This window comes from Pseudomonas sp. 5P_5.1_Bac1, assembly GCF_025466015.1.
Classification (GTDB): Bacteria; Pseudomonadota; Gammaproteobacteria; order Pseudomonadales; family Pseudomonadaceae; genus Aquipseudomonas.
Map to the genome: position 1 here is coordinate 57,149 of NZ_JANLNX010000106.1, position 57,671 is coordinate 114,819.

The window sequence follows — 57,671 nt, forward strand, 5'->3', positions numbered from 1 at the left end:
GATATCACCCGCCTGCTGGACAAGGAAATCCGCGGGCTGGTGCTGGACAGCAACAACCTCTGCTACGCCGATGGCATCGACGGCGAGCGCCGCTTCATCGGCCTGGCCGCGCTGAGCGCCCTGGTGCCGGAGCTGTGCGCCAGCTACGAGGTCACGCTGGTGTTCGACGCCAGCATCACGCCGCTGACCGGCAAGGACGAAAGAGCCTTGCAGGCGGCGTTTCCCGGAACGCGGGTGCTGGTGGCTCCGAACCGCTTGAAAGCCGACGACGCGGTATTGGGTGCGGCGGAATTTGACCAGACCGTGTTCGCCATCAGCGGCGACCGCTACGCGGAATACCCCGAGCGCGCCGCCGTGCGCGAGGAACGGGTACTGCGGCCGATCGTCCACCCCGACTCGGTGCAGATCCCGCAACTCGAAGTGCAGCAGTGCTACTGAACACAAGGCGGTCCCGCGAGGCATAGCGCTCGCCGGCCATTTGAAGAAAGACTCCCGCGCCGTTGCGCGGGCAGAGAAGAGCCCATCGACATGGATTTGCAAGGTCACCTGCTGTACATCGACATCACCCAGATCTGCGGCATCGGTTGCGCGTTCTGCATGTACGCGGACAAACACAAATCCGGAATGAGCATGGAACTGTCCAGCCTCGCCCGGGAAAACCTCGCGGCGCTGATCAACGCCGCGGACGTCAAGCGCATTTCCATCAGCGGCGAAGGCGAGCCGCTCAACAACGCCAAGGTGTTCCACGAAATCCTCGGGCTGTCCCACGGCGGCAAGCAGTTCGAGTTCATCACCAGCGGCTTCTTCCCGCACGACAAGATGGCGGCGTTCTACGACACCACCCAGCAGCTCGTCACGGCGCGGGGCGACCACTGCAACATTCGCCTGAGTGCCGACAGCCACCATATTGAAAAGGTCAAATGGCGGGCCCACGGTTTCAGCCTGGATTACCAGCGCCGGCAGGGCCTGGACGGCCTGAGTTTCTCGTTCCGCTCGATCGACACCGACCGCGCGTTCACCCGGGGCTACCTGCTGGAAGAACTGGCGCGCTGGGATATCCAGGCCGCCATCGAGCCGCGCAGTGCCCTTGAAGATGTGCTGGTGGTCGGCGAATCGCGGTTCGGCATCGACTACAAAAACCTCGTGCACCCGGCGGCGGACACGCCCGCCGGCTACCTCGACCTGCACGGCTACATCGGCGCGATCGAGGCCAAGATCAACAAGCGCTTCACCCTCGGTAGCCTGAACCCGCCGCCCGCGGCCAACGGCATGGACCTGACCATCAAGCCCAACGGCGATGTCTACCTGTACGGCATCGAGCACCAGCGCCTGGGCAATATTCACTTCGACCGCATCCGCTGGGAGCACCTGGCGTCCCACGTGCGCGAGACGCCGCTGGTGCGCGCGCTCTACAGCCAGCCGCTGGCCGACCTGCTGGCGCGGGTGGACAAACCGGACCTGCTGCGCTCGATCCTGGCCAAGGCCAACAACCCGTACTGGCTGGTCAAGGAAATGGCCAACCACGACGGCCTGCTCGAACAACTGGTGCCAGCATGATCGACTCCCATAGCCATACGTTCTATTCCAAGCACGCCGTGGGCACGGTGGACGAGCTGGTGCGCGCGTCGATTGCCGCCGGGGTGAAGGTGCTGACCATCACCGACCACGCGCCGTTTCCCGTGGACACCCACAACCGCCTGCTGGACGCCGAACTCGAGCGCTATTTCGCCGATATCGAGCAGGCACGCCAGCGTTATCAGGGCCAGATCAGGATCCTGCGCGGCCTCGAGTTCGACTACATGCCCGGCGCCGATGCCTGGAACCGCGAGTTGATCGCCCGCCATGAACTGGATTTCGCCATCGGTTCGGTCCACTACGTCGAGGTGCCTGGCGAACCGATGGTGAAGGTCTGGGAGCTGCCGCGGCTGGCCGCGCAGGCGTTTCTCGATCGCTATTTCGCCGACCTCGAAGGGCTGTTGCAGTGCGGGCTGTTCGACGCGGTCGGGCATGCCGACACGTTGCTGCGCGGGGTGCCGGAAGAGGTGGTGCTGCGCCGTTTCGAGCCGCTGCTGCCGTTGTTCGCCGACGGTGGCGTGGCGTATGAACTGAATGCCTCGGGAATCCGCAAGTCGAGCCTGGACCCTGGCACCGGGCAAGAAGTGCACGGGCAATGGTCGTACCCCAGCCGCGGCTTGCTGCCGCTGCTGATCGACCGCGGCGCGGCGTTCACGGTCGGCTCGGACACCCATGACCCGCGTGATGCCGGCGCCGGCATCGGCGAAATGCTCGGGCAATTGCAGCCGCTCGGGCTGCGCAGCATCAGCTACTACGAAGCACGTCGCCGCGTTGACGTGCCCCTGGACCTGCTGGCCAGCACGGCCGGCGCTGAATCCCTGATCAATGGATACGTTTCACGATGACCCTGAACCCTTGCAGCCTGCCGTCTGACTGGAACCAACTGCGCAGCGCCCCCGAGGCCGAACAACTGGCGGCCTTCCATCAGGCGCTGGTATTGGCCCGTCCTGAAGATGTGCCGGGCGGTTTCCGCGCCTTCGCCGCGGACCTGATGGAGCGTGGCCTGATCAGCATGGCGCAGTACGTGGCGGTTTTTGCCGGCCATGCGCTGACTTGCCTGACCCCGGCGGGGCCGGGGGTGTTCCGTGACATGGCCGATAACAGCGAGGCCGCCGACCTGGCGGCGATCTACAGCCGCGCCAAGTACGGCAGCATCGGCGATATCCGCCACCTCGCCTGGCAGGTGATCGATTACCTCGACGCTCAGCTCGACGACCCGCTGTCGCACTGGGCGCGGCTGTTCAGCCACGCCAGGGACCACGGCGACAACGTGGTGATGATGACCACCGGCTGGCGCAACGTGCCGTCCACGGCCAACGTGCTCTACGACATCGTAGTCGAGGAGATCAACGTCACCCTGGCGCACAAGGGCCTGCCGACCATCATCAATGTAAAGCTGCCGCGCATCGCGCCGCCTTGCGAGAACTACGCGAGCCTGAGCACCGAGGAGCGCGAGCGGGTCAACCTGGTCCAGGACCATGTCATCCCCGCCGAGAACTTCTATGGCTGGAGCGGGGTGCATGTGATCTTCGGCGACGACGTGCTGGTCACCGGATCGACCGCGGACAAGGTGTTCCATCACTCCATGCGCGCTGGCGCCAAGTCGTTCCAGGCGCTCTATCCGGTCGCCGTCGATCCGCGCATCGCACTCAGCGACGCGACCATCGAAGAGCGCCTGAACATGACCCAGATCGGACGCGGACTCGGCGATAACCTCGCGCAGTTGTTGTCCGACCCGCAGTACCAGCCGATCCTGCGCACCTTGCGCCTGGTGTTCGGCGCGGAAAACCACGCGGCGCTGGAGGCGTTCCTGCCACGGGTGCCGGCGGGTAACTGGCTGCGGTTGTACCGGTCGGCGCTGGGCAACGAGTTTCTGCGTCAGGACGGCTGCGTACCGTCGCTGGCCCTGGTTCGCCGGCACTTGGTCGAGGCCGGGCTGTTGCGCGCCGATGGCCGGGTGGTACGCCGGTGAGCAGCCGCGATACCGCGCCGGTGCAGTACGTCAGCTATTGGGAAACCGCCGCCGGCCAGACCATGCCGCCGTGGATCGCACTGGCGCTGGTGTCGTTCCAGCGTGCGCTGGGTGCGCGCTTCACGCTGCTGACGCCGCACGACCTTGAGGCGCGGATCGATCCGCGAGTCGTCGACAAAGCCTGGGGCTTTCATCCGCTGGCCTTCACCCTCGACGCCGGAATCGAGGCGATCGTGGCCAAGAGCGACCTGATCCGCATGGCCTATGTGCACCGCCATGGCGGCGTCTGGCTGGATGCCGACACCCTGTTGCTGCGGGACCCGACGGCGGATGTGTTCCCTGACGGCATCAGCGACAAACTGCACTGGCACAGCGAATGCCTGTTCGCTTCACGCGCGGGCAATCCGTTGCTGGAGGAAGCGCTGGCTGCGGCACTGGAGGGCGGGGCGCACGCCTGGGGCAACCCCGGCGGGATAAAGGACATCGTCGCGCGGCGGGCGGATGAGGTGGTGCCGCTCTCCGCGCAGTTGATCGATCCCGGTTATCGCCCGCGCTACAACTTCGACGGCTGTGAGGTGATGCGCCGCAAGGACGTCGCCGTCGCCGACTTTCTGCTGGCCGATATCAGCCTGCTCAAGCTCTACAACACCTACTTCAAGCGCACCAGCACGCGCACGGAGTCGGTGGCGCAGTTTCTCGACGGCGGCAGCCTGCTGGCGCGGCTGTTCCTGCATATCGAGCCCGACCGGCACTACTGGCTGGCGGAAACGGCTCGGCTGACGGGGGATCAGCCGTAGCGCACGGCATCAGCGGGAATATGCATCCGGCAACTGCCGGCGCCGTCCAGGTCGAGGCGCCCGGCGATCACTTCATGCACCGAAGGTGTTTGCCGGTGTACCGAACCGTGGGCGATATACAGCCACGCCGGGATGCGTGCCGGCATCTGGGCGAATTCCAGCTCGATGCGCAGCAGGTCGAACACTTCAGTGCTGCGTCCGCTGGGTGTCCAGGCCAGCGGCGCGGTGCGGTGATCCGGGCGCAGCAGATGCAGCGGATGCTCCAGTTGCAGGTTGAGCGTGCCGGGATGGCAGGCGTGGACCTCGGGAAACTCGCGGCTGATCAACGGCAACTGGCGGGCGAGGGTGCCGCGAGCCACGCCCAGCCCAGCAATGATCCGGGCATCCAGTGCCAATGCCGGCCGCGGCACTGATGCGGGCATCAGGTCGGCGAGCCCCTCGATAACCTCTTCGACCGCGAATGCGTTCATGTCTTTCTTCCCCGTGCGGCGATAGTGATCCGGGCACTGCCGGCTGAAAATGACCCGTGTGTGGGGTGAGGCTGGCGGTAGCCAGGGATTGAACCCGTCTCCGCTGTCGGGATAGAGGGCCAGCAATGGCGCGCGCAAGCCCACCGCCATGTGCACGATTGCCGTGTCCACGCTGACCACCGCCTGCGCCCGGCTGATATAGCTGGCTGCCTCCTTGGGGGTGTTCAGGTCCTCCAGACAGCGAACGTTGTCGCGCGCGGTTTCGACTGCCAATAGACGGGCCTGTTTGCGGCTGGCCGGGCTGCACAGGATGCCGATCGAGGTGTCCGGCCAGGCGTCGGCGAGGGCCCGCAGCAGCAGGCAGGCCTTGGCGGGAGACAGGCTTTTGTCGGCGCGGCTGGCATAGGGGTTGACCAGCAGGTGCGGGGGATTCTTTGGCGTCGTTGGCGCCAGGGGCACGATGTAGTCGCACTGGATCGCGTCCAGACCCAGGTCGGCCAGCACCCGCGCGAAACGGCCCGCCACGTCGAGCCCGGCGCTGGCCGCGCCGAACTTGCGGTTGACGCAACGCAGTTGATCATCGAGGGAATACACCCGCGCCGGCTTGAGCAGGCGAATGAACAGCATCTCCGCCGGCTGGATCCGCCCCACCAGATGCACCATCACATCGACCCGGCCGAGCTGTCGGGCCAGCCGGCAAAGCGCCAGGGCGCCGGGGTTCTCGTCGGTGACGAGGACCTGATCGACGCCGAAATGCGCTTGATGCAAGTCGGCCAAGGGTTCCACCGTCAGCACGGTGACCCGGACGTTAAGCTTTTTCGCTTCACGAAAGAAGAACGACGACACGATGGCGTCGCCCAGCTTGGCATCCCAGCGGGGCACCACGATGTGCAGCGGCTCACGGGAAAGGGACGCGGTAAGGCGGCGATCGATGAGCAGGCGCATCAGCCAACGCGCGGCGGCCTTGCGGTATTTCCGGGGGATCCACATGCGGTCAGGTCTGAGCGAACAAGGCGCCGATGGTATTGATTGCAAACGGCTATTGCCAGCGCGGCGCCTTGATTTTCACTGCCCTCAGACTTTGAACTGCGCCACCATCCCGTTCAGTTCCACCGCCAGGCGCGACAGGTCCTGCGCGGCGGCGCTGGTCTGGTTGGCGCCGGCGGAGGTCTGCATCGACAGGTCGCGGATATTGACCAGGTTGCGGTCTACCTCGCGGGCCACCTGGGCCTGCTGTTCCGAGGCGCTGGCGATCACCAGGTTGCGCTGGTTGATCGCGGCGATGGCTTCGGCGATCAGCTCCAGCGCCTGGCCCGCGGCTTCGGCTACATCCAGGGTGCCGGCGGCGCGGCCCTGGCTGCTGTGCATGGCGTTGACCGCACGCTCGGTGCCGGACTGGATCTGGCCGATCATCTGTTCGATTTCACCGGTGGACTGCTGGGTACGGTGGGCGAGGGCACGGACTTCATCGGCGACCACGGCGAAACCACGCCCGGCCTCACCGGCGCGGGCCGCTTCGATGGCTGCGTTGAGGGCCAGCAGGTTGGTCTGCCCGGCGATGGAGCCGATCACGTCCAGCACCCGGCTGATTTCATTGGCGCTGGCCGCCAGTTGTTCGATATCGCCGGAGGTGCTGGTGACTTCACCGACCAGCGCCTGGATGGACTGCAGCGCCTGATTGACCCGGTCGCGGCCATCGCGGGTGGTCTGATCGGCGCCTTTGGAGGCATCGGCGGTGCTCACCGCGTTGTTCGCCACCTCTTCCACGGCGGCGGTCATCTGGTTGACGGCGGTCGCCGCCTGTTCGATTTCCGCGCTCTGCTGCTGCAGGCCGCGGCTGGTGTCCTCGGTGACCGAGTGCAGTTCTTCCGAGGCCGAGGCCAGTTGGTCGGACGAGGCGCTGATCCGCGCGAGCGTCGAGCGCAGGCTGTTCTGCATGCGGGCCAGCGCGCCGAGCAGCAGCGCCGGTTCGTCCTGGCCTTCGACCTTGATCGCTTGGGTCAGGTCGCCGGTGGACACCCGCTCGGCCACCGCCAAGGCTTCCGCCAGCGGCACGACGATGCTGCGGGTGAGCAGGGTGGCGATGGCGACCAGCGCGGTCATGATCAATGCCAGTGCGATGATGATCAGCAAGAAGGATTCGCGGGAGGCATCGGCACTGCGTTGCGAGGCTTTTTCAGCGCCGTCGGCGTTGTACTTCACCAGCGTTCGCAGCGTGCTTTGCATGGCGTCGGTGGCATCGGCCAGCGGGCCGTTGACCAATTGCCGGGCGTTGTCGAGGCGGTTGTTGAGCACCGCTTCGGTGACGCTGGCCTGAATGCCGGCGTAGCGTTCGCGGGCGCTGATGAAGGTCGCGAACAGGGCGCGATCCTCGGGTTCGATGATGGTGCTTTCATAGAAGTCCAGGGCCTTCTGCAAGCCCTGATTGACCTCGGCCGCCCGGCGCAGGGAGGCTTCGCGGGTCTCGGGCTGTTCTTCGAGCAGGCTGCGCATGGTGATGGCCCGGGCGCGGTTGACGTCGGTGCCGATTTCGCCCAGGGAGATCACGGCGGGCAACCAGGTCACCCGGATTTCAGCCGAGGCGCGGTCCATCTGGCGAGTCTCGTAGAGCGCTATCAGGCCGAGCGCGAGGACCAAAAGGCCGAGCAGGGTGAACAGGCTGGCGGCCCGTTTGCCGATTTTCATTTGCCGGAACTGCATGGGGACTCCTTGGGAAAAAACAGGCAGCCAGAAAGCGGCTGCCAGGACAGGCAACGTCGGCACCCAAATAACGAGCCGATGCGTTGACGCCCTTGTTCGATGATGTCAGTTAGACATCGTTCCCCGCAGAGTACCCCGTATTCGTGAAGAGTTGTTTCAAACCAGTGATTCGTTTCAGCCCCTTACTCCAGAGCCCTAGCCGATTCCCTTAGCCAGGCACTGGAAAACTCAGGCCAGGCGCTCGAAACGGTACGGCGCGGGATCGATGATCGGGTTTTCACCCGACACCAGGTCCGCCGCCAGTTGCCCGGCAGCCGGCGAAGTGCCGAAACCGTGGCCGGAAAAACCGGTGGCCAGGGTCAGGCCGGGAATGCTCGCCAGCGGCCCGATCACCGGATTGGAATCCGGCGTCACGTCGATGGTGCCGGCCCAGGCGTCGGCGATCTGCGCCTGTTCGAACACCGGCCAGGCGGCGCGCAGGTTGCGCAGCGCGTCGTCATTGAGGCCGTGGTTGGCGGGCGGGTCCTGGACGCGGACCTGTTCGAACGGGCTGACGCTGTCGGCTTGCCAGCGACGGGCCAGCTTCAGGTCGTTGAAGAAGTATTTGCCGAAGGAAATCTTCAGGAAATCGCGCTGGGCTTTCAGTTGCGGCAGGTAGCGGCGCCCCAGCAGCAGGTGGTCGAGGGTGAGGAAGGCATCCAGCTTGCCGCGCTGGGTGATGATGAAGCCGCCGTCCTTGTGCTTGCGGAAGGAAAAGTCCGGCGCGCCGACGGCGATGTCGGTCGGGCCGTCCATGGGTTGGGTGCGCAGCACTGAGCAGGTCAGCGGCAGGGTCGGCAGGTTGACGCCGAGGTTGCCGAGGAACTTGCGCGACCACAGGCCGCCGGCCAGCAGCACCTGTTCGCAGCGGATTTCGCCGCGCTCGGTCATCACGCCGCTGACGCGGCCGGCACTGGTCAGCAAGGTGCGCACCGCGCAGTGCTCGATGATGATCGCGCCCTTGGCCATCGCCGCCTTGGCGATGGCGCTGGAAGCCAGGGTCGGCTCGGCGCGGGCGTCCGACGGGGTGAAGATGCCGCCCGCCCAGTTGGCCTGGCCACCGGGCACCAGCGCGCTGATTTCCCGGTTGCTGAGCAAGCGGGTATCCAGCGACAGGTGCTCGACGCTCTTGAGCCAGTTCTGGTGCATGTTCATCTGGGTTTCATTGCGGGCGATGAACATGATCCCGGCCTGGCGGTAGCCGACATCGGCCCCCACCCGTTCCGGCATTTGCGCCCACAGTCGATCCGCGGCCAGGGCCAGGGGAATGTCGTCGGCGTGGCGGCTGGTCTTGCGCACCCAGCCGAGGTTGCGCGACGACTGCTCGCCGGCGATCCGGCCCTTTTCGATCACCACCACGGGGATCTTGCGCTCGGCAAGGGCCAGGGCGGCGGTCAGGCCGATGATGCCGCCGCCGATGATGACCACGGTGGTGGCGGGCGGCAGCGTGTTGCTGGTCTGTATGGGATCGATGGTGGGCGACATGGCGGGCTCTATGAATGAAGGTTCAGCGGGTTACTGGCCGAGGTTGATCTGTACGACGTCGGCTTTCGAGGCGCCGCGGTAGGCGGTGACTTCCAGCTCCACCTTGTAGACCGTCGAGCCCAGCGGCGGGCAGGTCGCGGTGCAGGCCGGGTCGATGCCGCGGAACTTGCCGCCGATGAAGTCCATGACCTTCGGCACATCGGCCGGGTCCTGGATGAACACCCGCGAGCAGACCACGTCGGCCAGGCTGGCATCGACGGCGGCCAGGGCGCGCTCGATGTTGTTGAACACTTGCTCGGCCTGCTCGATCACGTCTTCCGGGATCAGCTTGGTGTCGGGGTTACGGCCGGCGGTGTTGGACACGAAGATCCAGTTGTCCACGGCCACCAGCCGCGAGTAGCTGGCTTTTTCTTCGAAGATGGAGCCGCTTTTCAATTTGGTGATCTGGGTCATGGGGAATGCCTCACAGGGTTCAAAAGGGAAGGGTCAGCTAAGGACGGGGGTGTCCCAGAGATTGAGTTTCACGCCGATGCCCAGCTCGACCGCCTTGCGGTACACCACGGTGCCCCAGGCCAGGTCTTCGACCGGCATGCCGCCGACCGACATCAGGATGATCTCGTCATCGTTCAGGCGACCCGGCGCGTCACCGGCGATGATCTTGCCGATGTCTTCCAGTTGCTCGGGCTGCAGGCTGCCTTCGGCGATCATGTCCATGAAGCGCACGCCCACCAGCGGCACGCAATTGTGCGCGGGCTTGGGCAGCTCTTCGAACCAGGCGTTGTACATGCCGGTGTTGTCGAGCACCTTGCGTACATCGTCCTGCTCCATGCCGGCATCGATGCTGCACGGCGCCGGCATCGCCAGGAACGCGCCCGGCTTGACCCATTCGCGGCGAACCAGCGGGTAGGTGCTCGGGTCGCCGACTTCGCCGGTGCTGCAGTAGGTGATCAGGTCGGAGTCGCGCACCACGTCTTCAAGGGTGTCGACGATGCGGATGTTGGTGATCTGCGGGTAGGTTTCTTTGACCCAACTGATAAAGCTGTCGAGGCTGCGCTGGCCGCGGCCCTTGATCTTGATGGTGTCCACCAACGGGCAGACGGCCATGAATGCGGCGACGGTGGTCTTGCCCATCACGCCGGGGCCGAGCAGGCCAATGACTTTCGAGTCCTTGCGCGCCAGGTGACGGGCGCCGACGCCTGGAATCGCGCCGGTGCGGTAGGCCGAGAGCAGGTTGGCCGACATATGTGCCAGCGGCGCGCCGGTATCGGCGTCGTTGAGGGTGAACATCAGGATCGAGCGCGGCAGGCCTTTTTCGCGGTTGGCGATGTTGGAGCCATACCACTTGGCGCCGGCGGTGCGGAAGTTACCGCCGAGGTAGGCGGGCATGGCCATCATGCGGCGGTCGGCGGTGGGCTTGGGCATGTCCGGGAACGGCGAGGTTTCCGGGAAGGTGATCATCGCGCCATGGGAGTCGTTGTTCGGCCCGGCCATGCGGTAGTCGCCCTGGTACAGCAGCCCGAACATTTCTTCCATGGTGTCGACACAGGCCGGCATGTCGGTCACGCCAGCGCGGATCATGTCTTGTTCGGAAAGGTAGATGAAGTCGATTCTGGTGTCGGTGGTCATTGTTGTCTCGAGGCGCTTCGGGTGGGCTTGTTCAAGGAAAAGCGGTCGGACAAGTTTTGCTAACGAGCGGTAGGCTGTCTTGAGCCTCAGCGCCAGCGGGTTTGACTGTGCGTGACATGGGCGCATCGCGAGCAAGCTCGCTCCTACAGGTGGAGGATTGACGTGTAGGAGCGAGCTTGCTCGCGAAGCGCCGCCAGATCAGGCATCAACCTCGCAGGATCAGGCAATCCAGTCGGGCGGCGCGGCCCTATACTCGGGAGTGTTCCTACAGAGTGCTGAGGGTTCCCCGCCTTGAAACGTCATCCGCTGCTGCGTGCTCCCATTGCCGACCACGGGCATTCGCCCCAGTCCAGGGATGGGCGTTTTCACAACCTCACCCCGCGCCCGGCGAACATGCCGGAGCCCGATGCCAAGGTGCTGTGGAATTTCCTCTTCAACAAACCCGCCAACACTGTGCCGAAGGCCGCCGTGCCGGTGCGCCGCCTGACTCGAGCGGAACTGGACGCGGCGCCGGACGCCAGCCTTTACCGCCTCGGCCATTCCACGGTGTTGTTCAAGCTGCAAGGCGGCTGGTGGCTGACCGATCCGGTGTTCGGCAAGCGTGCGTCGCCGCTGCCTTTCGCCGGGCCCAAGCGGTTTCACCAACCGCCGCTGAGCCTCGATGAACTGCCGCCGATCCGCGGCGTGATCCTGTCCCACGACCATTACGACCACCTCGACCGCGCCACCATCAAGGCCCTGGCGCCGAAGGTGGAACTGTTCGTCATGCCGCTGGGCGTGGGCGACCGTTTGCTGGCCTGGGGCGTGCCGGCGTCGAAGGTGCGCCAGTTCGACTGGTGGCAGGGCATCGAGGTGGACGGCCTGCGCCTGACCGCCACGCCCGCCCAGCATTTTTCCGGACGCGGCCTGCGCGACGGCAACCGCACGCTGTGGTGCTCCTGGGTGATCGAGGCGCCGCACCTGCGCATGTTCTTCAGCGGCGACACCGGTTACTTCGACGGTTTCGCCGAGATCGGCCGGCGCTTCGGGCCGTTCGACCTCACGTTGATGGAAACCGGTGCCTATAACGAGCACTGGCCGTACGTGCACATGCACCCGCGCCAGACGGTGCAGGCCCATGTCGACCTGGGCGGGCGCTGGCTGCTGCCGATCCATAACGGCACCTTCGACCTGTCGATGCACGCCTGGTACGAGCCGTTCGAAAGCGTACTGGAGTGGGCGGGCGAGCAGGGCGTCAGCGTGGCCACACCGAGCATGGGTGAACGCATCGACCTGCGTGCGCCGCAGACCGGCGAGCGCTGGTGGCGGGAGGTGGTTGCGCAAGAGCAGGACGCGGCGAGCAAGGGGCGGCAATGCTGTTGGCGCTTGCGCGGAGCGTAGTGATGACTCGGGCGTCTACTTCCATCGATTTCTGATATCGCCGCAGCCCATCGCGAGCAAGCTCGCTCCTACCCCCATTACGTAGGAGCGAGCTTGCTCGCGATGGGCTGCGTCATTTGTACAGCGCCTGGCGCTGTTTTTTTGTCTGAAATTTCCCTGACATTCGATAAGTCGCGATTATTTCATCTTAATTTTCATCAGATTATGAAAATTAATTTGATCTTTTTGGTATGTAAACACATGATACGTACCACATTATGAAATAGCAGGAACACAGACATGGCCCGCGGTGGTATCAACAAAGCAGTCGTGCATAAAGCCCGTCAGGCGATCCTCGGTCGGGGTGAGCATCCGAGCATCGATGCGGTGCGGATTGAACTGGGAAATACCGGTTCGAAAACCACCATTCATCGCTACCTCAAAGAGCTGGAAATCCAGAAACCGCCCGCCACCACCAGCGTGCCGGACCTCAGCGCATCGCTGATGGGGCTGGTCAAGCAGTTGGCGGAGCAGTTGCGCGAAGAGAGCGACGCCTGCGTCGAAGAGGCGCAAAAGTCGTTCGATGTGGAAAACGCCGCGCTGAACGCGCACTTGCAGGAATGCCAGCAGGCGCTGGCGGCCGCGCAGCAGCAATTGCAGATCCAGGGCGCGGCGCTGGCCGCTGAGTCCGCGGAGCTGGCCACCGCCCGCAGCAGCCTGCAGAGCGAACACACCCGCAATGCCACGCTGAGCCAGGCGGTGGGTGAGTTGAATGTGCGGCTGGCCGACAAGGATGAGCAGATCGCCTCGCTGGAAGACAAACACCAGCACGCCCGCGATGCGCTGGAACACTACCGCACCGCCAGCCGCGAACAGCGCGAGCAGGATCAGCGCCGACATGAAGCGCAGGTCCAGCAGTTGCAGACGGAGCTGCGCCAGTTGCAGCAGACGCTGATCATCAAGCAGGACGAAGTGACCCGGCTCAACCGCGACAACGAGCGCTTGCTGGTGGAAGCGCGGCATGTCCAGCGCGAATGCCAACACCTCAAGGACCAGCAGGAGCAGCACGCGCTGGAAACCCGCACCCTCAGCGCCAACCTGGCGCAGTCCCAGGGCGCGCGCGAAGAGCTGCAGCGCCAGTTCCAGTCCCAGGGCCAGCAACTGGAGCTGGTGGGCGGTGAACGGCGTCAGTTACTCAAGCAGGTGGAATTGTTGGAGCAAACGATCGAAGCCTTGCGCGCCGCGCAACAGGCGGCGGCCGAAGCCGAGAAAGCGCAAGAACAGAAATAAAGCTCAGGCCGGGACGGGCAATGCTTTGCGCATCGCGCAACGTCCCGGCAGCCCAAGCGCGTGCTCATGGGCGATTTGCTGGCGCAAAAAGCCCTGCAACTCCCCGTTGTCCAGACAGACGAAACCCAGCCGCGCATAGAAGGGCGCGTTCCACGGCACTTCGCGAAAGGTCGTCAGGGTCAAGGCGGTGAAGCCTTGCGCCTGGGCCCACGCCTCGACACAGGCGATCAGCGCCCGACCCAGTCCTTGCCCTTGATGACAAAGCGCCACGGACAATTCATCGATGTGCACGCCGCCGTCCTGGACGCTGGCGCAGAGAAACCCCAGCGGCTGGTCCTGCTCATCCACCGCCACCCAGAGCAGGCCCTTGTCGATAAAGCCCAGGTGTTCCTCGACACTCAGCACCTCATGCGCCGCGACCCACGCCAACCGCTCAACAGCAAGAAACGCCTCGGCCGCCGAGCGCTCGATGGCGGGCAGCAGGTGGGCGTCATGGGGACGGGCAGGGCGGATAGACATGGTCATCTCCATCGGTGGCGGGCTGCCACTTTAACAGCGTTGCTCCGTTGATCGGCTGCCCGGCACTCCTGATTCCGATGCCTATTCCAATGCTCAGGACCCACCACCGAGGACCGCATCATGCACTCGCCCAAAGACGACCCACTCTGGAAAGACCCGCTGAACAACCCGCAGCGCGAAACCGACCCGGTCACCGACCCCAACGTCAACGGTGACCCGCAGCGCTCGGACGAACCCAACGACATCGAGCGCCTGCCGGACGCTCCGCAGCAGGACACGCCCGTGCCCGAGCCGGACGAGCCGACGCCGCTGTCGGATGAGCGACGCTGACCCGCGACACCTACTCAATCCGGACGTTTCGCGGCGGACGGCGACGGGCTATTGCTAGGGCTCCCGTCAACCAGCGAGCGCGCAATGACCGACATCCTGACCCGCGAGGACTCCGGCGTCCTCATCATCACCTTCAACCGCGAAACCAAGAAAAACGCCCTGACCGTGCCCATGTACCAGCGCCTGACCGACCTGCTGCACCAGGCCGAGGAGGATCCGGCGATTGCCGTGGTGCTGTTTCACGGCAGCCAACAGGTATTCAGCGCCGGCAATGACCTGGCCGATTTCATCAGCCATCCGCCCGATAGCCTCGACGCGCCGGTCTGGCAGTTTTTGCGTGCCGTCAGTGGTTTCCGCAAACCGCTGGTGGCCGCGGTCTGCGGTGTCGCCGTGGGCATCGGCACCACGCTGCTGTTGCACTGCGACCTGGTGCTTGCCGGCAGCAACGCGCGGTTCAGCCTGCCGTTCGTCAATCTCGGTTTGTGTCCGGAAGCCGGCTCCAGCCTGTTGCTGCCCCGGGTGTTCGGCTATCAGCGAGCCGCCGAGGCGTTGTTGCTGGGCGAGCCGTTCGACGCTGAGGCGGCGTTGCGCGCCGGCTTGGTGAATCGGGTGCTGGAGCCGGCGCAGGTCCTCGACACGGCCCTCGCCCAGGCGCGCAAATTAGCGTGCAAGCCACTGGCGGCGTTGATGGAAACCAAGCGCCTGCTGAAGAGCGCCGATGCGCCCGCCCTGCGCGAGCGCATCGATGAGGAAGCCCGGGTGTTCGCGCGGATGCTGGAAACCGACACGGCCCGCCAGGCCATCGCCGGTTTCAGCAATCGGCGTTGAGGGAAAGGGTCGATAGCGCTGACTGCGCTATCGATTCACCTGCCGCGAGGTACGCAGCAGCAACAGCACCGAACCCAGCACCGGCAAGCTCACCAGCAGCAGGGCGTAGCGCAGCGAGTCCTCGCCGGCCAGCGGCAACAGCAGGTCACTGAGCAACCCGGCCAACAGCGGGCCGATGCCGATCCCGAGCAGGGTGCTGACGATGGTCTGCAAGGCCATCGCCGCGCCACGGCGGTTGGCCGGCACCAGTTGCGTGACCAGGTTGTAGGACGGCGCCACCCACCACACCGCGAAGAAGCTGTACAGCGCGCACCAGAGCATCGCCGCCGGCACCGGCAGGCTGCCGAGGTGCAGCAGCACGGTGTCGGGCCAGAGCAGGTAGATGACCAGGGCCGTCATCGCGGTGAGATGGCCGATGATCGGGATCGAGAACTGCCAGTGCGCGTCACGCCGGCTGAGACGATCACTGAGCCAGCCGCTGAACAGCCCGCCGACACCGGCGGCGGTGCCGCAGATCACTCCGGCCAGCAGCCCGGCGTGTTGCAGCGAGAGGTCATGGGAGCGCACCAGGAAACTGGTGTTCCACATGGCGATGGCGTAGGAACTGAGGGTGGTCAGGCCGCCCGCCAGGATCAATTGCCGGTACGCCGGCAACGCCCACAGGCCGCGAGCTTCGGCGGTCAGGCCGGGGGAGGCGCCGGGGGCGTGGGGCGTGAGGTCCCAGCGGCCGCGTGGCGGGTCGCGCACGATAAAGGCCAGCGCCGCGGCGAACAGCAGCGCAGGCACGCCCAGCGCGATGAACGCCACGCGCCAGCCGTAGTGCTCCACCACCCAGGCGCCGATGCTCAGGCCGATGATCGAGGAAAAGGTCGGCGCCGCGGTGAAGCAACTGATGGCGAACGAGCGCTTCTGCGGCGGGTAGAGGTCGGCGATCAACGACAGCGAGGCCGAGGTGGTCGGCGACTCACTGACCGCCACCGCCATCCGCGCGATCGCCAGCAGCAGAAAACTGCCCGCTACCCCGCAAGCCATGGTCGCCAACGCCCAGAGCAGGCACGAGGCAGCGAGCAAGCGGGTGCGCGGCAGGCGATCCACCAGGCGCCCGGCGGGCAAGCCCATCACCGCGTAGACCACGGCGAAGGCCAGCCCGGAGATCAGCCCCATGGCGGTGTCGCCAACGCCGAACTCGGCCTTCACCGGTTCGATCATCACCGCGAGGATCTGCCGGCCGACGAAGTTGTCGGCGAACACCACCGCCAGCAACGCCAGCAGGCCATGCGCCCGCCAGCCCACCGGCGACGCCGACAGGGCCGGCACGGCCGCGCTCATCGCGGCGCCCAGAGGTCGGGCAAGCCGGGGTCGCTGACCACGATCAGGCGCTTGAGCAGCACTTTCAGCGCCTGGGCATCGGCGATGCCGAGCTTGGCGGTCAATTCCTGCTCTACCACCTTGGCCAGCGCGACCTGCTGCAGCGAGGTTTCGCGGCCTTTGGCGGTGAGGACGAAACGCAGGTCGTCGTCATCGCCCTCGATCGCCACCAGTTGCTGGCGTTCGAGGAAGCGCATGCCGGCCAGGGTCACCACATGCCCGGTGTAACTGACGAAGGTGTTGATCTCGGCAAGGTCGAGGTTGTCGCGAATGCACAGCACGGCAAGGATGAAAAACGCCTGCTCGTCCAGTTGCTGGTTGCTGAGCATATGCCGCAGCACGTTGAGCACCTGATAGTGCCCGCGGCCCAGCAAGTAACCGAGCAAGTCTTCGGTGTAGCTGCATTCGGGCGGCGGCGGGGTGGTCGCCAGGCGCAGTTCATTACGCGGCTTGCGGGTGGTCAGGGCGTACTGTCCGCTCTGGAACGCCAGCGGCGCGCGGTCGCTATGGTCGAAGGCGAGCACTTCGCCGACGAAGATCACATGGTCGCCGCCCTCGTACTGGAACGCCGTGCGGCACTGGAAGCGCGCCGTGCAGTCCTGCAGCAGCGGGGCTTCGCTGACGCCACGGTCCAGCTCGACCTCGGCGAACTTGTTCTCGCCCTGAGTGGCGAAGCGGCCGGAGAGTTTTTCCTGCTCGGTGGACAGCACGTGCACGTTCCAGTGCTTGCCGCTGCTGAACACCGGCAGGCTGCGCGCCTGCTTGGACAGGCTCCAGAGCACCAGCGGCGGATTGAGCGACACCGAGTTGAAGCTGTTGGCGGTGATGCCGACCGGCGCACCGTCCTCGCCCTGGGTGGTGATGATGGTCACGCCGGTGGTGAAGGTGCCGAGGGCCGCGCGGAAGGCCTGGGGATCGAAACTGATGTGTTGTGTTGCCATGACTGGCCTCATGGGTGGTGTTTTCGTGGGGCCAGTATTGGACGCGGCCGCACGGCCTACATCGTCTCAACGGACTAACGCTTTTGCTCGATCCTCGTCCGATCGGACGAGGCGCGGCGGGGCCTGGCGGGGCAACGTGGTCCCAGGCGCATCGGGCGCTGCCAAGGCCATGAAGGCCACTTCGCAAGGGGACACGCATGAGTTCAGTCGCATCATCCGTCGACACGCTTTCCGGCCTTCTGGCCCGGCAGAAAAGCGCCTTCAATGCCGCCGGCGCCGTTGACGCGGCGACCCGCCGCGACCGCATCCAGCGCGTGATCGACCTGTTGGTGGCCCACCACGGCGAACTGACCGAAGCCATGGACGCGGATTTCGGCGGCCGTCCCGCCGGTTTCTCGCTGATGAACGATGTGCTCGGCGCGCTGGCCTCCCTCAAGCACGCCCGCGATCACCTCGCGCACTGGATGCAGGATGAGCAACGCCCACCGTTCGTGCCTTACGACCAACTGGGCGCCAAGGCCTGGATCATGTACCAGCCCAAAGGCAGCGTCGGCATCATCGGCACCTGGAATGCGCCGCTGTATACCCTGTTCAGCCCGTTGGCCTCGGTCCTCGCGGCGGGTAACCGGGCGATCCTCAAACCGTCCGAAGTGACCCCGCGCACCGCCGGCGTGGTCGCCCGCCTGTGCGCCGAGCACCTCGACCCGCTGGAGGTGGCGGTGGTCACCGGCGACGCCGAGCTGGCCGAAGCGTTCACCGCCCAGCCGTTCGATCACCTGGTGTTCACCGGCAGCACCGCCGTGGGCCGTGCCGTGATGCGCAATGCCGCGCAGCATTTGGTGCCAGTCACCCTGGAACTGGGCGGCAAGTCGCCGGTGATCGTCTCGACCACCGCGGACCTCGACCAGGCCGCCTTGAGCATCGCCGCGGCCAAGGCCACCAATGGCGGGCAAATCTGCATCAACCCCGACCTGGTCTATGTGCCGCGCAACCTGCAGGCGTCGTTCATCGCCGCGCTGCGCACCGCTTATGCCAGCCTGCACCCGAGCATCCAGGGCAATCCGGACGTGGTAGCGGTGGTCAATCAGCGTCATCTGACGCGGGTCGAAGGCTATATCGACGACGCCCGGCAACGCGGCGCGCGTATAGAGTCCTTGCCGGAAGCGCTGCCACTGGACGCCAACGACCGCCGTCGCCCGCTGCGCCTGGTGATTGATCCGCCGCATGACGCGCAGATCATGAGCGAAGAAATCTTCGGTCCGGCCATGGTGCTGCTCGGCTATGACGACCTCGGCGAGGTCATCGACGCGATCAACGCGGGCCCGCGGCCGCTGGCCCTGTACTACTTCGGCCAGGACGCCGTCGAGCAGCGCCGGGTGCTGGAACACACGGTGTCCGGTGGCGTCACCCTCAACGACGTGATGATGCACGCGGCGATGCACGACGCGCCCTTCGGTGGCGTCGGCGCTTCCGGCATGGGCCATTACCACGGCCGCGAGGGCTTCCTCGAATTCAGCCACCTGCGCACGGTGTTCAAGGCCCCGGCCCACGACCCGCGCCGCGAGTGGGGCCTGCTGCCACCCTATGGCGAGCACTACCTGGCGACGATGCTCGCCATGGTCACCTCCGACTGACCCGGGCGAGGAACGACCGTGTTCAAAGCCATCACCATCGCTCAGCGCCTGTGGATATGGGCGCTGCTGGCCACCTTGCTGTTCGTTGCCGCCGTCGGTTTCGGCGTCTACGGGCTGCAACAGGCGCGCGACAGCCTGCGCACCATCAACGAAGACAACCTGGCGACCCTGCTCACCTTCGGCGAGATCCAGCACCGCCTGGATGAAAGCCGGCGACAGGCGTTGCTGGCGGTCCTGCAGGATCCGGAAGGACCGCTGATGGCGGCCTTCGACCGCTCGGTGGAAGTCACCCTCGGCACCATCGAAGCCAACGGCCAGGCCGTGACCCAGCGCTGGAACGAGTACCGCCAACGCGACCTGAGCGCCGAGGAACAGCAGGTCGCCGAGGCATTCGAAAGCCATTACGCCGTCTGGGTCGAGGAACTGACGATCCTGCTGGAGTCGCTGCGCGCCGGCGATTTCCGCCTGCCGGGGATTATTTCCTTCCTGCGCGTGGCGGAACCGGCCGGCAGCGCCGCCGGCGTCGAACTGGGCAAGTTGCAGGCGCTGCAACAGGCCGCGGCGGAGCAGGCGTATGAGGCGGCGCAGCAGCGTTACCAGCGCACCGTTCTCGCGTACCTACTGTTGGGCGTGGTCGGTGTAGTGGTTGGCAGCGCCACGGCGCTCACCACCCTGGGCCGGCTGCGTCGCGCCTTCGGCCAGGCTTCAGCGAGCATGCGCGCGATTGCCGGGGGCGACCTGTCGCAACCCATCGTGATCCATGGCCGCGATGAATTTGCCCTGATGCTCGGCGACACCGCCGCCATGCGCGACAGCCTGCACGGCCTGATCTCGCAAATGCGCGAACTGGTCCAGCGAGTCAGCCGCGAGGCGGCGCACCTCGCCGAGTCGGCGGAGCTGGCGTCGGTGGCGACCCAGCAGCAGAGCGAGGCGGTGCGCGGCATTTCCAGTGCGGTGGAGCACCTGTCCGGCTCCATCGGCGAGGTGGAAAACCATGTTGGCGTGTCCCGCGATATCACCCAGCACTCGGCGGGGCGTTCGGGCAAGAGCGAAGGCTTTATCCGCGACATGGCCCAGGAAATGAACCGCATCAGCGACGTCATCAGCGACACCGCTGTGCATATTCACGAACTGGAAGTGTTTTCTGCCGAAATCAGCGATGTGCTCAACGTTATCCGCAACATTGCCGAGCAGACCAACCTGCTGGCCCTGAATGCCGCGATCGAGGCGGCCAGGGCAGGGGAGCAGGGTCGCGGTTTTGCCGTGGTCGCCGATGAAGTAAGGTTGCTGGCCCAGCGCACCGGGCGCTCCATTGGCGAGATCGACATCACCGTGCAACGCATCCAGGAAGGCACTCGCGCCGTGGTCGATGGTATGGGCCGCGTGGTGTTGCGGGTCCGCGAAGGCGTCAACCTGGCCCACGAAGCCGGTGATTCCGTGGCGCAGATCCGCACTGGCACCGACGACGTAATCCGCAGCGTGGACACCATCGCCGCAGTGATCGACGAACAGGTCCGCGTCACCCGCGAGATGGTCGTGCGGGTCGAGAATGTCTCGGCGGGTACCGGTGCGCTGTCGGCGAGTGCCGGGCGCAGCGCCGTGGCGGCAGCGGACCTGGAACAACTGGCGCGGGCGCTGGATCAGCTTTCGGCGCGGTTCAATGTTGCCTGACAGATTTTCTGGGACCGCTTCGCGAGCAAGCTCGCTCCTACACATCGCACACCCCTTGTAGGAGCGAGCTTGCTCGCGATGCCCCTAAAACCATTAATAACTAAAAAGGTGCCCTCCATGACCACCGAAATCCCCCGCCGCACCGTGCTCAAAGCCACTGCCATCACCGCCGGCATCGGCCTGCTCGGCCGCTTCGCCAGCGTCCAGGCCGGCGATCTGTCCGCCAGCGACTACCAATCCCTCGATGCCTGGGCCATGGCCGAGGCCGTGCGCAAGGGCGAGCTTTCGCCGGAAACCCTGCTCAACGCGGCCCTGGCCCGCCACGCGCTGGTCAACCCCAAGGTCCAGGCGGTGAACATGCTGCACGAGGACTACGCCCGCAACCTGCTGGCCCAGCGCCGCGCCGCCGGCCATCAGGCCCAGGGCGCGCTGGCCGGCGTGCCGGTGCTGCTCAAGGACCTCAACACCTACCTGCAAGGCACCACCACCAGCAACGGCAGCCGCCTGTTCAAGGACGCGCCGCCCGCGCCGTTCACCAGCACCCTGATCGCCCGTTACGAGCGTGCCGGCGCGGTGCCGTTCGGCAAGACCACCTGCCCGGAATTCGGCCTGACCACCACCACCGAATCCCTGGCCTGGGGTCTGACCCGCAACCCGTGGAACCTCGGCCACAGCGCCGGCGGCTCATCCGGTGGCGCCGCCTCGGCGGTAGCGGCGGGCATTGTGCCGGTGGCCCACGCCACCGACGGCGGCGGCTCGATCCGTATCCCGGCGTCTTATTGCGGCCTGGTCGGGCTGAAGCCCGGCCGCTACCGCACCCCCAGCGGCCCGGCGCATTTCGAGGGCTGGTTCGGCGCCAGTGTCGGCAATGTGGTGTCGCGCAGCGTGCGTGACACAGCGCTGTTCCTCGATGCCGGCCACGGCCACGAACCCGGCAGCGCCTATTGGGCCGCGCCGGTGGAACGCGCCTACATCGAAGAACTGCGCCGTGATCCGGGCAAACTGCGCATCGCCGTGGTCCGCCAGTCACTGACCGGCGCGCCGCTGGACGCCGCGATCGCCGCGACCCTGGAACAGACCATCAAGCAGTTGCTCGGCCTCGGTCATGAAGTGGAGGAACTGACCCTCGGCATCGACCCACGGCAACTGTTCGGCGCCCACGGCGCGGTGATCGGCACCGCCTTGCTGAGCCTGGTGCATGACCGCGAGCAAACGCTGGGCCGCGCCGCCACCGCCCAGGACCTGGAACAGATCACCCAGGTCGTACTGGAGCGGGCCAAAGGCACCAACGGCGAGGCGCTGTACCGCGCGCGACAATCGTTCGAAGACATCGGCGCGGCGATGGAAAAGCACTTCGAACGCTTTGACCTGATCCTCTCGCCGGTCACCGCCAACCTGACCCCTGAAATGGGCCTGCTGACCCTCGACCAGGGCTGGGACAGCTACGCCCACCGGGCCATGGGCAGCGCCGGCTTCACCGTGCTGGCCAACGTCAGCGGCCAGCCGGCGATTTCCTTGCCGCTGGGCATGAGCGACAGCGGCTTGCCGGTGGGCATGATGTTTACCGCGCGGCTGGGCGGGGAAGACGGGTTGCTGCGGATTGCCAGCCAGTTGGAGCAGGACCGGCCTTGGGTGGGGCGGCGGGCGGTGATGTAGATCTGAGTGGGCCATCGCGAGCAAGCTCGCGCCTACAGGTATTGCGCTGAACCTGTAGGAGCGAGCTTGCTCGCGATAAGGCCCGCCTAGTCCGCTTTGACGATGATCCCCACCCCGCCACCCGCTGAAGATGGAATCCGCCGCCGGCCGCACACGCCGCCGGCCTTTCCTGACCTCAGCTAATGGCATAACAACAATGACGGCTCAAGTTCAGTCTCAATCCGCCTACGACGTGATCGTCGTCGGCTCGGGCGCGGGTGCGATGACTTCGGCGGTGTTTCTCGCCGATCACGGCCTGCGTGTCCTGATCGTGGAAAAAAGCGACAAGTACGGCGGCACTTCGGCGATCTCCGGCGGCGGCATCTGGATCCCCAACAATCACTATTTCGCTCGCCACGGCGGCAACGACAGCCGCGAGCTGGCACGCACCTACCTGCAAGCATCCGCCGGCGAGCACGTCGAACCGGCCCGCCTCGAAGCCTACCTCGACAACGCGCCGAAGATGATCGAGGCGCTGACCCGCAACAGCCGTGTGCGCTACGCGGTGGCGGCGAAATACCCGGATTACTACCCGCACCTGCCCGGCTCGCTGCCCGGCGGGCGGACCCTCGACCCGGAGTTGTTCGACACCAGCCTGCTCGAAGACGAACTGGACAACCTGCGCAAGCCATCGCCCTCGACCCTGCTGATGGGCCGCATCGCCTGGACCGCGCGCCATGCGCACAAGGCCATGGCCCGCAGCTTCGGCTGGCGGTTGCTGGTGCTCGGCCTGATGCTGCGCTACAAGCTCGATTTCAAATGGCGCAAGAAAAGCAAATACGACCGCCGCGCCGCCCTCGGCAGTTCGCTGGTGGCGTCGTTGCGCCGCTCGCTGATGGACCGCCAGGTGCCGCTGTGGCTCAACACCGATTTCCGCGAGCTGCTGATGGAAGACGGCAAGGTCGCCGGTATCGTGGTCAATCGCGACGGCCAGGAAATTCGCATCGCCGCTCGCCACGGGGTGATCTTCGGCTCCGGTGGTTTCGAGCAGAACCAGGCCCTGCGTGAACAGTACCTGCCCAAACCGACCCAGATGACCTGGAGCGCCACGCCGCCCGGCAACAACACCGGCGCCGCGTTGCTGGCCGGGATGAAGGAGGGCGCCGCCACCGCACTGATGGACTGGGCCTGGTGGGCGCCGACCATCGCCGTGCCGGGCGAAGACAAACCCCGCGGCATCTTCGCCGAGCGCGCGTTCCCCGGCGCCATCGTGGTCAACGGCCAGGGCCGGCGTTTCGTCAACGAGGCCGCGCCGTACCTGGAATTCGTCGACGCCATGCACCGCGACAACCAGCAGAGCGGCGGGCGCAGCGTGCCGGCCTGGGTGATCTTCGACGCGCATTTCCGCTTCCACTACGCCATGGGCCCGCTGATGCCGGCCCAGGTCATGCCCGACAGCCGCCTGCGCAAGGAATGGCTGAACGCCCTGTACTGGAAGGCCGACACCCTGGCCGATCTCGCCCGGCAGATCGGTGTCGACGCGGCCGGTCTGGAGGCCACCGCGAGCAAGGTCAACGAGTACGCCCGCACCGGGGTCGATGTCGATTTCGACCGGGGCGGCAACGTCTTCGACCGCTATTACGGCGACTGCAATATCAAGCCCAACCCGTGCCTGGCGCCGCTGCGCAAGGGGCCGTTCTACGCCATGCGCCTGGACGCCGGGGACATTGGCACCAAGGGCGGCCTGTTGACCAACGAACATGCCCAGGTGGTGCGCGACGACGGCACGCCGATTGCTGGCCTGTATGCCATCGGCAACTGCTCGGCGTCGGTGATGGGCACCAGCTATCCGGGCGCCGGCGGCACCCTCGGCCCAGCCATGACCTTCGGTTATGTCGCCGCCAACCACCTGGCGAGGGCGGCCTCATGAGCACCGAAAAGGGATGCGTGACACCGATCCTGCCACCGTTGCAGGTGGACGACCGTTCGGCACTGAAGTGGGACGCACAATGCGAAGTGCTGGTGCTCGGCTGGGGCGCGGCCGGTGCCTGCGCCGCCTTGCAGGCGCGGGCCGAAGGCGCCGATGTGCTGGTGGCCGATCGTTTCTGCGGTGGTGGTGCCAGCGCCAAGAGCGGCGGCGTGGTGTATGCCGGCGGCGGCACTCGCCAGCAGCGCGCCGCCGGCTACAACGACAGCCCGCAAGCCATGTTCGATTACCTCAAGCATGAAACCCAGGGCGTGATCAGCGATGACACCCTGCGGCGTTTCTGCGATGACAGCGTGACCAACCTCGAATGGCTGGAAAGCCATGGCGCGCCGTACTCCCACGAAGTCCCGCCAGGCGGCAAGACCTCCTACCCGCAGGACGGTTATTACCTGTACTACTCCGGCAACGAGCTGGTGCCGCTCTACGGCGGCGCCAATCCGCCGGCCCCGCGCGGTCATCGCACCGCCGGCAAGGGCCAATGCGGCGCGGTGCTTTATGCCCACCTGAAAAGCGCTTGCCTCAAGGCCGGGGTGCGCACGCTGCTGCAGGCGGCGGCCAAACGCCTGGTGCTCGACGGCAGCGGCCGGGTGATCGGCGCCGAATTCTGGCGCCTGCCGCCGGGCAGCGAGCAGGCCATGCTGCATGCGAAATGGATCGAACGCGCCGAGCGCTTGCAGAATTTCGCGCCTGGCTACTGCGACAAACTGCGCCAGCGCGCCAGCAAGCTGGAGCGCGATTTCGCCCGGCCGGTGCTGGTGCATGCGAGCAAAGCGGTGATCCTCAGCACCGGCGGTTTCATCTTCAACCGCGAGCTGATCGCCCAGCACGCGCCGAAATTCCGCCGCAACTTCAAGGTCGGCGCCACCGGCTGCGACGGCAGCGGCCTGCGCCTGGGGCTCAGTGTCGGCGCCGCCAGTGACCGTCTGGAACGGGTCTCGGCCTGGCGCTTCATCAACCCGCCGTACAGTTGGCACAAGGGCATCGTGGTCAACACCGAGGGCCGGCGTTTCTGCAACGAAGAAGTCTACGGCGCCACCCTCGGCCAGCCGTTGATGGAAGAGCAGGGCGGGCGCGCCTGGCTGGTACTGGATGCGCCGCTGCGCTGGAAGGCCATCCGCGAAGCGCTGTTCGGCGGCTACTGGTGGTTCCAGAGCGTGCCGGCCCTGGCGCTGATGCTGCTCAAGGTGCGCAAGGGCAGGAGCCTTGATGAACTGGCCAAGGTCACCGGGATGAATGCGGCGGTCTTGCGCGAGTCGGTCCAGGCCAACAATGCCGCGGCCCGTGGCGAGATCGGCGATCCCTTCGGCAAGTCCCGTGGCGGGCGCCGGGTGCTGGAAAAAGGCCCGTTCCAGGCTTGCGACATTTCCGTGGGCAACCCGATCTTCCCGCTGGGCGCGCTGACCCTCGGCGGCCTGAGGGTCGATGAACAGAGTGGCGCGGTGCTGGACGTCGCCGCGCAACCGATTCCCGGTTTGTACGCCGCCGGCCGTGCCGCGGTGGGGATTCCTTCGCACTTGTATATCAGCGGCCTGTCGCTGGCCGATTGCGTGTTTTCCGGCCGTCGCGCCGGACAGGCCGCGGCCCGCGAAACCCTGAGCCAACCACAACTTGCCGACGAGGCCAGCGCATGACTGAGCTACGACAGAAAATACCCGGTCGGGTCCACGACAAGATCGCCCTGGTCACTGGCGGCGCCAAGGGCATTGGCCGCGCCAGCGTGCGCCTGCTGGCCCGGGAAGGTGCCCGCGTGGTGATCGCCGATATCGACGTGGCCGCGGGTCAAGCCCTGGCCGCCGAAATCGGCGACGCCGCGCTGTTCCTTCGCCATGACGCCGGCAGCGAAGCGGGCTGGCAGCAACTGATGACAGAGGTTCGCGAGCGCTTCGGGCGGCTGGATATCCTGGTCAACAATGCCGGCATCCTGATCGCCGGCACGATCGAGGAAACCACCCTGGAGGACTGGCACCGGCTGATGCGGGTCAACGCCGACAGCGTGTTCCTCGGTTGTCGCGAGGCTATCGGGCTGATGAAGGCTGGCGGTGGCTCGATCATCAACCTGTCGTCCATCGCCGCCCTGGCCGGGCGCGACGATTACCTGGCCTACAGCGCCTCGAAAGGCGCGGTGGCGGCGTTGACCCGTTCGGTGGCGGCGTTCTGTCGGCGTCGCAAGTACCGGATTCGCTGCAACAGCCTGCACCCGGACGGCGTGTTGACCGACATGACCAGCGGCGGCTTCCCGGCCGGCCTGGACCCGGAGCGCCTGACCATCGACAGCGACCCGATGAACCGCATGTGTCGGCCGGAAGACGTGGCGGCCAGCGTGTTGTTCCTCGCCAGCGACGAGGCACGGGCGGTGAACGGCGTGGAGTTGCGGGTGGACAGCGGGCAGATGGTGATGAGTATCTGAGGCCACCTGAATCAAGTTCGCCAAGAACCCTCGATGCGTCACAGCGTCGAGGTGCCGCTATCACATCGCTCCCGCTCTTTTTGGCGTCACCGCGGTTCTTCTCATGAACGCCTCTTCAGTCGCAGTAATATGCGTTATGAACGCAGGCAGTATGGGGCCTTTGACTTGAACTTCTTTAGTTGCGTTATAGTTCTGTGCGTAGTCTTCAAGGGTCGCGCGGTACGCCTCGATATTGTATTGATACAGTGCTTCGCTGATTGCTTTTATCTCAGCCACAACACCCGTCTTGTTGGTAGCCTCGAAAGCAGTTTCAACGAAGCCTTTTTCGCTCACAGCGCGACTCAGCACATAATGAGGGTGTTCTGCCGGGAGCGAGATTTTATATAAATGAAGCGGCTTCTGAACCTCCCTGGCATACCCGCCAATCATCTTCATTTCGAAATAGTATTTTCTGGCATCGCCAAACAGGTTTTTACCGGATATCTCGGCTCTGAAAGCATCGATGCCCTCAAGGTCCTGAGCCACGAATATCGTGTCATCACCAAAAGCCTTGAGCACCCGCTCGGTATCATTGCCTCGAAACCCCCGAGCCAGAACCTCACTGGGCGGGGCCAGATCGACTCGAAAAAAATCGACAGCTCTGCTTTCACTCGACCCACCAGGGGCTGCCGCTTCCGTGGCAGGTCGCGTTACTGACGGGAAAAGGATAACGGTACTTGAGCCTGACTGGGTATTTACATCGGGCTGGTTTTCCTTTTTTGTCGTCGGCTGGTTTACCGATCGAAGCATTCGTCCATCCGTATCGGTGTAACTGATCGGGTTGTTCAGGACCATGCAAAACAGATTGAGCCCATCAATAACGCCCGCCGGGTCTGGATTTATCCAGCGACTTAACCACGGCGCGTAATACCTGAAGCCGTAGTAATACAGCCCGCTCGCGTCACGTTCTTTACCTGAATACCGTACTGTTTTGTATTTTGCTTCGATGGCAGTTTTCGCGGCCCACCAAGCGGTGCCGCCGTAAGGGTAATAACTTTCCTGGCTGATAAGTTCGCCGGTTTGGCCCAATTCCAACGTCGCACTGCCCAGGTGGTCACTCAGGCTGTAGCGCCATTGATCGTTATCAACCTTCTTGGGCCGCCCGCCTTCCCAGTGCAGCAAGCGCACGTCGTTACGACCGGCCTCGGCAATCACCATATGCAACTGTTCGCCTGCCGTGTGCGTCTGAATCTCCAGCCCCGGCAGATAACGCACTTCACTCACCTGCTCGCCGCTGCGGGTTTTGGAACGGCGCACCTTGCGCACGCGACGGCCGCTGCTGTCATAGACATAGGTTTCGACATCGTCATCCTGACCACCTGGCTCATCGCGCTGCACCTGAGTGACCTGGCGCAATTGGTTGCGGCTATCCCAGTGCATGACCTGCCCCGGCGCCAAAGCCTGTTGATTGCCATTGGCATCAAATGCCTTGGCAAAATCCATGGGTGCCCCCTCCTTGAACACGGCGCGGTTGCTGCGCTCGTCGACCACCATGTCGCGGACATAGGCGTTGCCTGCGCCGGCATCGTGCTTGAGCCGGATCAGGTTGCCAGCGCAGTCATAGGTGTAGGTTTGGCTGTAGTTGCGCCAACGACTGTCATCCACCGTGCCAAAGAGCTCCAGCTCCGGAAGACCCGGCCCCACGGTCTGGCTGGCACTTTCACGACCGGTAGCGCTGGTCAGTTGATAGAGCGTGTCATAGGTATAGAGACTCACTGCCTGAATACGCTGCCGGGCAAACCATTGCACCGGCTGGGCGAGATCTTCAATGCGCTGGATATTGCCTGCCGGGTCGAACTGGTAGTGCAAGTCCTGCAGCGTTTTGCCTCCCCCGCCTTGGGTCTTCAGGCTACACAGCAGGCCGTCCACCGGCGAATAACACGCGGTGGTGATCGCATCATTGCCTGCCTGCTCAATTTCTATTTGGCCAGAGGCGTTGTAAGTCGTGTGTTTGAGCACCGCTACAGCGTCCAGCCAGGATGCACAGGTTTGGCCCAGGACATTGACCTTGAAACGCCGCACATGCTCAAGGGCATCGGTTTGCTCGACGACAGCGCCCAGCGCATCGTGACGCCAGCGGGTGGTGTAGGGGGTATCTTCCAGATCCGCTTCCGACTCAGGCCAGCGCGGAAGCATCAGCGATTTGCAGAAGCGGCGTGTTTCGGTCAGTGGCTGTGCGGCTAACCCGAAACGTTCATGCCATAAGCTGCCGGCGGGATCATCGTGGCGAATCAGTTGGCCGCAACGGTTATCACGCGCGTCCTCCTCGCTGGCTCCAGCATAGGTGAAGCGTTCCACACAATGCTCGACGACATCCTGGGGGCATTGTTCGAACACCTTCAACGGGCGCATGAGCTCATCGTAGTCATGGCGTCGATGGGTTTCGCGGCCGTCCCAGCTCTCCCGCGGCAACCCGGCAGCGTCATTGCAGACCAGCCGCCAGCCGGCGTCGACACTCTCTGTCTGCAACACTTGCCCACTGAGGCTACAGAGCATGGCCTGGTTGGGTTGCACACCCGCCTGAACCTCACTCAGCGCAAGTAGCCGCGGATCCCATTGTTGGTGTAGATGACCATTGACGTTGAACACCTGGCGATGGACGCGCTTGGCGACGACGTCTTCAACAGTCTGTCGGTAGTAAGCAATGGTACGAACCGATAGCCCGCGTGGATCAACGACCGTGAGAGAAGGGGTGTGCTGATGAAGGGATCTGGTCATGAGCAAGTCTCAACGGATCAGGCGGCGATCGGGTGATTGAAACGGCTCGGATACAGCGCCACCCAAGCGGGACTTTTTACAAGTAAAGCCAACGCCGCAGGCGAGGGGCCTTTCGCCTTAGATCAAATCGAAATCTTGATGACACGCGTACGCTCGCTCCATCAGCAGAGCAGTCATTCGTACAGCGACCGAAACGCCTGCGCTTCCTCCACCAACCAGTCATGCACCGCCCGTGCACTCGGGTGGGCCAGGGTTCCGGCGCTGTACAGCAACACATAGCGCTTGTGATTGGACACCGGCGAGCCGAACGGCACGATCAGCGTGCCCCGTTCCAGCTCGTCGTTGAGCAGGGTGCGCCGGGCAATCGCTACGCCGATCCCGGCGATGGCCGCCTCGATGGTCAGGTGGTTACGGTTGAAGGTGTGCCCGCGCCGCACGTCCAGCCCCTCGGCGCCGATCGCCTCAAGGTAGAACTCCCATTCCGCGTACTCGGAACTGCCGCGCCAGGCGGTGATGTCGTGCAGCAGCGGGTAATGCACCAGGTCGCTCGGCCCGTGCAGCGGCGGCCGACCGCGGAGCAGGGCGGGGGAGCAGACCGGGAAGATTTCTTCGTCCAGCAGCGGCGTCGAGTGCATGCCGGGGTAGCTGCCGTCGTTGAGGTCGATGGCGAGGTCGAAATCGCCTTCGTGCAATGAGTGATTGCTGTCCTCGGCCACCAGACGCAACTGGATATCCGGAAAACGTTGTTGCAGGCGCGGCAAGCGCGGCGTCAGCCACTTGGCGAGGAACGACGGGATCGAGCGCAGGCGCAAGGTGCCGCGGATTTCCCCGGCATCCAGCCGGCGCAGCTCGGCATCGATGTTGCCGTAGGCTTCGTGCACGGTCAGCGCCAGGCGCTGGCCCTCGGCACTCAACTCCACGCCACGGGCCCGCCGCAGGAACAGGCGAAAGCCCAGGCGCTCTTCCAGTTGGCGAATCTGCTGGCTCACCGCGCCGGGGGTGATGTGCAGTTCTTCGGCGCAGCGGGTGAACGACAGGTGCCGCGCCGCACAGGAAAACACGTGCAACCAGACGTACATCTGGCCGTTCATTTGTCGCCTCATCGTTTAGTCCTGCTAAAGCCTTGCTTAGAAAGTTTCGTTGGTCATCGCCCGAGCGGCGCGGCAGTATCGCCCAACTTCGCGACACCTCTCAATTTTTTCACCGTGCACCGAAAGGGTCGTCGTCGTTCGGGCACGCAGGCATTAGCATGGCTATCAGTGTTTTCGATCTGTTCAAAATCGGCATCGGTCCGTCCAGCTCCCATACCGTCGGCCCGATGCGCGCCGCCGCGACCTTTGTCGAGGCGCTGCGCGGGCAGGGTGTGCTGGGCCAGGTCAGCCGGGTCGAGGTGCGCCTGTACGGTTCGCTGTCGGCCACCGGCGTTGGCCATGCCACCGATCGTGCCTGTCTGCTGGGGCTGATGGGCGAGTGGCCGGACCGCATCGATCCGCAGAGCATCGGCCCGCGCATCGAACAATTGCAGGCCACCAGCGTACTGATGCTTGGCGGTGACCAACCGATCACTTTCGATTGCCAGCGCGACCTGCTGCTGCTGAATGAAAGCCTGCCTTATCACCCCAACGCCATGACGCTTGAAGCCAGCGGCGACAACGGCTTGCTGCTGCAGCAAACCTACTACTCGGTGGGCGGCGGCTTCATCGTCGAGGCCGCGCAATTGACTGAAGCGGGCGGCGGCGCCGACACAGTGCAACTGCCCTATGAGTTCTCCAGCGCCGAAGAAATGCTCGCGCTGTGCAAGCGTCACGGGCTGCGGGTCAGCCAGTTGATGATGGCCAACGAACTGGCCTGGCGCGAAGAAGCCGAGGTGCGCAGCGGCCTGTTGCAATTGTGGGCGGCGATGCAGGAGTGCGTGGTCAACGGCCTGCGCAACGAAGGCATCCTGCCGGGCGGGCTGAACGTCAAGCGCCGCGCCGCCAAACTGCACCGCAGTCTGCAGGAGCTGGGCAAACCCAACGTGATCGGCTCGACCTTGAGCGCCATGGAGTGGGTCAACCTGTTCGCCCTGGCGGTCAACGAAGAAAACGCCGCCGGCGGGCGCATGGTCACCGCGCCGACCAATGGCGCGGCGGGGATCATCCCGGCGGTGCTGCATTACTACATGAAGTTCAACCCCGAAGCCTGCGACAACGATGTCGTCGACTTCCTCCTGGCCGCCGCCTCGGTGGGCATTCTGTGCAAGAAAAACGCGTCGATTTCCGGCGCCGAGGTCGGCTGCCAGGGCGAGGTCGGTTCGGCCTGCGCCATGGCCGCGGCGGGCCTGGCCGATGTGCTCGGGGCCACCCCGGCGCAACTGGAAAACGCGGCGGAAATTGCCCTGGAACACAACCTCGGGCTGACCTGCGACCCGGTCGGCGGCCTGGTCCAGGTGCCGTGCATCGAGCGCAACGCCATCGCTGCAGTGAAGGCGATCAATGCCGTGCAAATGGCCCTGCGCGGCGACGGCGAGCATTTCATTTCCCTGGACCGGGTGATCCGCACCATGCGCGACACCGGCGCCGACATGCACGAAAACTACAAGGAGACCTCCCGTGGCGGCCTGGCCGTCAGCTTTGTTGAATGCTGAACCCCTTGGCGCGGATCGCTAACGCGCCACCCTGGTTATTCATAGGCGACAAAAACAACTACAAGGCGTAATCAATGACTGATGTAAACACCACGAACCTCGGTGTCGCGGCGAGCGCTGCTGCGCGCGAAACGGGCTGGAGCCGTCACGACACCACCTGGACCCTCGGCCTGTACGGCACCGCCATCGGCGCCGGCACCCTGTTCCTGCCGATCAACGCCGGCGTCGGCGGCTTCTGGCCGCTGTTGGTGCTGGCATTGCTGGCGTTCCCGATGACCTTCTTTGCCCACCGTGGCCTGACCCGCTTCGTCCTGTCCGGGCGCAAGGGCGGCAACGAAGACATCACCGAAGTGGTGGAAGAACACTTCGGCGCCGGTGCCGGCGCGATGATCACCTTGCTGTATTTCCTGGCGATCTTCCCGATCCTGCTGGTGTACAGCGTTGCGCTGACCAACACCCTGGGCAACTTCCTCGAACACCAGTTGCACATCGCGCCGCCGCCGCGGGCGTTGCTGTCGCTGCTGTTGATCTGCGGCCTGATGATCGTGGTGCGTTGCGGCCAGGGCATCATCGTCAAGGTGATGAGCCTGCTGGTCTATCCGTTCGTGGCGGCGCTGCTGTTGCTGGCCCTGAGCCTGATCCCCAACTGGAACGGTGCGTTCTTCGCCCAGGCGGCCGAGGGTATGGCGCCGGGTCTGTTCTTCAAGACCTTGTGGCTGGCGATTCCGGTGATGGTGTTCTCGTTCAACCACTCGCCGATCATCTCGGCCTTCGCGGTCAGCCAGAAGCGCCGTTATGGCGAGCAGGCGGATGAGAAGAGCGGGCGCATCCTCGCGCTGTCGCACCTGATGATGGTGCTGACGGTGATGTTCTTCTGCTTCAGTTGCGTGCTGGCCCTGTCGCCGACCGACCTGGGCGCGGCGAAGACCCAGAACATCTCGATCCTGTCGTACCTGGCGAACCACTTCCAGACCCCGGTCATCGCCTTCGTCGCGCCGCTGATTGCGCTGGTGGCGATCACCAAATCCTTCCTCGGCCATTACATCGGTGCCAGCGAAGGTTTCCAGGGCCTGATCGTCAAAGGCCTGCGTGGTCGCGGCCGGAGCTTGTCGGCCAAGCGCCTGGAGCAACTGACGGCGCTGTTCATGGTGGTGACCTGCTGGATCGTCGCGACCCTCAACCCGAGCATCCTCGGCATGATCGAATCCATGGGCGGCCCGGTGATTGCCTGCCTGCTGTTCCTGATGCCGATGTACGCGATCAACAAAGTGCCGTCGCTGCGCAAGTACTCGGGCAAGGTGTCGAACGTGTTCGTGGTGCTGGTGGGGTTGGTGACCTTGTCGGCGATTGCGTGGTCGGTGGTGGCCTGACACCACGGCCGTGTAAACGACGCAAAACCTGTAGGAGCGGCCGTTAGCCGCGATGGGCCGCTCCTACAGGATCGCGAGTGACCGATGGTTTGCGATGGCCTGCAAGATGCTGGCCGACACTACCTCGCCAAATACGCCCACAACGCATCCGCCACACCCGACCCCGACTTGCCATCGCCAAACAACCGTTGCCCGGTCTGCAACCCCAACTGCCGGTAGCTCTCGAACTGGGCTTCATCGAAGAACTGGTTGGCCGTGCTTTCGTTGGGGAAGGTCGGGTGTTCGCTGGCGTAGTTGATCACGTCCACCGGCAACCCGGCGACGACATTGGGTTTGAGCAGAAGAATGCGTGCGGTGCGCTCGCCTTTCTGGTTGCTGACGTTGAACAGCATGGCGCAGCGCAGGCTGTCGCCTGGTCCCGGCGCGGCGAAGTTTTCCGGCAGGCCGAAGTAGGGGCCCAGCACCGGGTCGCCCAGCACGTCCATGTCCTGCCTGATCTCCAGCGCCTGGTCGATGCGCGCCAGGCGGATCAGGTTGGCCAGGTCGTCGAACTTGTAGGTTGGGTCGGCGCCGCAGTCGCACATCACGATCAGCTCGACATTGCGGCCTTCACGGATCAGTTCGTAAGTCGCGGTGTTCTCGAAATGACCACCGTCCGAGAGGTACTGGAAGTCGCGGCGCAGGCCGTGGAAGTGGGCGGTCAGTTCATAGAACAGGTAGGTCTGGGTCGGGAAGGTCGTGGCCCAGCCCTTGTCGCGCCAGACGCGTGTCCCACCGGTCTTTTCATCATCTTCGAGGAAGTTCGCCGGCCACCAGCTGCCCAGGCGCACGTTGGTCAGGCCGAAGGCCAGTGAGGTGCCCAGGCTGGTGGCACGCCCCAACCCCGTGGAAAACGCAGCGCCGGAAGTGGCGACCCAGTGCGCCAGACCCAGCGGCTGGTAAATTTCGCTGGCGATCCAGCGTTGCTGGGTACCACGTTGACGCGGGTCGCCATCGAGGATGTAGCTGACGCTGGCCAAACCCGGTTGACCACTGGGCGCCAGGCACAGCGGCTTGCCCTTGCGGTCGCGCTGCACCAGTTGCTCGGCCGGGTCGACCGTCAGGTTCATGGTGACGTTGATCAGGTGCACCGGCGCGCAGGTGGTGGTGCCGTAGTAGGTTTCGATCGCCACGTCATCGCCGGGCAGCGCTTCGGCGACGCTCATGCGCTGCTTGCGGATCTTGCGGGTCGCGCCGTCGAAACGCCGGCCATTGGAAGCGCCGAGGTAGGCCCGGGCCAACCGGCTGGAATAGAACGACTGCAACGAAGACTGGTTCAGGAAGCCGATAAAGCGGCCCGTGCCGAAGGCCAGGATCGCTGTCACCGGCACCAGCACCCAGAGGCGGGTGAGGGCGTCGTTTTCCAGCCCCTGGTAACGCACGAACTGCACCAGCAAGCCCCACAGCACCGCGACCAGCATGAAGATGGTGACCCCGGCTGCGCCGGCGATCACGCTCATCGGCAGACGGCTCAACCAGCTCGGCATGTCTTTGTCGTCACTGAACGCGGACAGGCCGCGAACAACGGCAATCAGCACCGGCAGCAGGGCGGTGGAGGAGATCAGCGGACCGCGCTGCTCGCTGTTGTAGATCCACTCGGTCAGCCAGGGCAACAGGGCGTAGAAGCTGGCAACCAGCACCGCAATCAGTGCCTGGCTCAGGTAGCGGGTAACCAGCACGCGGTAGGTGCGCACACAGTCGTTGCGGGCCATGGCTTCGTCGCGGTCGCGCTTGTGCTTCAGCGACAGGCCGATCCACACGGCATAGGCAATCCCCAGCCAACTGACAACGCCGAGCCCGACCAGAATGGCCCGCAAGTCACCGTCCATGCCCCAAGGGGCGAAGGCCAGGACGAAGAACATCAGCCCCGCCGCGAACGAGAGCACGGTGGACCAGTTGAACAGGTGCACCCGTTCGTCCTGGTTTTTCTGGAAATACACCATCCAGAACGCCGCCATCAGCGGGATCACCGCCACCACCGTCAGCAGTCCCGGCACCCACCACAGTGAGCCGCAGAGCAGTTGCACCACGCTCATTGGCAGCAAGGCGGCAACCGGCGAACAGATCACGCTGCTGGAGATATACGCCTGCAACAGCACGGCCGCTGCGAAGGTGAACAGCAGCGGCAGGCCAATGACCACATGCAGAGCCAGCAGGTTGCGCAGCGACAACGCCAGTACATAGAAGATATCGCCGGCGCCGCCGGGGGTGAGGTAACGGCCGTTTTCCCGCAGCCAGGCCAGCGGCGCTTCCCCTGGCGGCGAGGTGCGGTAATCGATGCTGGTATGGATGCGACCCGGCGGTTCGTAGTCGAGCACTTTGTAGGCGGTGTCGGCAGCCTGGACTTCCGGGGGGCTGGCGACTGGCGCCTCGTCGGTTTTGCGCAGGCGGTCCGGGAGGAACAGGCTGCCGAAGAACGAGCCGAGATAACCACCACCGCTGACGGTGGACAGGTAATCGAACTGGGCGATCAGGCGGTTGCGCGGCTTGCCCTTGTCGTCCGCACCCGGCGCTTTCGCCCGAGCCAGCGACTGCAGCACCCCCAGACAGAACGTCGCGCTGCGAATGCCGCCACCGGACAGCGCCACGGCCCAGTGCGCCTTTTTCTCGTTGGCGAGGCCAAGCAAGCTGCGGCGTGTGCCGATCCGCGCATGTTCGGCGCGGTATTGCGCGCGTTGCTCGGGTGAAACCTGTTCTTGTGACACGGGCTTTTCCTTGTCCATGTTCCGCCTGCCAGATAGGTGGATGAGCGTCCTGGCGAAGGAGTGTAGAGCAGCGAAATAGCCATTAGCCAGCAGTGTGATCGACTTCACAAAAACACTGTACGCAAACCTATAAAAAGCCGCGATAAGTGCCGGTTTTTCATAGCGAAATGAAATTAATGGAGTGGCTGGAAATAGCCTAGTCTGGGCGCTTGCAAGGAGTTGTAACGTAACTGGCGCGGCGGATTAACCGGTCTGTCGCGTGGCTGTCAGTTCAACCGGCCATCTGGACCGGCCGCAATAACGTGTCCCCAAGGACAGAGGGACCGGTCTGCACGTTTGCAAGGAGCAGCGCATGAAACCCGTGAAGCTGATGCTGAGCGTCTTCCTTCCTTTGGTGCTGTTACAGGGGTGTAACAGCGAAACGAAGAATCCCTGCGGGGACCAATCCGGCAAGATCCTCGATGAAGCCAAATGCGTCGGCCGCGAAGCCGACAGCCTGAAAGGCGCCGAAGAGGACTACTTCGCCGACATGGACTACGGGGTGTCGAAACAGCCCCATCTGCTGGTGGAGCGGCTGTCGCCGTTCATTCCCGGCATCACCGAGCAACAGGCGGTCGACGCCTTTGCCCGGGGGCGCAACAACTGGATCGTCTGGACCGCCGGCAACGACAAACTCTGGGACCAACTGTCCCGCGACAGCGTCGGCAACCTCGACTTCCTCAAGACCATCTCCAACTACCCAAGCCTGAAAGCCAACCGCGACAACCGCTGGCAGTACCTCGGCGTAGTCAACGAGCCGTGCTACACCAAGGCGCAAGGGCCGCGCGAGGACCGTCATGGCCTGTGGCTGGACAGCCGTGATCCGTCCTGCGGCGCGGACCCGTTCGAGAACGAAAGCAAATACCCCGGCGTGAAAATCGGCGCCCGCGGCAAGAACCTGCCCGTGGGCTCGTACTACGGCTACGGCACCGGCATCGTCGGCCTGCGGTTGTTCCCCAACCCGGACTTCGACGAGAAGGCGGAGAAACGCTGGGACGCCAAGCGCTACTACGAAGACCCCAGCTACTACAACGACAGCAAGCTGGTGAAACCGTATCGCGTGGGCATGTCCTGCGGCTTCTGCCACGTCGGGCCGAACCCGACCAATCCGCCGGCCGATCCCGAGCGTCCAGCCTGGGCCAACCTGAGTTCCAACCCAGGAGCGCAGTATTTCTGGGTTGACCGCATCTTCATGTGGGACCAGGACCCGACCAGCTTCCCCAATCAGTTGTTCCACACCGCACGGCCGGGCGCACTGGATACCTCGCTGGTGTCGAGTGACTACATCAACAACCCGCGCACCATGAACGCGGTCTACAACCTCAAGGCGCGGATCGAGTTGGCCGCGCACCTGGGCAAGGAGAAACTTGCCGGCGGCGACCTGAACAACCGCCAGTTCAACGATGTGCCGGGGATTCCGGCCGATAGTCCACTGACCCAGTTCTACAAGAAGCCGGACACGGTGTTCACCCCACGCGTGCTCAAGGACGGTTCCGACTCGGTCGGCGCCCTCGGTGCGCTGAACCGGGTGTTCGTCAATATCGGGCTGTTCAGCGAGGAGTGGACCACCCACTTCCGGCCACTGATCGGCGGCAAACCGATCACTCCGTTCCGCATCGATGTGGCGCGCAAGAACTCCTCGTACTGGAACGCCAACGAGCTGCAAACGCCCGACCTGGCGTTGTTCTTCCTCGCCTCGGCAACCCCGGACTACCTGAAGAACGCCCCCGGTGGCGCGGCGCACCTGAACGCTTCGCCGACCGAGCTGGATCGCGGCAAGGAAGTCTTCGCCGACACCTGTGCGCGCTGCCACTCCAGCAAGCTGCCGGACAAGGCCTGGGCCAAGTTCCCGGACAACGGCTGCGTCAACAGTAACTACCTGCAGTGCTGGAACGACTACTGGAGCTACAGCAAGACGCCGGAGTTCAAGAACGCGATGCGGGACATCGTCAAGCAAGACGACTTCCTCACCGACAACTTCCTCTCCACCGAACTGCGGGTGCCGGTCACGTTGCTGGAAACCAACGCCTGCAGCCCGCTGGCGACCAACGCCCTGGCGGACAACATCTGGGACAACTTCTCCTCGGAGTCGTACAAGAAGCTGCCGGGCGTCGGTTCGGTGCTGGTGCAGAACCCGTTCACCGGCGATGCGAGCGAGTACACCATGCCAGCAGGCGGGCGCGGTTATACCCGGCCGGCGTCGCTGATCAGCGTCTGGTCCACTGCACCGCTGTTCCTCAACAACACCCTCGGTACGTTCAAGTGGTCGGGCAGCGTGAATGACCGCATGGCGTCCTTCGACAACTCCATCGAGATGCTGCTGTGGCCGGAAAAACGCCAGGGCAACTTCCAGGTGGTGACCCGTTCCGGCAAGACCCACCCCGGTACCGTCGATGTGACCACCGAAACCAGCTACCTGCGGGTCAACAGCGGTTACCTGCCGGGCTTCCTGCAAAAACTCGAAGGCCTGCTCAGTCGCTGGTTCCCGTGGGCGTTCGGCGATGACGGCATCCAGCTCGGGCCGATCCCGCAGGGTACGCCGGTCAACCTGCTGTCCAACATCGACCTGGACAAAGGCGACCAGGTGCTCGACCTGCTGCTGAAGATCAAGCACGACCTCAAGCAACTGCCGCCCGGCGCCAGCGACGATGAAGCGCGCAAGGTGTTCAAGCGTCTGGTCAAGCCGTTGCTGGAAGTCAGCAAGTGCCCGGACTTCGTGGTGGACAAGGGGCATTACTTCGGCACCGGCTACCTCAAGGATGAGCCCGGGCTGAGCGATGAAGACAAACGGGCACTGATCGCCCTCCTGAAAACCTTCTGAGGTTGGCTGCGATGACTGACGAAATGGATTACGAATACATCGTGGTGGGATCCGGGGCAGGGGGCGGCACGGTCGCCGCCCGCCTGGCCGAACAAGGGCGCCGGGTGCTGGTGCTGGAATCGGGCAGCGATCCGGTGGCCAATGGCGGCGCGGAAGGTTTGCCGGAGCAGTACCAGGTGCCGGCGTTCCACCCGCGCTCCACCGAGAACAACGCGATGCGCTGGGACTTCTTCGTGCGTCACTACAGCAGTGACGCGCGGCAGTCCCAGGACCCCAAGTTCATCCGCGACTACGAGGGCGAGACCGTCAACGGCGTGCTCTATCCACGGGCCAGTTGCCTGGGCGGCTGCACCGCGCACAACGCGATGATCACGGTCTACCCGCACAACCAGGACTGGGACCATATCGCCCAGATCACCGGCGACCCGTCGTGGCAGGCCAGCGCCATGCGCGAGCATTTCGAGCGCCTGGAGAACTGCCATCACCGGCCGTTCCAGCGCTTTCTCTCGTGGTTCGGCATCAACCCGTCGCGGCACGGCTACAAGGGTTGGCTGCACACCGAGAAGGCGGTGCCGGAAGCGGTGATCGACGACCTGTCGCTGGTGCGCTCCATCGTCAAGTCCGCCGAACAGGCGTTCAAGGCCCTGGGCGAGAAGCTCAAGCGCATCGGCTGGCAATTGCAGGGCGTCGGCGATCCGAATGACTGGCGGCTGGTGCGCGACGAGGCCTTCGGCCTGCGCTATCCGCCGCTGGCGACCCACAAACACCACCGCATGGGCACCCGCGAGCGGTTGCTGGATGTGCAGCAACGTTTCCCGGACAACCTGCATATCGAGCTGGATGCGCTGGTGACCCGGGTGCTGCTGGATGATCAGCAGCGCGCTTATGGCGTGGAGTACATCAAGGGCGCGCGGTTATATCGGGCCTGCACCTTGCCGCGCAACCCGGCGTCCGCCGGCGAACTGCGCCAGGTGCGCGCCAGTCGCGAGGTGATCCTCGCCGGTGGTGCGTTCAACACCCCGCAGATGCTGATGCTTTCGGGCATTGGCCCACGCGAGGTACTGGAGTCGGTCGGGGTGCCGGTGCAGGTGGAGTTGCCCGGTGTCGGGCGCAACCTGCAGGACCGCTACGAGGTCGGGGTGGTCAACCGGATGAATTTCGAGGAGTGGGAAGTTCTCAAGGGCGCGCGCTACGCCAAGGGCGACCCGCAGTACGAGGAATGGGCCAAAGGCAAGCTCGGCGTGTATTCCACCAACGGTGCGGTGCTGGCGGTGATCAAGAAGTCGTTCAAGCAACGGCCGTTGCCGGATCTGTTCTGCTTCTCCCTGCTGGCGCTGTTTCGCGGTTACTTCCCCGGCTACTCGAACCTGATCGTCGACAAGCTCAACTACCTGACCTGGGCGGTGCTCAAGGCGCACACCAACAACACCGCCGGCTACGTCACCCTGCGCTCGAAGGACCCGGCGGATACCCCGCTGATCAACTTCCGTTACTTCGAGGAAGGTAACGACACCAAGGGCGAAGACCTGCAATCGGTGGTGGAGGGCATCAAGTTCGTCCGTGGCCTGGCCAAGCCGCTCAAAGAGGCGAAACTGATCGCCGCCGAAGAACTGCCGGGCGACGCGGTGCAGACCGACGAGCAGCTCAAGGAGTTCGTGCAGAACCAGGCCTGGGGTCACCACGCCTCCTGCACCTGCCCGATCGGTGCGGCCAACGACCCGATGGCGGTGCTCGACAGCGCTTTCCGGGTGCGCGGGGTGAGCAACCTGCGGGTGGTGGACGCGTCGATCTTTCCGAAGATCCCGGGGTTCTTCATCGTCACCTCGATCTACGTCGCCGCGGAAAAGGCTGCCCAGGTGATCCTTGCCGATGCGGCCCGCGGCCAGGCGCAGAACGCACGCAGCGGGGCTCGGGCAGCGGCTGCCAGCAGTAGCGCGGCGACCACGGTGGAGGCGATGGTCGGCCACAAAAACTGAACCGGTCGTGCTTTTCCGGCTTTGCTCCGGCACGCCGGAAAAGCTGGGCTATACCTAACCCTGCCTGACCAACCCGCCGGCCGTGCCCGGCGGGTCCCTTTCAAGACTGTCGCGGTGGCGCGGTCGAAGTACCGTGAGGCCACCCAGGAGCATGCAATGAAAGCCGCATCCATGATGGGTTCGCTTTGCCTGGCGTCGCTGCTACTGACTGGCTGCTCCAGCAGCCTGACCCAACCGACCGAGTATTCGGGCTTTCTCAAGGACTACAGCCGACTCAAAGAAGCCCGCTCGCCTTCCGGCGCGCCGGTGATGCGCTGGATCGACCCGCAACTGCAGGCCGGAACCTACCGCAGCGTGTACATCGAGCCCAGCCAGCTCTATCCCAAACCGCAGGCGACGGCGCAGATCCCGCAGAGCACCTTGACCGGCATCACCAACTACTACGACCAGGCGCTCAAGCGCGAACTGGGCAAATCCCTGCCGCTGGCCAGCGCGCCGGGGCCGGGTGTGATCGTGGTGCGTCCGGCGATTACCGCCGTCAGCAGCAAGACCGAAGGGCTCAAGCCCTATGAAGTGATTCCGATCGCCCTGGTCGCAGCGGCGGTGAGTACCGCCTCGGGGATTCGCGACCAGGAAACCGATATCGCCACCGAGGCCCAGTTCATCGATGGCGGCACCCAGAAAGTCGTGGCCCAGGTGGTGCGCAAAGGCACCGGCAAACCGCTGGAAAACACCAGCCAGGTACTCAAGCCGGACGATGTGAAGGCGGTGATCGATGGCTGGGCGGCGGATTTGCACCAGTCCTATCTAAACCTCAAAACCAAATAACCCACTTCCTGTAGGAGCGAGCTTGCTCGCGATCGCGACAAGCTCGCCCCGACAACAGGTGTTGTAGACTGCCTCGATTCCGCATTCCGAGGTCCTACCCCATGCCCGCGCACTTCCAGCCCGTCGACCTGAAAAAAGCCTACCGCCTGCTCAACCACGGTCCGACCGTGCTGGTATCGGCGTCCCACGACGGGGTCGATAACGTGATGGCGGCCGCCTGGGCCTGCGCCCTGGACTTCGACCCGCCCAAGGTCACCGTGGTCCTCGACAAGATCGCCAAGACCCGGCAACTGGTGGAAGGCAGCGGCTGGATGGTGCTGCATGTGCCCAATGCCGGCCAGTTGAAGCTGACTCACCAGGTCGGCACCCAAAGCCTCGCCGACACGCCGGACAAACTGATGCAGGCCGGCGTCGAGCTGTTTCGCGTCGAGGGTTACCCGGCGCCCTTGGTCGCCGGTTGTTCGGCCTGGCTGATGTGCCGGGTTATCAATGAGCCGCACAACCAGTCCACCTACGACCTGTTTATCGCCGAAGTCGTCGCCGCCTGGGCCGATGACCGCGTGTTCCAGGACGGTCACTGGACCTTCGAAACCGCCGATCCCGCGCTGCGCAGCCTGCACTACGTGGCTGGCGGGCATTTCTATGCGATCGGCGAGGCGCTGGACGTCGAGCAGCCCTGAGGGCGTGTTGCCCGCTGGCGAAACGTTCCGGCGGGCAACTTAAAAGCTTTGTTGAATTTTCAACGATCTGTTGATATTTTTCCTGTCCACTTTCCCTGGACAGTTCGCCGTGACCCACGCCACCCACGAAGAACGCCGCCTGGTGCTGGACGTGCTGCGGGCCACGATCCGCATGCTCGGCAGCGTGCTGGGCCGCAACACCGAAGTGCTGTTGCACGACCTCACGTGCCCGGAGCGATCGGTGCTCGCCATCGTCAACGGCCATATCAGCGGCCGTCAGGTCGGCAGCCCGATCCTCGCCGGCCCGCAGGATGACCGCGGTTTCGACGCGGTTTTGCAGGCCGGGCTGGAGAAGGGCAGCCAGGCCCCGGTGGTGGTGGAGAACTATCCCACCCGTGGCCGCGATGGCCGCACGTTGCGCAGCGCCACCGTGGTGTTTCGCGATGCCGCCGGCGAGCCCTACGCCAGCCTCTGCGTGAACACCGACCTCAGCGGCATCGCCGCCGCCCAGGCCTGCCTCGAACAACTGCTCGCCACCGCGGTGGAACCGGCGCCGCCAATTACCGACACGCCGGACCTCGAGCAACTGATGACCCAGATCATCGACGGCGCGCTGCAGGACGCCGGCCGCCAGGGCGTGCGCTTCGGCAAGGCGCAGAAGCTCGATGCGGTGCGGCAGATGCACGACGGCGGGCTGTTTATCGTCAAAGGCGCGGTGGAGAAGGCCGCCGCCGCGCTCGGCGTCAGTCGTTACACGATCTACAACTACCTCGAAGAAATCCGTAACGGTTAAGGAGTCTCCATGCAACTACCGCTCTATCAGGTCGATGCGTTCAGCGACCGCGCGTTCGGCGGCAACCCGGCGGCGGTCTGCCCGCTGCCGGCCTGGCTGGACGACGAGACGCTGCAGCGCATCGCCGCGGAGAACAACCTGTCCGAAACCGCCTACTTCGTCGCCGAAGGTGAAGGTTACCGTCTGCGCTGGTTCACTCCGGCCGTGGAAGTCGACCTGTGCGGCCACGCCACGCTGGCGGCGGCCTGGGTGTTGTTCAACGAACTGGGCGAACGCCGCGAGACCCTGCGTTTCTTCACCCGCAGCGGCGAACTGCGGGTCAGCCGCAACGGCGCGTTGCTGGCCATGGATTTCCCGCTCAAACAACCACAACAGCAGACCCCGCCCGCCGGACTGGCCGAAGCGCTGGGTTGCCGGATCGAGGCGCTGTATCGCTGCGACGACTACATCGTGGTGGTGGAGAGCCAAGCGGTGGTGGAAGGGTTGCAACCTGACTTCGCCGCCCTGGCGCGCTACGACGTGCGCGGCGTCGCCGTGACCGCGCCGGGCACCGACGTCGATTTCGTTTCGCGCTGGTTCGGCCCGCAGGTCGGCGTCAACGAAGACCCGGTGACCGGCTCGGCGCACACCGCGCTGGCGCCGTATTGGGCCGAACGCCTTGGCAAGCGCAGCCTGCGCGCCCGTCAGGGCGGCGCCCGACGTGGCGAATTGCAGTGCGACGTGCAAGACAACGGCCGGATCATCATCAGCGGCCAGGCCGCACTTTACCTGCGCGGCACCCTTTACCTGGAGAATCGGCCATGAGCCTGCACCTGAATACACCGCTGCTGGAATCCCGCCCGCTGAGCCTGGCCAGCGGCCATGAGGTCTGGCTCAAGCTCGATGCCCTGCAACCCGCCGGCTCGTTCAAACTGCGCGGCGTTGGCCAGGCCTGCGAGCACCATGCGAAGCAAGGCAAGCGCCGCTTCATTTCGTCTTCGGGCGGCAACGCCGGCATCGCCGTCGCTTACGCGGGCCGTTGCCTGGGCCTGCCGGTCACCGTGGTGGTGCCGGAAAGCACCACCGAGCGTGCCCGACAACTGATCCGCCAGGAAGAAGCCGAAGTGATCGTCCACGGCAAGGTCTGGCATGAGGCCAATGAACTGGCGCTGTCGCTGGTGGGCGAGGACGACGCGTTCATTCATCCGTTCGACGACCCGCTGCTCTGGTCAGGCCATGCGAGTCTGGTGGACGAAGTGGTCGCCAGCGGTTTCAAGCCGGATGCGGTGGTGTTGTCGGTGGGCGGCGGCGGACTGCTGTCCGGCGTCTGCGAGGGCCTGGAGCGCAATGGCTGGGAGGACGTGCCGGTGTTCGCCGTGGAGACTGCGGGCGCGGCGTCGCTGGCGGCGGCAATGACGCAAAAGACATGGGCGGCGCTGGACAGCATCGACAGCATCGCTACCACGCTGGGCGCGAAGCAGGTCTGTCGTCAGGCGTTTGAACTGAGTCAGCGGCGGCCGATCATCAGTCATGTCGTCAGCGACGGCGAAGCCCTGGACGCCTGCGAGCGTTTCCTGCTCGACCACCGCGTGCTGGTGGAACCGGCCTGCGGCGCCGCGCTGGCGCTGGCTTACGCACCGAGCGAAGCGCTGCGGACGTATCACCGGGTGCTGGTGGTGGTCTGCGGTGGTGTGACGGCGACCATTGACCAGATTCGCGAGTGGCGGGCCCAGGTCGACTGACCGCCGGTCGGTGACGTGGCCGGTCCGGGCAAACCTTCCCGGACCGCCCCGTCTCGAACCTCACAGTAGCGCGCTGTTGCGCACCATCCTGTGGAGGTCTCCGATGCCGACCAAGAAGCACGACCAGTTCAGCATGCAGAACCCGCTGACCCAATACCCGCAACCGCCATTTCCGGCTCAGGGCCAGGAAGCACCGGGCCTGGATTCACGCATGAAGCCTGAGCCCGATCACGGCGAAGACACCTACAAGGGCTTCGGCCGACTGGCCGGCCGCAAGGCGCTGATCACCGGCGCAGACTCCGGGATCGGCCGCGCGGTGGCGATTGCCTTTGCCCGCGAGGGCGCCGATATCGTCCTCAACTACCTTCCCATCGAACAGGCTGACGCCCGTGAAGTGATCAAACTGATCGAAGCCGAAGGCCGTCGGGCGATCGCGATGCCGGGAGACCTGAAGGACGAGCGCTTCTGCAAGGACCTGGTGGACAAGGCCCACGAACAACTGGGCGGCCTCGACATTCTGGTGAACGTCGCTGGCAAGCAGGTGGCGCGCAAAGAGGTGGCCCATCTCACCAGCGAACAGTTCGACGCGACAATGAAGACCAATGTTTATGCGCTGTTCTGGCTGTGTCAGGCGGCGGTGCCGCTGATGCCGGCCGGGGCGACCATCATCAATACCGCCTCGATCCAGTCGTATCAGCCCTCGGCGACCTTGCTCGACTACGCCACCACCAAAGCGGCGATCGTCGCCTTTACCAAGGCACTGGCCAAGCAGGTGATCGAGCGCGGAATCAGGGTCAATGCGGTGGCGCCGGGACCGATCTGGACTGTGTTGCAGCCCAGTGGCGGCCAGCCCGCCGAGAAAATCCCGAACTTTGGCGGGCAGACCCCGATGAAGCGCCCGGGGCAGCCGGCCGAGTGTGCGCCGTTGTATGTGTTGCTGGCGTCGCAGGAGTCCAGCTATATCACCGGTGAGGTGTTTGGAGTGACGGGGGGTAATCCGTTGCCTTGAAGGGCCTGATTACTCACCAACCGGTGGGAGTGGATTCACCGGACGCCGGCCCTTCGCGGATGAATCCGCTCCCACAGTATGGAGGCGATCTGAAGCCTGCGGCGCCCGGTCGGATCAGATCTCCCGCAGGAACGCCGACACCAACGCCAACCCTTCCTTCAGCACCTGCGCATTATTGGCATAGCCAATACGCACATAACCCTCGATATCCAGCGCGCTGCCCGGGGTGAACATCACGCCCTTGGCGTCCAGCAACCGCACGCAGAAATCCCGCGACGACAGGTCAGTGTCGATTTTCAGCAGCGCGGTAGTACCCGCTTTCGGCCGCACATAAGACACCCGCGGTTCATTCGCCACCCAAGCGTCAAGAATTTCCAGGTTGTCGCGGGTGATCGAACGGCTGCGGGCAAGGATGTGCTCACGGTTTTCCAGGGCGATGGCGGCGAAGTGGTCGTCCAGCATGCCGACGCTGATGGTGTTGTAGTCGCGGTGGATCGACACGGCGTGGATCAGCGCTTGCGGGGCGACGATCCAGCCCAGGCGCAGGCCGGCCAGAGAGTAGGTCTTGGACATGCTGGCGGTGCTGATGCCTTTCTCGTAGAGGTCGGCCACCGAGGCGGTAAAGCCGTCGCCATGCTGGTCGGTGCCGCGATAGACCTCGTCGCAGAGCAGCCAGGCGTCCACCGAACGGGCGATTTCGACGATCTGCTCCAGCAGCGCGCGGTCCATCAGCGAGCCGGTGGGGTTGTTCGGGTTGTTCAGGGCGATGACGCGGGTCTTGGCGTTGACCATGCCGCGCAGTTCTTCGAGGTCCGGCAGGAAGGCGTTTTCTTCGCGCAGACGCAGGATCGAGACATCGGCGCCGTAGCTTTCCGGGATCGAGTAATGCTGCTGGTAAGTCGGCGCTACCGACACCACGTGGTCGCCGGGCTCTACCAGGGTCTCGTAGACCAGCGCGTTGGCGCCGATGGCGCCGTGGGTGACGATCACGTTTTCACGCTCCTGGCTGTCGTACAGCGAGGCGATCAGGTCACGCAGGCGGTCGGAGCCTTCGATGGCGCCATAGGTCATTTTCATCGGCAGCAGTTCATCGAGGATGCTGTCCTGCTTGCCCGCAAACGCCAGCAACTGGCCCAGGGTGATGGACTCCACGCAGGTTTCCGCGAGGTTGTAGCGGCACTTGTTCTCGTAGGCGTTCATCCAGATTTCGACGCCGAACTCTTTGATCTTCATGGTTGCTCTCTTGTGGTTGTTGCAGGTTGATAAAAGCAGGGTTCAGGCGCGCTCGCCCAGTTATGGGTGGTGTGCGGGCGGGAAATATGTATAGCCTAAATATCTACGGTAGACAATATATCTATGTGAAGAGATGATTCTTCCCGCCGGAAGCACGAGGGCACGAGCCAACGATCTGGAAGGGGACACGGCGAGCCAGACCCGCGAGACGTTGCGCAATATCGAGAGCCTGCTGGCACAGGCGGGCACGGACAAAGCCCGGATTCTCTCGGCGACGATTTATCTACGGGACATCGCCACGGATTTCGCCGCGATGAATGGCGTCTGCGATGAATGGCTGCCGCTGGGCAGCGCACCGGCACGGGCGACAGTACAGGCGACGCTGTGCGATCCGCGCATGCGGGTGGAAATCAGCGTGATTGCGGCGGCGAACGCCTGACCGGCGAGGAGGGCGGCGTGCTGTCCATCGGGCAGCACGCAAAAAGGCGATTCAGGCCTGCGGTTGCGCCAGGCCACGGCCGCCAACGGGAACATCGCGCAGCGCCTTGACCCACTTGTAGACCGTCGCCCGGCCCATGCTCAGCACGTTGGCCACATAGTCGGCGGCACTGCGTCCTTCGAACGCGCCTTCGGCGTACAGCGCCTCGATGAGGGCGCGTTTGTCTTTCATGCTCAAGGTATTCAGCGACAGTTGCCGCTCGGCCATCCACGCGTGCAGGAAGGTGTTGATGCGCTCCTGCCAGTCATCGCGGAACAGCGCTTCGGGCTGCGGGATCAGGCGGCTGACCTGGAAGAAGGCATTCAGCGCCTCGCGGGCCTGATCGAGCACCGAGAAATTGATGTTGATGCACAGCAGCGCCTCGGGCTGGTCCTGCTCATCGCGCAGCACGCTGGTGATGGAGCGGATCTTCTGGCCGTTCCAGTTGAGCTTTTCATAGGGACCGAGGCTGGAAACCTGGTCGAAGTCGCCGGGCAACTCGTCCAGCGCCGAGTCCTCACCCAAGGTGCGCTTGGAGAAGTTGTTGGCGATGTGCACCACGGTCTGGCTGTGCAGGTCGTGGACGATGACTTCGGCATGGGGGAAGAGCAGGGTGGCGATGCAGTCGGCGATGGTCTTGTAGTTGTCCAGTTTCTTCATGGTTGACGGCAGCGTCCTTGGGGTTGGATCGGGCAGTGGCGGGCATGATAGCAGTTGGTGTGCTGTCGGGCTCTGGGGGGGGGGCGGGGCTGTCCGTGCTCCGGGACGGGCAAAAAAAGATGAACCTCTGCAATCGCCGCTTGCTCAGATCAGTGAGTGATACGCAGATCTGGAACTGACAAGAGGATTCAATGATGAACACACTGTTGCGTAGTGCGGGTTTCGCTCTGGCATTCACCCTGGCCGGCGCCGTGCATGCGGCCCAGGACGCCGATGATTTCGTCGAGGACGCCTCGGCCAAGGGCATCGCGGAAGTCGAAGCGGCGAGGCTCGCGGAAGAGAAGGGCACGGCCAGCGACGTGAAGACGTTCGCGGCGATGATGGTCAAGGACCACACCCAGGCCAACGACAAACTCAAGGCACTGGCAGCGAGCAAGAAACTCGAAGTCTCCAGCGATGCCGACCTTATCGACAAGGCCAAGGCGATGATCCTGGAACTGCGCGGAGCCAAGTCGTTTGACCAGGCCTACGCCAACAACCAGGTCAACGCCCACGAAGCGGCGGTCAAACTGTTCACCAACTACGCCAAGGACGGCAAGGATGCGGAACTGCGCACCTATGCCGAGCAGACCTTGCCGACCCTGAAAACCCATCTGCAGAAAGCCCGGGAGCTGGCTGCGGCTCATGGCGGCAGTTCGGTCGATCCGCACGCCACCACCCGTGATGCCACCGACCCGGTGGTCCCCGGCCCCAACGGCGTTCCGGTGACCCCGAAAGATCACGCTGAAACCAAGCCCTGAGTAACGGCCGAGCGGGGCGCCATTGCGATGGCCCCCGCAGGTTCTACGGGGCGCTGCAGAAAGGATCGGCGGGTTGCGGCAGCCCATCCGCACTGATCGGGTACAGCACCCGCCAGCCATCAGGCCCGAACACCATCAGATAGCTCTGACAATTACCAAACGGCACCGCCACATCCTGCTGGCGAAACGCGCGCATCCGCGCCGGTGTTGCTGCCTCATCTGCGTAGAGAATCAGCCATGCCACGGCACGAATGAACTGACCGTGACTGACCACCAGAATGTCCTCGGCCTCATGCCGGGCCAGCCGATCCAGCAGGGTTTGGGCACGGTCCAGCAACTGGCGGAAAGACTCCGCATCCTCACCATCCCGAAACGCCGCATCGCCTTGTGCCCAGTAGCCATCGGCCTGAGGTTTGCGCTGCGCCTGAGTGCTGCCATTGAAGCGGCGCGGGCTGAGGTAAGTGAACTCCTCGACTGGCCAGGTTGCGGTTGGCACATCCGGGAATCGCTGGATGATGGGCTGGGCGGTCATGCGTGCGCGGTCGAAGGGCGAGTACACGATCAGTTGCGGCGCATGGTCGAGGGCAGCAGCGAGCGCGGTGGCCTGTTTGCGGCCGTTTTCGGTCAGCGGGATAGTGTCTGGATCCGTGGTGACGAGGCCGGCGTTGGCGGCGCTTTCGGCGTGGCGAATCAGACGGACGTGTTTGCGGTCAAGGGTGGCGCTCATGTTTGCGGGGCTCTGATTGTCTTCTGGGCCTGTGCTCGCGAAGCCCTGCCCAAGTTCATCGCAGGAGGGACTTCATAGTTCAAGTATCAGGTTTCCTTCCATTGTTCATGGTTCTCACCGGTAGCGGTGCCCGCCGGGCGCATGATTATATTTCCCCAGGCGCCAATAAACGCGAAACCAACAAAACCTCCAAGGCTGCCTCACTCTTTTCCCCTATTCCTTGAACGCTGCCCCAACCAATAAACGTTTGATAAAAAACAGGTGCTGCTATGAATGGCAAAGTTCTGCTGGCTCTCGTTTGCGGTGGATTCCTCTCGGGCAATGGATTTGCTGCGGATTCGGTAACCGTTATTTCCTACGGTGGGGCGAGCAAGGAGGCTCAGGTCGGGGCCTTTTACAAGCCCTTTGAGCGTCACTCCGGCAAGAAGGTGGTGGCCGGCGAATGGAACGGTGAAATGGCCAAGCTCAAAGCCATGGTCAGCACCAACAGTACGTCCTGGGATGTGCTGGATGTCGAGGACACGGACCTTGCCCGTGGTTGTGAGGAAGGCTTGTTCGAGAAGCTGGACCATGACCGCCTCGGCATCAAGGACCCGCTGGTCGAGGGCACTCGCAGCGAATGCGGGCTAGGGATCTTCGTCTGGTCGAACGTGCTGGCGTACAACGCCGACAAACTCAAGGAAGCGCCACAGGGCTGGAGCGATTTCTGGGACCTCAAAAAGTTTCCGGGCAAACGCAGCCTGCGCAAGTCGGCGCGGGGCTCGCTTGAGTTCGCGCTGATGGCCGACGGTGTTCCGCCCGCTGAGGTATACAAGCTGCTCGCAACGCCAGCGGGCGTCGACCGGGCCTTTGCCAAGCTGGACCAGATCAAGTCCAGCATCCAGTGGTGGGAAGCCGGCGCCCAGCCGCCGCAATACCTGATGGCCGGTGATGTGGTGATGAGTTCGGCGTACAACGGTCGCATTCACGCGGCCAAGACCAGCGGCGCGAATTTACAGGTGGTCTGGTCCGGCAATCTGTACCAGTTCGATGATTGGGCCATTCCCAAAGGCACGCCGAACCTGGATGCCGCCTACGACTTCATCGCCTTCTCCATGCGTCCCGAGCAGCAAAAGCTCTACACCGAGAAAATGGCCTACGGCCCGTCCAACACGGCGGCTGCGGCATTGCTCAGCAAGGACCTGGAGGCAGACCTGCCGACCAATCCGGCCAATATGAAGAACGCCCTGCAAATGGATGTGAATTTCTGGCTGGATCATGGCGAGGCACTGGAGGAGCGCTTCATTGCCTGGTCCAGTCGCTGAAACCGCGCACGTTTTCCCTTGGCCGAAAGGCCCGTCGATGGCGCCTTTCGGGGCGCCATCGGCGTTTTTGCCTAAACGTTCGATACCTTCTTGAAGTAGGTAGTTAGCAGGGGTTCTTCGTTGCTGACAGTCGTAGAGCGAAGCCGGGCTGGCGCCCTAAAGTACCGGCCTATCGACGCGACCGTGCTGATGACCGAGAAGGCTTCGCCCCATGACCAAGAACAACTCCATCCCCCTCGACCTCAATATCCTGCTCAACCTGCGCCAGAAGCTGGAGGCGGAAACGACGGCGGAAATCCGCTTCGATGCCGCGACACGCGCTGTCTACGCGTCGGAAGCGTCCAACTACCGGCAGTTGCCCATCGGCGTGGTGATCCCTCGGACCCTCGAGGACATCGTCACCACGGTCGCCCTGTGCAAGGACGCGGGTCTGCCGTTGCTGCCCCGTGGCGCGGGAACCTCCATGTGTGGTCAGTCGGTGAATGCGGCCGTTGTGATCGATGCCTCGAAATATTTGCACGGGATAGAGTTCATCGATGCCGAACGACGGCTTGCGCGCGTGCAGCCAGGCGTTATCTGCGACCAGCTCAAGGACGAGGCGGCGAAAGTCGGGCTGACCTTCGGCCCCGATCCCGCGACCCACAGCCGTTGCACGTTGGGCGGCATGATCGGCAACAACTCATGCGGTGCACACTCGGTGATGGCCGGCAAGACCGTTGAAAACATCGAGCGTCTGGAGGTCTTGACCTACGACGGCGAGCGCTTCTGGGTCGGCCCCACGGATGACCGCACGTTCCGCGAGCATCTCCAGGCAGGCGGCCAACGTGCGGCGATCGTCCAGGGGCTCAAGGACCTGGTGGATCACTACGAAGACGAGATTCGCCAAGGCTTCCCGAAACTCAAGCGCCGCGTCTCGGGCTACAACCTGGATCAGCTCCTGCCGGAAAACGGCTTCAATATCGCCCGGGCCCTGGTGGGCGTGGAGGGGACCTGTGTCACGGTCCTGCAGGCTGAAACCTTGCTGGTGAAGAACCCGACGCACCGTGTCCTGGTGGTACTCGGTTACGCGGAAATCTACGAAGCCGCCGATTCGGTCCCGCAATTGCTGCCACTGAGCCCAATCGCGATGGAAGGGCTGGATGACGGCATCATCGGCGGCCTGAAAGAACGCGGCATGAAGCTCGCCGATATCGCCGAGCTGCCCGCCGGCAACGCCTGGCTGATGATCGAGTTCGGCGCCTTGTCGAGTGAAGAGGCCACCGCGCTTGCCCGTCGGGCGGTGGACATCGCGCCGCTATTGCCCGGCCAGCCCAGTGCTCGCCTGGTGACGGACAAGGGGCTGATGAACCGGATCTGGACCATTCGCGAAACCGGAGCCTCCGCGACGTCCCTGGGGCTGGACCCAAACACGCCGGACCCGGTGGTCGGCTGGGAAGACGCGGCCGTCGAGCCGGAACATCTGGGCAAATACCTGCGGGAATTCAGGGCGCTGGTCGGGCGGTACGGTTACAAGACCAACCTGTACGGCCACTTCGGCGACGGCTGCATTCACTCGCGGATTACTTTCGATCTGAAATCCGACAGCGGGGTGCAGGACTGGCGTGCCTTCCTTGATGAAGCGGCACGACTGGTCGTGCGTTACGGCGGCTCGTTGTCCGGCGAACATGGTGATGGTCAGGCGAAGGGTGAGTACCTGCACATCATGTACCCGCCGGCGATCATGCAGGCCTTCGCTGAATTCAAGGCCCTGTGGGATCCGCTCAACCGGATGAACCCGGGCAAGCTCATTCATGCCATGCCGGTGGATGCCAACCTGCGCATGGGCCCTGACTACAGCCGCCGCGAGGTCGAAAGCCAGTTCACCTACGATGCGCGCCTGGGGAACAAGGGACTGGCCCGCGAGTCGGAGCGTTGCATTGGCATGGGCAAATGCCGCTCGCTGGACGGTGGCACCATGTGCCCGAGTTTCCGCGCGACCCGCGAAGAGAAGTACTCCACACGAGGCCGCGCCCGGTTGTTCTTCGAATTGCTCAAGGGCGAGGTGATCGAGGACGGCTGGCAGAGCGAGGAGGTGAAGGACTCCCTCGATCTGTGCCTGAGCTGCAAGGGCTGCAAGACGGATTGCCCGACCCATGTGAACATCGCCCGCTACAAGACCGAGTTCCTCAACCGTTACTACGCCGACAAACGCCGCCCGGTCATGGATGCCATGATCGGCCGTATCGGCGCGTGGCTGCCCCATGCCACCAAACTGTCCCCAGTGCTGAACTACGCCATGGGCAATCCGCTGGTGCGCACGGCGGGCGCCTGGTTCGGGCTTGCCAGGGACGCGAAATTCCCGAAGATCGCGCCGCAAAGCTTCCGCTCCGGCGCGACGGCACAGCGCATTCTGAAGAGCGACGGTAGTCGCCGTGGCACCGACGTACTGCTGTGGGTGGACAGCTTCAATAACGGTTTCACCCCCAGCGTGCTGGAAGCCGGCGTGCAGGTACTGGAGCGGCTTGGCTTCAGCGTGAAGCTGATGAAGCGCCACGTTTGCTGCGGCCGCCCTTATTACGACGTGGGCATGATCGATCAGGCCAAGGCCAATCTCGCGCAGATTCTCGACCAGTTGGAGCCGGTGCTAGAGGAAAACATGCCGGTGCTCGTGCTTGAACCGAGCTGCCTGTCGGTGTTCCGGGACGAAATGCCGGGGCTGTTCCCGGACGATGTGCGGGCGAAGAAGCTGGAAAAGTCGATCATGACCCTCAGCGAGTTCATCCGCAGTCGCGCCCTGGAGTTGCCGGCGATCGACGCGGACGTGCGGATCCACGGGCACTGCCATCAGAAATCCTGCGGCGGAATGGGTGCCGAACAAGGGGTGCTGGAGAAGCTCGGCGGCAAGGGGCAAGTGATTCAGGCGGGCTGCTGCGGTGTCGCGGGCGCCTACGCCTATCATTCCAAAACGTCCCCGATTGCCAAGGTGATTGGCGAACAGGAGTTCAAGCCGCATCTCGACTGCATCCCCGAGGAAACCCCGGTGGTCGCCGACGGATTCAGTTGCCGGGGACAGATTCGCAATGTCAGTGGCCGCGAAGCGATGCATTTGGCCGAATATCTGGCCAAGGTCCTCTCCTAGCGTTTCATGACAGGGCAGATGGCTGCTATGGTCGCTCCACGACAGGCCGCCTTCTGCTGCGCTTTCGATACACCTTCAGGAAAGCTGGACAATGAAGCTCGACGTCGCGATTGAACATACGGTGCTGCGCGAAGCCACGGTGGTTGCCGGGGCAGGGGCGATGGACCGGGAAATCACCTGGGTCCATATCGTCGACCACCCGGAAATCACCAACTGGCTCAAGCCCGGTGAGTTGCTGCTGACCACCGGTTACAACTGGCCAGAGGCGGATGAAGACTCCCGCGACATGGTGCGCCGCCTCAGCGAGATCGGCCTGGCCGGCGTGGTGCTGGCGGTTCCGCACTTTCGCGAGCACTTCACCCAGGCCGCCATCGACGAGGCCAACCGTTGCAACCTGCCGTTGCTGGAACTGCCCTGGGAGATCCAGTTCAGCGAGATCATGCACGACGTGCTGGCCCGCATCATCAATATCCAGGCGGAAACCATCCGCCGCTCGGACCTGATCCATCGCACGCTGACTGAAGCCGCGCTGGAGATGAACAACCTCGAAGGTCTCGCCAGGGCGCTGCACGCTGCCCTGGACAAGACGGCCACGGTGGTTTCCATCGATGGCACGCTGCTCGGCAGTTCAGACCCGCAGGCCCGTGAGGAATACGAGCGTGAAGTGATTCGCGACCTTACCGCGCACAACAGTCTTGCCGAGTTGTTCAAGGACAACGCCCCGGTGGTCTTGCCGGGCGGTTCACGGCTGGGTGCTTCACGACTGGGCGGCGCGATCAAGCTTCGCGGCGAGATTGCCGCCGTGGTGTGGCTGGAGGGTGAAACCGATCAATTCGGCGAACTCGACACCCGGGCCCTGGAGCATTCGGTGGTCATCGCCGCCTTGCACCTGGCTTACCAGCGGCAGTTGTCCGATCAGGAAACCCGCCTTGGCCATGCCTTTGTCGCCGGTCTGCTGGAAGGCAAGTTTTCCGCGACGCCCAGCGCCATCGAGCGCGCCCGGGCGTCCGGCTGGAGCGAGAGCCGCAGCTACCGGGTCTGTCTGGTGCTGGTCAACGAGCCCATTCCACTGTCCATCGAGGGTTTCAATCGCCGCGCGAAACTGGCTGACCGGATCGCCTCGGCGATGCAGACCTTCAGCGTCGCGCCGCTGATTTCGGTGTCCCTGAACCAGATCAGCTTTCTGCTGCCTGCCGAAGTAGCCCCCGAGTCGGTCTGGAAAACCATCCGCACCGAAGGCAGTGCGCTGGCGGTGAGTCGGGTTCATCGCGGCGTGGATGGAATGGCGCTGGGCTCCGAGGATGTTGCGGCGCTGCTTCCGTTGTTGCGGCCGGGGAAACTCCATGACTTCGATGAGGTGCTTTTCCCCCGGGCCCTGATGGGCGACGCCGATGCCCGGCGGTTGTTGCTGGAGCGGATGATTGTGCCGCTGGAACACCCCAAGCGTGGCAACTCGCTCACCGATACGGCGTTGTGTCTGGCGCGCGAGGGCTTTCAGCTACTCAATACCGCGAAGGCGCTGGATATTCATATCAGCACCTTGCGTTACCGGGTCGAGCGTATCGAAAGCCTTCTCGGGATTTCCCTGGATAACCCGGAAGATCGTTTCAAGCTGCAAGTCGCGGCACAGATGCACAGGTTGGTATCCGAGGAATTCTGAAGCGTTCCGCCCTTGAGAAACGTGGCACCCAGAAGGCCCGCCTGGTGATAACCGGCGGGCTTTTTCGCGTCTCCCGCCCGCGTTTGTCGTTCCTGTTTTGGGTGTGAATCACCCGGCTTATCCTCCTACGCCGAGTACGTATCTGCGTCGGGGAGCGGTGAATAGCATGTGCTCACTGACACACAAAGGTGAACACCATGTCCTCTCAACAAAAACCGCCAGTCTCCGCCCGTGCACAGCATGTCTCCAATGGCATTGCCGTTGCCCATCCGATCACCGTAAGCCGCGCCGCCGGCGCCTACCTCTGGGATGACCAGGGCAAGAAGTACCTGGACTTCGTCGGCGGCATCGGTGTGCTCAACGTCGGCCACAACCATCCGCGGGTTGTCGAAGCCGTGCGCAAGCAACTGGAGACGTTCTCCCATATCTGCTTCCAGGTGGCCGCCTATGACCAATACATCGAGTTGGCTGCCCAACTGAACAAGCTGGTGGGCGGCGAAGAACACTACAAGTCGGTGTTCCTGACCACGGGCGCCGAAGCGGTGGAAAACGCCATCAAGATCGCCCGGGCCCACACCAACCGTCCCGGCGTGATCGCCTTCCGCGGCGGCTTCCACGGCCGCACGCTGATGGGCATGACCCTCACGGGCATGAGCCAGCCATACCGGCAGAATTTCGGCCCGCTGGCGCCGGACATCTATCACACCCCGTACCCGAACGAGTACCGCGGCGTGACCACTGAAAAAGCCCTGGCGGCCTTGCAGGAAGTATTCGATACCCAGATTGCCGCTGACCGCGTCGCCGCGATCATCATCGAGCCGGTGCAGGGCGATGGCGGCTTCCTCGCCGCGCCTGTCGAGTTCATGCAAGCCCTGCGCAAGAAGACCGAGGAGCTGGGCATCGTGCTGATCTGCGATGAGATCCAGACTGGCTTCGGTCGCACCGGCAAGCTGTTCGGCTTCCAGCACTCGGGCATCCAGCCTGACCTGATCACCGTTGCCAAGAGCCTGGCGGGCGGGCTGCCGATCTCCGGCGTGGTCGGCCGCGCCGAAATCATGGACGCGCCGCTGCCTGGTGGTTTGGGCGGCACCTATGGCGGCAACCCGCTCGGCTGCGCGGCGGCACTGGAAGTCATCAGCATCTTCGAATCGGAAAGCCTGGTGGAACGCAGCCGCGTGATTGGCGAGCGGCTGATGACCGGCTTCAAGGCACTGGAAGGTCGCTTCAGCAGCATCGGCCATGTCCGCGCAATCGGCGCGATGGCGGCGGTCGAGTTCGTCACCGATCGCGACAGCAAAGAGCCGAATGCCGCGCTGGCGCAGCGGGTTATCGATGCGGCGCGGGAGGAGGGCTTGCTGGTGATCAAGTGCGGCGTGTACCGCAACGTCGTGCGCTTCCTCTGCCCGCTGGTGATCTCCGAGCAGGATGTCGCCGAAGCGCTGGTCATGTTCGAGCGGGCCCTGGTCGCTGTTAACGCCTGATCCCGCGCTCAATCTGTCCTTTTCAAGTGTTTTTGATGGAGTACCTTCAGTGACTACCACTGCAGATGATGTAAAGGCGTGGACGCTGGCTTCGCTCCCCGCCGGCAGCGCCGATAACCAGTCCTACCCGGTAATCAACCCGGCGACCCAACAGGCCTGCGCCAGCGTGCCGGATTGCAGCGCCGCCGATGCGAAAACACTGGCCGATGCCTC

General features: G+C 64.2%; 46 protein-coding genes (2 of these 46 running past the window's edge). 32 read left to right on the forward strand and 14 right to left on the reverse strand.

Going from position 1 to position 57,671, the window contains the following annotated elements; genetic code table 11:
* From NTD82_RS22880 to NTD82_RS22900, 5 genes are all read left to right on the forward strand, one after another.
* Positions 1-438: the 3' portion of a hypothetical protein gene (locus NTD82_RS22880; protein ID WP_262130382.1), read on the forward strand. The gene continues 792 nt to the left of window position 1, outside the view; 438 of the gene's 1,230 nt are visible here — the last part of the coding sequence; the start codon falls outside the window, past its left edge; it ends in the stop codon at positions 436-438.
* Between the two features lie 90 nt (positions 439-528).
* Positions 529-1,557: a radical SAM protein gene (locus NTD82_RS22885; RefSeq protein WP_262130383.1), complete on the forward strand. Its 1,029-nt coding sequence runs from the start codon at positions 529-531 to the stop codon at positions 1,555-1,557.
* Positions 1,554-2,420, forward strand: a complete 867-nt coding sequence (locus tag NTD82_RS22890) for a histidinol-phosphatase (protein WP_095158476.1) — start codon at positions 1,554-1,556, stop codon at positions 2,418-2,420. Before NTD82_RS22885 ends, NTD82_RS22890 begins: the two co-directional genes overlap by 4 nt.
* Entirely contained in the window at positions 2,417-3,547 is a 1,131-nt protein-coding gene (locus tag NTD82_RS22895; protein WP_262130384.1) for a phosphoribosyltransferase family protein, read from the forward strand. The genes NTD82_RS22890 and NTD82_RS22895 overlap by 4 nt, the downstream gene beginning before the upstream one ends.
* Positions 3,544-4,344, forward strand: coding sequence for a glycosyltransferase (locus NTD82_RS22900; protein ID WP_262130385.1), 801 nt, complete (start codon positions 3,544-3,546; stop codon positions 4,342-4,344). Before NTD82_RS22895 ends, NTD82_RS22900 begins: the two co-directional genes overlap by 4 nt.
* Here the strand turns inward: NTD82_RS22900 and NTD82_RS22905 are convergent.
* The 5 genes from NTD82_RS22905 to NTD82_RS22925 all read right to left on the reverse strand — a co-directional run bounded on the left by NTD82_RS22905 (position 4,335) and on the right by NTD82_RS22925 (position 10,664).
* Complete coding sequence (locus NTD82_RS22905; protein WP_262130386.1) at positions 4,335-5,804, reverse strand: glycosyltransferase family 9 protein; 1,470 nt, start codon at positions 5,802-5,804, stop codon at positions 4,335-4,337. The genes NTD82_RS22900 and NTD82_RS22905 overlap by 10 nt on opposite strands.
* 84 nt (positions 5,805-5,888) lie before the next feature.
* Positions 5,889-7,514 carry a methyl-accepting chemotaxis protein gene (locus NTD82_RS22910; protein WP_262130387.1) on the reverse strand — a complete coding sequence of 542 codons (1,626 nt, stop codon included), beginning with the start codon at positions 7,512-7,514 and terminating at the stop codon, positions 5,889-5,891.
* A 228-nt stretch (positions 7,515-7,742) separates the two neighbouring features.
* A complete protein-coding gene (locus NTD82_RS22915; RefSeq protein ID WP_262130388.1) occupies positions 7,743-9,038 on the reverse strand; it encodes an NAD(P)/FAD-dependent oxidoreductase in 1,296 nt (431 codons plus the stop codon).
* A 30-nt stretch (positions 9,039-9,068) separates the two neighbouring features.
* Positions 9,069-9,491 carry a RidA family protein gene (locus NTD82_RS22920; protein ID WP_095158481.1) on the reverse strand — a complete coding sequence of 141 codons (423 nt, stop codon included), beginning with the start codon at positions 9,489-9,491 and terminating at the stop codon, positions 9,069-9,071.
* A 33-nt stretch (positions 9,492-9,524) separates the two neighbouring features.
* The gene (locus tag NTD82_RS22925) at positions 9,525-10,664 is read right to left on the reverse strand and encodes a tyramine oxidase subunit B (protein WP_262130389.1); all 1,140 of its coding nucleotides are present in this window, start codon (positions 10,662-10,664) and stop codon (positions 9,525-9,527) included.
* A 291-nt stretch (positions 10,665-10,955) separates the two neighbouring features.
* On the opposite strand from NTD82_RS22925, the gene NTD82_RS22930 reads away from it, so the two are divergent.
* A complete protein-coding gene (locus NTD82_RS22930; protein WP_262130390.1) occupies positions 10,956-12,044 on the forward strand; it encodes an MBL fold metallo-hydrolase in 1,089 nt (362 codons plus the stop codon).
* A 279-nt stretch (positions 12,045-12,323) separates the two neighbouring features.
* A complete protein-coding gene (locus NTD82_RS22935; protein ID WP_262130391.1) occupies positions 12,324-13,313 on the forward strand; it encodes a DNA-binding protein in 990 nt (329 codons plus the stop codon).
* A gap of 3 nt (positions 13,314-13,316) precedes the next feature.
* On the opposite strand, the gene NTD82_RS22940 is transcribed toward NTD82_RS22935, so the two are convergent.
* Positions 13,317-13,832, reverse strand: coding sequence for a GNAT family N-acetyltransferase (locus tag NTD82_RS22940; protein WP_262130392.1), 516 nt, complete (start codon positions 13,830-13,832; stop codon positions 13,317-13,319).
* Between the two features lie 120 nt (positions 13,833-13,952).
* On the opposite strand from NTD82_RS22940, the gene NTD82_RS22945 reads away from it, so the two are divergent.
* The gene (locus NTD82_RS22945) at positions 13,953-14,162 is read left to right on the forward strand and encodes a hypothetical protein (RefSeq protein WP_095158496.1); all 210 of its coding nucleotides are present in this window, start codon (positions 13,953-13,955) and stop codon (positions 14,160-14,162) included.
* A gap of 84 nt (positions 14,163-14,246) precedes the next feature.
* The gene (locus tag NTD82_RS22950) at positions 14,247-14,990 is read left to right on the forward strand and encodes an enoyl-CoA hydratase (protein ID WP_262130393.1); all 744 of its coding nucleotides are present in this window, start codon (positions 14,247-14,249) and stop codon (positions 14,988-14,990) included.
* Positions 14,991-15,017: 27 nt separating this feature from the next.
* On the opposite strand, the gene NTD82_RS22955 is transcribed toward NTD82_RS22950, so the two are convergent.
* Together NTD82_RS22955 and NTD82_RS22960 are read right to left on the reverse strand one after the other, a co-directional pair.
* Positions 15,018-16,319 carry a spinster family MFS transporter gene (locus tag NTD82_RS22955; RefSeq protein WP_262130394.1) on the reverse strand — a complete coding sequence of 434 codons (1,302 nt, stop codon included), beginning with the start codon at positions 16,317-16,319 and terminating at the stop codon, positions 15,018-15,020.
* Positions 16,316-17,299 carry a flavin reductase family protein gene (locus tag NTD82_RS22960; protein ID WP_262130395.1) on the reverse strand — a complete coding sequence of 328 codons (984 nt, stop codon included), beginning with the start codon at positions 17,297-17,299 and terminating at the stop codon, positions 16,316-16,318. The genes NTD82_RS22955 and NTD82_RS22960 overlap by 4 nt, the downstream gene beginning before the upstream one ends.
* A gap of 197 nt (positions 17,300-17,496) precedes the next feature.
* Between NTD82_RS22960 and NTD82_RS22965 the strand changes: the two genes are divergently transcribed.
* From NTD82_RS22965 to NTD82_RS22990, 6 genes are all read left to right on the forward strand, one after another.
* Positions 17,497-18,933: a coniferyl aldehyde dehydrogenase gene (locus NTD82_RS22965; protein ID WP_262130396.1), complete on the forward strand. Its 1,437-nt coding sequence runs from the start codon at positions 17,497-17,499 to the stop codon at positions 18,931-18,933.
* An 18-nt stretch (positions 18,934-18,951) separates the two neighbouring features.
* Complete coding sequence (locus tag NTD82_RS22970) at positions 18,952-20,604, forward strand: methyl-accepting chemotaxis protein (protein WP_262130397.1); 1,653 nt, start codon at positions 18,952-18,954, stop codon at positions 20,602-20,604.
* A gap of 117 nt (positions 20,605-20,721) precedes the next feature.
* The gene (locus NTD82_RS22975) at positions 20,722-22,260 is read left to right on the forward strand and encodes an amidase (RefSeq protein WP_262130398.1); all 1,539 of its coding nucleotides are present in this window, start codon (positions 20,722-20,724) and stop codon (positions 22,258-22,260) included.
* Positions 22,261-22,456: 196 nt separating this feature from the next.
* Positions 22,457-24,169, forward strand: a complete 1,713-nt coding sequence (locus NTD82_RS22980; RefSeq protein ID WP_262130399.1) for an FAD-dependent oxidoreductase — start codon at positions 22,457-22,459, stop codon at positions 24,167-24,169.
* Positions 24,166-25,857, forward strand: a complete 1,692-nt coding sequence (locus NTD82_RS22985) for an FAD-binding protein (RefSeq protein WP_262130400.1) — start codon at positions 24,166-24,168, stop codon at positions 25,855-25,857. The genes NTD82_RS22980 and NTD82_RS22985 overlap by 4 nt, the downstream gene beginning before the upstream one ends.
* Positions 25,854-26,633, forward strand: a complete 780-nt coding sequence (locus tag NTD82_RS22990; protein WP_262130401.1) for an SDR family oxidoreductase — start codon at positions 25,854-25,856, stop codon at positions 26,631-26,633. The genes NTD82_RS22985 and NTD82_RS22990 overlap by 4 nt, the downstream gene beginning before the upstream one ends.
* Positions 26,634-26,693: 60 nt before the next feature.
* Here the strand turns inward: NTD82_RS22990 and NTD82_RS22995 are convergent, their stop codons facing one another.
* On the reverse strand, positions 26,694-29,390 hold the full coding sequence (locus tag NTD82_RS22995) for an RHS repeat-associated core domain-containing protein (protein WP_262130402.1): 2,697 nt from the start codon (positions 29,388-29,390) through the stop codon (positions 26,694-26,696).
* A 173-nt stretch (positions 29,391-29,563) separates the two neighbouring features.
* Complete coding sequence (locus NTD82_RS23000; RefSeq protein WP_262130403.1) at positions 29,564-30,493, reverse strand: LysR substrate-binding domain-containing protein; 930 nt, start codon at positions 30,491-30,493, stop codon at positions 29,564-29,566.
* Positions 30,494-30,639: 146 nt separating this feature from the next.
* On the opposite strand from NTD82_RS23000, the gene NTD82_RS23005 reads away from it, so the two are divergent.
* The gene (locus NTD82_RS23005) at positions 30,640-32,016 is read left to right on the forward strand and encodes an L-serine ammonia-lyase (protein ID WP_262130404.1); all 1,377 of its coding nucleotides are present in this window, start codon (positions 30,640-30,642) and stop codon (positions 32,014-32,016) included.
* 74 nt (positions 32,017-32,090) lie between these two features.
* Entirely contained in the window at positions 32,091-33,386 is a 1,296-nt protein-coding gene (locus NTD82_RS23010; RefSeq protein ID WP_095158507.1) for a serine/threonine transporter, read from the forward strand.
* A gap of 119 nt (positions 33,387-33,505) precedes the next feature.
* On the opposite strand, the gene NTD82_RS23015 is transcribed toward NTD82_RS23010, so the two are convergent.
* Positions 33,506-36,130: a hypothetical protein gene (locus tag NTD82_RS23015; RefSeq protein ID WP_262130405.1), complete on the reverse strand. Its 2,625-nt coding sequence runs from the start codon at positions 36,128-36,130 to the stop codon at positions 33,506-33,508.
* Between the two features lie 352 nt (positions 36,131-36,482).
* Here NTD82_RS23015 and NTD82_RS23020 point away from each other — a divergent pair, with 352 nt between their 5' ends.
* The 8 genes from NTD82_RS23020 (at position 36,483) to NTD82_RS23055 (ending at position 45,997) form a co-directional block, all read left to right on the forward strand.
* Positions 36,483-38,990, forward strand: a complete 2,508-nt coding sequence (locus NTD82_RS23020; protein ID WP_262130406.1) for a hypothetical protein — start codon at positions 36,483-36,485, stop codon at positions 38,988-38,990.
* A gap of 11 nt (positions 38,991-39,001) precedes the next feature.
* Positions 39,002-40,966 (forward strand): GMC family oxidoreductase, encoded by a 1,965-nt coding sequence (locus tag NTD82_RS23025; RefSeq protein WP_262130407.1) that lies wholly within the window; start codon positions 39,002-39,004, stop codon positions 40,964-40,966.
* 156 nt (positions 40,967-41,122) lie between these two features.
* Positions 41,123-41,794: a DUF3313 domain-containing protein gene (locus tag NTD82_RS23030; protein ID WP_095158511.1), complete on the forward strand. Its 672-nt coding sequence runs from the start codon at positions 41,123-41,125 to the stop codon at positions 41,792-41,794.
* A 101-nt stretch (positions 41,795-41,895) separates the two neighbouring features.
* Complete coding sequence (locus NTD82_RS23035) at positions 41,896-42,474, forward strand: flavin reductase family protein (protein ID WP_262130408.1); 579 nt, start codon at positions 41,896-41,898, stop codon at positions 42,472-42,474.
* 109 nt (positions 42,475-42,583) lie between these two features.
* Positions 42,584-43,267: a transcriptional regulator gene (locus NTD82_RS23040; RefSeq protein WP_262130409.1), complete on the forward strand. Its 684-nt coding sequence runs from the start codon at positions 42,584-42,586 to the stop codon at positions 43,265-43,267.
* A gap of 9 nt (positions 43,268-43,276) precedes the next feature.
* A complete protein-coding gene (locus NTD82_RS23045) occupies positions 43,277-44,071 on the forward strand; it encodes a PhzF family phenazine biosynthesis protein (RefSeq protein ID WP_262130410.1) in 795 nt (264 codons plus the stop codon).
* The gene (locus NTD82_RS23050) at positions 44,068-44,988 is read left to right on the forward strand and encodes a pyridoxal-phosphate dependent enzyme (protein WP_262130411.1); all 921 of its coding nucleotides are present in this window, start codon (positions 44,068-44,070) and stop codon (positions 44,986-44,988) included. Before NTD82_RS23045 ends, NTD82_RS23050 begins: the two co-directional genes overlap by 4 nt.
* A 103-nt stretch (positions 44,989-45,091) precedes the next feature.
* Positions 45,092-45,997, forward strand: a complete 906-nt coding sequence (locus NTD82_RS23055) for an SDR family oxidoreductase (RefSeq protein ID WP_095158514.1) — start codon at positions 45,092-45,094, stop codon at positions 45,995-45,997.
* Between the two features lie 114 nt (positions 45,998-46,111).
* Here the strand turns inward: NTD82_RS23055 and NTD82_RS23060 are convergent, their stop codons facing one another.
* Positions 46,112-47,230 carry an aminotransferase gene (locus NTD82_RS23060; RefSeq protein WP_262130413.1) on the reverse strand — a complete coding sequence of 373 codons (1,119 nt, stop codon included), beginning with the start codon at positions 47,228-47,230 and terminating at the stop codon, positions 46,112-46,114.
* Between the two features lie 133 nt (positions 47,231-47,363).
* On the opposite strand from NTD82_RS23060, the gene NTD82_RS23065 reads away from it, so the two are divergent.
* Positions 47,364-47,669: a RidA family protein gene (locus NTD82_RS23065; RefSeq protein ID WP_262130414.1), complete on the forward strand. Its 306-nt coding sequence runs from the start codon at positions 47,364-47,366 to the stop codon at positions 47,667-47,669.
* A 51-nt stretch (positions 47,670-47,720) separates the two neighbouring features.
* Here the strand turns inward: NTD82_RS23065 and NTD82_RS23070 are convergent, their stop codons facing one another.
* Positions 47,721-48,368 carry a transcriptional regulator gene (locus NTD82_RS23070; protein WP_262130415.1) on the reverse strand — a complete coding sequence of 216 codons (648 nt, stop codon included), beginning with the start codon at positions 48,366-48,368 and terminating at the stop codon, positions 47,721-47,723.
* Between the two features lie 194 nt (positions 48,369-48,562).
* Between NTD82_RS23070 and NTD82_RS23075 the strand changes: the two genes are divergently transcribed.
* Complete coding sequence (locus NTD82_RS23075) at positions 48,563-49,168, forward strand: DUF4142 domain-containing protein (RefSeq protein WP_110970664.1); 606 nt, start codon at positions 48,563-48,565, stop codon at positions 49,166-49,168.
* A 43-nt stretch (positions 49,169-49,211) separates the two neighbouring features.
* Here the strand turns inward: NTD82_RS23075 and NTD82_RS23080 are convergent, their stop codons facing one another.
* The gene (locus NTD82_RS23080) at positions 49,212-49,895 is read right to left on the reverse strand and encodes a histidine phosphatase family protein (RefSeq protein WP_262130416.1); all 684 of its coding nucleotides are present in this window, start codon (positions 49,893-49,895) and stop codon (positions 49,212-49,214) included.
* Between the two features lie 269 nt (positions 49,896-50,164).
* On the opposite strand from NTD82_RS23080, the gene NTD82_RS23085 reads away from it, so the two are divergent.
* From NTD82_RS23085 to NTD82_RS23105, 5 genes are all read left to right on the forward strand, one after another.
* Positions 50,165-51,199, forward strand: a complete 1,035-nt coding sequence (locus NTD82_RS23085) for an ABC transporter substrate-binding protein (protein WP_262130417.1) — start codon at positions 50,165-50,167, stop codon at positions 51,197-51,199.
* Between the two features lie 211 nt (positions 51,200-51,410).
* Positions 51,411-54,317, forward strand: a complete 2,907-nt coding sequence (locus tag NTD82_RS23090; RefSeq protein WP_262130418.1) for an FAD-binding and (Fe-S)-binding domain-containing protein — start codon at positions 51,411-51,413, stop codon at positions 54,315-54,317.
* A gap of 91 nt (positions 54,318-54,408) precedes the next feature.
* The gene (locus tag NTD82_RS23095) at positions 54,409-55,977 is read left to right on the forward strand and encodes a PucR family transcriptional regulator (protein ID WP_262130419.1); all 1,569 of its coding nucleotides are present in this window, start codon (positions 54,409-54,411) and stop codon (positions 55,975-55,977) included.
* A 197-nt stretch (positions 55,978-56,174) separates the two neighbouring features.
* Positions 56,175-57,458 carry a 4-aminobutyrate--2-oxoglutarate transaminase gene (gene gabT / locus NTD82_RS23100; RefSeq protein ID WP_262130420.1) on the forward strand — a complete coding sequence of 428 codons (1,284 nt, stop codon included), beginning with the start codon at positions 56,175-56,177 and terminating at the stop codon, positions 57,456-57,458.
* 49 nt (positions 57,459-57,507) lie between these two features.
* Positions 57,508-57,671 carry the beginning of an NAD-dependent succinate-semialdehyde dehydrogenase gene (locus NTD82_RS23105; RefSeq protein ID WP_262130421.1) on the forward strand. It continues 1,285 nt past the right edge of the window, so only the first 164 of its 1,449 coding nucleotides appear in the window; it begins with the start codon at positions 57,508-57,510; its stop codon lies off the right edge, out of view.

Excerpts from the sequence above, each read along its gene's own strand:
- NTD82_RS23045 (WP_262130410.1), top strand. The coding sequence starts at position 43,277 with ATGCAACTACCGCTCTATCAGGTCGATGCGTTCAGCGACCGCGCGTTC.
- NTD82_RS22960 (WP_262130395.1), bottom strand. The coding sequence starts at position 17,299 with ATGGCAACACAACACATCAGTTTCGATCCCCAGGCCTTCCGCGCGGCC.
- NTD82_RS22985 (WP_262130400.1), top strand. The coding sequence starts at position 24,166 with ATGAGCACCGAAAAGGGATGCGTGACACCGATCCTGCCACCGTTGCAG.
- NTD82_RS23060 (WP_262130413.1), bottom strand. The coding sequence starts at position 47,230 with ATGAAGATCAAAGAGTTCGGCGTCGAAATCTGGATGAACGCCTACGAG.
- NTD82_RS23005 (WP_262130404.1), top strand. The coding sequence starts at position 30,640 with ATGGCTATCAGTGTTTTCGATCTGTTCAAAATCGGCATCGGTCCGTCC.
- NTD82_RS23030 (WP_095158511.1), top strand. The coding sequence starts at position 41,123 with ATGAAAGCCGCATCCATGATGGGTTCGCTTTGCCTGGCGTCGCTGCTA.
- NTD82_RS23050 (WP_262130411.1), top strand. The coding sequence starts at position 44,068 with ATGAGCCTGCACCTGAATACACCGCTGCTGGAATCCCGCCCGCTGAGC.
- NTD82_RS22920 (WP_095158481.1), bottom strand. The coding sequence starts at position 9,491 with ATGACCCAGATCACCAAATTGAAAAGCGGCTCCATCTTCGAAGAAAAA.
- gabT (WP_262130420.1), top strand. The coding sequence starts at position 56,175 with ATGTCCTCTCAACAAAAACCGCCAGTCTCCGCCCGTGCACAGCATGTC.
- NTD82_RS23010 (WP_095158507.1), top strand. The coding sequence starts at position 32,091 with ATGACTGATGTAAACACCACGAACCTCGGTGTCGCGGCGAGCGCTGCT.
- NTD82_RS23025 (WP_262130407.1), top strand. The coding sequence starts at position 39,002 with ATGACTGACGAAATGGATTACGAATACATCGTGGTGGGATCCGGGGCA.
- NTD82_RS22945 (WP_095158496.1), top strand. The coding sequence starts at position 13,953 with ATGCACTCGCCCAAAGACGACCCACTCTGGAAAGACCCGCTGAACAAC.
- NTD82_RS22925 (WP_262130389.1), bottom strand. The coding sequence starts at position 10,664 with ATGACCACCGACACCAGAATCGACTTCATCTACCTTTCCGAACAAGAC.
- NTD82_RS22975 (WP_262130398.1), top strand. The coding sequence starts at position 20,722 with ATGACCACCGAAATCCCCCGCCGCACCGTGCTCAAAGCCACTGCCATC.
- NTD82_RS22910 (WP_262130387.1), bottom strand. The coding sequence starts at position 7,514 with ATGCAGTTCCGGCAAATGAAAATCGGCAAACGGGCCGCCAGCCTGTTC.
- NTD82_RS22885 (WP_262130383.1), top strand. The coding sequence starts at position 529 with ATGGATTTGCAAGGTCACCTGCTGTACATCGACATCACCCAGATCTGC.
- NTD82_RS23065 (WP_262130414.1), top strand. The coding sequence starts at position 47,364 with ATGATTCTTCCCGCCGGAAGCACGAGGGCACGAGCCAACGATCTGGAA.
- NTD82_RS22915 (WP_262130388.1), bottom strand. The coding sequence starts at position 9,038 with ATGTCGCCCACCATCGATCCCATACAGACCAGCAACACGCTGCCGCCC.
- NTD82_RS22965 (WP_262130396.1), top strand. The coding sequence starts at position 17,497 with ATGAGTTCAGTCGCATCATCCGTCGACACGCTTTCCGGCCTTCTGGCC.
- NTD82_RS22950 (WP_262130393.1), top strand. The coding sequence starts at position 14,247 with ATGACCGACATCCTGACCCGCGAGGACTCCGGCGTCCTCATCATCACC.
- NTD82_RS23095 (WP_262130419.1), top strand. The coding sequence starts at position 54,409 with ATGAAGCTCGACGTCGCGATTGAACATACGGTGCTGCGCGAAGCCACG.
- NTD82_RS23000 (WP_262130403.1), bottom strand. The coding sequence starts at position 30,493 with ATGAGGCGACAAATGAACGGCCAGATGTACGTCTGGTTGCACGTGTTT.
- NTD82_RS22995 (WP_262130402.1), bottom strand. The coding sequence starts at position 29,390 with ATGACCAGATCCCTTCATCAGCACACCCCTTCTCTCACGGTCGTTGAT.
- NTD82_RS22890 (WP_095158476.1), top strand. The coding sequence starts at position 1,554 with ATGATCGACTCCCATAGCCATACGTTCTATTCCAAGCACGCCGTGGGC.
- NTD82_RS22990 (WP_262130401.1), top strand. The coding sequence starts at position 25,854 with ATGACTGAGCTACGACAGAAAATACCCGGTCGGGTCCACGACAAGATC.
- NTD82_RS23075 (WP_110970664.1), top strand. The coding sequence starts at position 48,563 with ATGAACACACTGTTGCGTAGTGCGGGTTTCGCTCTGGCATTCACCCTG.
- NTD82_RS23080 (WP_262130416.1), bottom strand. The coding sequence starts at position 49,895 with ATGAGCGCCACCCTTGACCGCAAACACGTCCGTCTGATTCGCCACGCC.
- NTD82_RS22980 (WP_262130399.1), top strand. The coding sequence starts at position 22,457 with ATGACGGCTCAAGTTCAGTCTCAATCCGCCTACGACGTGATCGTCGTC.
- NTD82_RS22955 (WP_262130394.1), bottom strand. The coding sequence starts at position 16,319 with ATGAGCGCGGCCGTGCCGGCCCTGTCGGCGTCGCCGGTGGGCTGGCGG.
- NTD82_RS23085 (WP_262130417.1), top strand. The coding sequence starts at position 50,165 with ATGAATGGCAAAGTTCTGCTGGCTCTCGTTTGCGGTGGATTCCTCTCG.
- NTD82_RS23070 (WP_262130415.1), bottom strand. The coding sequence starts at position 48,368 with ATGAAGAAACTGGACAACTACAAGACCATCGCCGACTGCATCGCCACC.
- NTD82_RS23090 (WP_262130418.1), top strand. The coding sequence starts at position 51,411 with ATGACCAAGAACAACTCCATCCCCCTCGACCTCAATATCCTGCTCAAC.
- NTD82_RS22940 (WP_262130392.1), bottom strand. The coding sequence starts at position 13,832 with ATGTCTATCCGCCCTGCCCGTCCCCATGACGCCCACCTGCTGCCCGCC.
- NTD82_RS23055 (WP_095158514.1), top strand. The coding sequence starts at position 45,092 with ATGCCGACCAAGAAGCACGACCAGTTCAGCATGCAGAACCCGCTGACC.
- NTD82_RS22905 (WP_262130386.1), bottom strand. The coding sequence starts at position 5,804 with ATGTGGATCCCCCGGAAATACCGCAAGGCCGCCGCGCGTTGGCTGATG.
- NTD82_RS23035 (WP_262130408.1), top strand. The coding sequence starts at position 41,896 with ATGCCCGCGCACTTCCAGCCCGTCGACCTGAAAAAAGCCTACCGCCTG.
- NTD82_RS22935 (WP_262130391.1), top strand. The coding sequence starts at position 12,324 with ATGGCCCGCGGTGGTATCAACAAAGCAGTCGTGCATAAAGCCCGTCAG.
- NTD82_RS22895 (WP_262130384.1), top strand. The coding sequence starts at position 2,417 with ATGACCCTGAACCCTTGCAGCCTGCCGTCTGACTGGAACCAACTGCGC.
- NTD82_RS23020 (WP_262130406.1), top strand. The coding sequence starts at position 36,483 with ATGAAACCCGTGAAGCTGATGCTGAGCGTCTTCCTTCCTTTGGTGCTG.